This window comes from Candidatus Marithrix sp. Canyon 246, assembly GCF_001723685.1.
In the GTDB taxonomy this organism is placed as follows: Bacteria; Pseudomonadota; Gammaproteobacteria; order Beggiatoales; family Beggiatoaceae; genus Marithrix.
Window position 1 is genome coordinate 172501 of sequence record NZ_MCBX01000001.1, and the last position, 57671, is coordinate 230171.

The 57671-nt window shown below is 34.1% G+C and carries 63 protein-coding genes and 2 tRNA genes (2 of these 65 only partly in view); 33 read left to right on the top strand and 32 right to left on the bottom strand.

Annotated elements, in window-relative coordinates:
• A protein-coding gene (locus tag BHU68_RS00815) for a sigma 54-interacting transcriptional regulator (protein ID WP_083234304.1) crosses the window boundary here: on the bottom strand, positions 1-661 show its beginning. It extends 767 nt beyond the left edge of the window; only the first 661 of its 1428 coding nucleotides appear in the window; it begins with the start codon at positions 659-661; its stop codon lies beyond the left edge, outside the window.
• Between the two features lie 241 nt (positions 662-902).
• Here BHU68_RS00815 and BHU68_RS00820 point away from each other — a divergent pair, with 241 nt between their 5' ends.
• Positions 903-1586, top strand: coding sequence for a YggS family pyridoxal phosphate-dependent enzyme (locus BHU68_RS00820; protein WP_069469949.1), 684 nt, complete (start codon positions 903-905; stop codon positions 1584-1586).
• Here BHU68_RS00820 and dndA read toward each other — a convergent pair.
• A complete protein-coding gene (gene dndA, locus BHU68_RS00825; RefSeq protein WP_069469948.1) occupies positions 1575-2708 on the bottom strand; it encodes a cysteine desulfurase DndA in 1134 nt (377 codons plus the stop codon). The two genes, BHU68_RS00820 and dndA, sit on opposite strands and share 12 nt — an antisense overlap.
• Between dndA and BHU68_RS00830 the strand changes: the two genes are divergently transcribed.
• Positions 2707-2892 (top strand): DUF6726 family protein, encoded by a 186-nt coding sequence (locus BHU68_RS00830; protein ID WP_069469947.1) that lies wholly within the window; start codon positions 2707-2709, stop codon positions 2890-2892. The genes dndA and BHU68_RS00830 overlap by 2 nt on opposite strands.
• On the opposite strand, the gene mshL is transcribed toward BHU68_RS00830, so the two are convergent.
• Together mshL and BHU68_RS00840 are read right to left on the bottom strand one after the other, a co-directional pair.
• On the bottom strand, positions 2887-4389 hold the full coding sequence (mshL, locus tag BHU68_RS00835; RefSeq protein ID WP_083234223.1) for a pilus (MSHA type) biogenesis protein MshL: 1503 nt from the start codon (positions 4387-4389) through the stop codon (positions 2887-2889). The two genes, BHU68_RS00830 and mshL, sit on opposite strands and share 6 nt — an antisense overlap.
• Positions 4371-5111 (bottom strand): HesA/MoeB/ThiF family protein, encoded by a 741-nt coding sequence (locus BHU68_RS00840; protein ID WP_069469945.1) that lies wholly within the window; start codon positions 5109-5111, stop codon positions 4371-4373. The genes mshL and BHU68_RS00840 overlap by 19 nt, the downstream gene beginning before the upstream one ends.
• A 48-nt stretch (positions 5112-5159) precedes the next feature.
• Here BHU68_RS00840 and BHU68_RS00845 point away from each other — a divergent pair, with 48 nt between their 5' ends.
• Positions 5160-6518 (top strand): UDP-glucose dehydrogenase family protein, encoded by a 1359-nt coding sequence (locus tag BHU68_RS00845; protein ID WP_069469944.1) that lies wholly within the window; start codon positions 5160-5162, stop codon positions 6516-6518.
• Here the strand turns inward: BHU68_RS00845 and prmC are convergent.
• Positions 6461-7279, bottom strand: a complete 819-nt coding sequence (gene prmC, locus BHU68_RS00850; RefSeq protein ID WP_069469943.1) for a peptide chain release factor N(5)-glutamine methyltransferase — start codon at positions 7277-7279, stop codon at positions 6461-6463. The two genes, BHU68_RS00845 and prmC, sit on opposite strands and share 58 nt — an antisense overlap.
• Positions 7280-7315: 36 nt before the next feature.
• Between prmC and BHU68_RS00855 the strand changes: the two genes are divergently transcribed.
• From BHU68_RS00855 to BHU68_RS00880, 6 genes are read left to right on the top strand one after another with little or no spacing between them, the layout of a single operon-like run.
• A complete protein-coding gene (locus BHU68_RS00855) occupies positions 7316-7849 on the top strand; it encodes a septation protein A (RefSeq protein ID WP_069469942.1) in 534 nt (177 codons plus the stop codon).
• Between the two features lie 2 nt (positions 7850-7851).
• A complete protein-coding gene (locus BHU68_RS00860) occupies positions 7852-8151 on the top strand; it encodes a YciI family protein (RefSeq protein ID WP_069469941.1) in 300 nt (99 codons plus the stop codon).
• Positions 8151-8429, top strand: a complete 279-nt coding sequence (locus tag BHU68_RS00865) for a BolA family protein (protein WP_069469940.1) — start codon at positions 8151-8153, stop codon at positions 8427-8429. Before BHU68_RS00860 ends, BHU68_RS00865 begins: the two co-directional genes overlap by 1 nt.
• Positions 8430-8441: 12 nt before the next feature.
• A complete protein-coding gene (locus BHU68_RS00870; RefSeq protein WP_069469939.1) occupies positions 8442-9224 on the top strand; it encodes a peptidylprolyl isomerase in 783 nt (260 codons plus the stop codon).
• The gene (gene dapE, locus BHU68_RS00875) at positions 9224-10348 is read left to right on the top strand and encodes a succinyl-diaminopimelate desuccinylase (protein ID WP_069469938.1); all 1125 of its coding nucleotides are present in this window, start codon (positions 9224-9226) and stop codon (positions 10346-10348) included. Before BHU68_RS00870 ends, dapE begins: the two co-directional genes overlap by 1 nt.
• Positions 10349-10360: 12 nt before the next feature.
• Positions 10361-11095, top strand: coding sequence for an N-acetylmuramoyl-L-alanine amidase (locus BHU68_RS00880; RefSeq protein ID WP_069469937.1), 735 nt, complete (start codon positions 10361-10363; stop codon positions 11093-11095).
• 45 nt (positions 11096-11140) lie between these two features.
• Here BHU68_RS00880 and BHU68_RS00885 read toward each other — a convergent pair whose 3' ends face one another.
• From BHU68_RS00885 to BHU68_RS00900, 4 genes are read right to left on the bottom strand one after another with little or no spacing between them, the layout of a single operon-like run.
• Positions 11141-11836 (bottom strand): lysophospholipid acyltransferase family protein, encoded by a 696-nt coding sequence (locus tag BHU68_RS00885; protein ID WP_069469936.1) that lies wholly within the window; start codon positions 11834-11836, stop codon positions 11141-11143.
• 5 nt (positions 11837-11841) lie between these two features.
• On the bottom strand, positions 11842-12378 hold the full coding sequence (gmhB, locus tag BHU68_RS00890; protein ID WP_069469935.1) for a D-glycero-beta-D-manno-heptose 1,7-bisphosphate 7-phosphatase: 537 nt from the start codon (positions 12376-12378) through the stop codon (positions 11842-11844).
• Positions 12378-13790 (bottom strand): DUF1501 domain-containing protein, encoded by a 1413-nt coding sequence (locus BHU68_RS00895; protein WP_069469934.1) that lies wholly within the window; start codon positions 13788-13790, stop codon positions 12378-12380. The genes gmhB and BHU68_RS00895 overlap by 1 nt, the downstream gene beginning before the upstream one ends.
• A gap of 2 nt (positions 13791-13792) precedes the next feature.
• Complete coding sequence (locus BHU68_RS00900; RefSeq protein ID WP_069469933.1) at positions 13793-15556, bottom strand: DUF1800 family protein; 1764 nt, start codon at positions 15554-15556, stop codon at positions 13793-13795.
• A gap of 73 nt (positions 15557-15629) precedes the next feature.
• On the opposite strand from BHU68_RS00900, the gene purM reads away from it, so the two are divergent.
• The 3 genes from purM to BHU68_RS00915 are packed head-to-tail and all read left to right on the top strand — an operon-like array spanning position 15630 to position 18200.
• Positions 15630-16628, top strand: coding sequence for a phosphoribosylformylglycinamidine cyclo-ligase (purM, locus tag BHU68_RS00905; protein WP_069469932.1), 999 nt, complete (start codon positions 15630-15632; stop codon positions 16626-16628).
• On the top strand, positions 16628-17236 hold the full coding sequence (gene purN, locus BHU68_RS00910; RefSeq protein ID WP_069469931.1) for a phosphoribosylglycinamide formyltransferase: 609 nt from the start codon (positions 16628-16630) through the stop codon (positions 17234-17236). The genes purM and purN overlap by 1 nt, the downstream gene beginning before the upstream one ends.
• A gap of 16 nt (positions 17237-17252) precedes the next feature.
• Complete coding sequence (locus tag BHU68_RS00915; RefSeq protein ID WP_069469930.1) at positions 17253-18200, top strand: caspase family protein; 948 nt, start codon at positions 17253-17255, stop codon at positions 18198-18200.
• On the opposite strand, the gene BHU68_RS00920 is transcribed toward BHU68_RS00915, so the two are convergent.
• The 8 genes from BHU68_RS00920 to BHU68_RS00955 all read right to left on the bottom strand — a co-directional run bounded on the left by BHU68_RS00920 (position 18187) and on the right by BHU68_RS00955 (position 27292).
• Entirely contained in the window at positions 18187-18870 is a 684-nt protein-coding gene (locus BHU68_RS00920; protein WP_069469929.1) for a GNAT family N-acetyltransferase, read from the bottom strand. The genes BHU68_RS00915 and BHU68_RS00920 overlap by 14 nt on opposite strands.
• Positions 18871-18872: 2 nt before the next feature.
• Complete coding sequence (locus BHU68_RS00925; RefSeq protein WP_069469928.1) at positions 18873-19772, bottom strand: hypothetical protein; 900 nt, start codon at positions 19770-19772, stop codon at positions 18873-18875.
• A 440-nt stretch (positions 19773-20212) separates the two neighbouring features.
• Positions 20213-21265: a LamG domain-containing protein gene (locus BHU68_RS00930; protein WP_069469927.1), complete on the bottom strand. Its 1053-nt coding sequence runs from the start codon at positions 21263-21265 to the stop codon at positions 20213-20215.
• A 29-nt stretch (positions 21266-21294) separates the two neighbouring features.
• Positions 21295-23901: a DNA polymerase I gene (gene polA / locus BHU68_RS00935; RefSeq protein WP_069469926.1), complete on the bottom strand. Its 2607-nt coding sequence runs from the start codon at positions 23899-23901 to the stop codon at positions 21295-21297.
• Complete coding sequence (gene dnaQ / locus BHU68_RS00940) at positions 23883-24590, bottom strand: DNA polymerase III subunit epsilon (RefSeq protein ID WP_069469925.1); 708 nt, start codon at positions 24588-24590, stop codon at positions 23883-23885. The genes polA and dnaQ overlap by 19 nt, the downstream gene beginning before the upstream one ends.
• A gap of 7 nt (positions 24591-24597) precedes the next feature.
• Complete coding sequence (gene ggt / locus BHU68_RS00945; protein ID WP_069469924.1) at positions 24598-26262, bottom strand: gamma-glutamyltransferase; 1665 nt, start codon at positions 26260-26262, stop codon at positions 24598-24600.
• A gap of 149 nt (positions 26263-26411) precedes the next feature.
• Positions 26412-26657 (bottom strand): hypothetical protein, encoded by a 246-nt coding sequence (locus tag BHU68_RS00950; RefSeq protein ID WP_216092608.1) that lies wholly within the window; start codon positions 26655-26657, stop codon positions 26412-26414.
• Between the two features lie 11 nt (positions 26658-26668).
• Entirely contained in the window at positions 26669-27292 is a 624-nt protein-coding gene (locus tag BHU68_RS00955) for a hypothetical protein (RefSeq protein WP_083234214.1), read from the bottom strand.
• A gap of 98 nt (positions 27293-27390) precedes the next feature.
• On the opposite strand from BHU68_RS00955, the gene BHU68_RS00960 reads away from it, so the two are divergent.
• Positions 27391-28710, top strand: a complete 1320-nt coding sequence (locus BHU68_RS00960; protein WP_069469922.1) for an AAA family ATPase — start codon at positions 27391-27393, stop codon at positions 28708-28710.
• A 178-nt stretch (positions 28711-28888) separates the two neighbouring features.
• Positions 28889-29362: a hypothetical protein gene (locus tag BHU68_RS00965; protein WP_445082164.1), complete on the top strand. Its 474-nt coding sequence runs from the start codon at positions 28889-28891 to the stop codon at positions 29360-29362.
• Between the two features lie 467 nt (positions 29363-29829).
• Here the strand turns inward: BHU68_RS00965 and BHU68_RS00970 are convergent, their stop codons facing one another.
• On the bottom strand, positions 29830-30009 hold the full coding sequence (locus tag BHU68_RS00970) for a hypothetical protein (RefSeq protein WP_069469920.1): 180 nt from the start codon (positions 30007-30009) through the stop codon (positions 29830-29832).
• 237 nt (positions 30010-30246) lie between these two features.
• On the opposite strand from BHU68_RS00970, the gene BHU68_RS00975 reads away from it, so the two are divergent.
• The 3 genes from BHU68_RS00975 (at position 30247) to rpsI (ending at position 31565) form a co-directional block, all read left to right on the top strand.
• Positions 30247-30657 carry a DUF2141 domain-containing protein gene (locus BHU68_RS00975; RefSeq protein WP_083234215.1) on the top strand — a complete coding sequence of 137 codons (411 nt, stop codon included), beginning with the start codon at positions 30247-30249 and terminating at the stop codon, positions 30655-30657.
• An 81-nt stretch (positions 30658-30738) separates the two neighbouring features.
• On the top strand, positions 30739-31173 hold the full coding sequence (gene rplM / locus BHU68_RS00980; RefSeq protein WP_069469919.1) for a 50S ribosomal protein L13: 435 nt from the start codon (positions 30739-30741) through the stop codon (positions 31171-31173).
• Positions 31174-31175: 2 nt separating this feature from the next.
• Positions 31176-31565, top strand: a complete 390-nt coding sequence (gene rpsI / locus BHU68_RS00985; RefSeq protein WP_069469918.1) for a 30S ribosomal protein S9 — start codon at positions 31176-31178, stop codon at positions 31563-31565.
• Positions 31566-31729: 164 nt separating this feature from the next.
• On the opposite strand, the gene BHU68_RS00990 is transcribed toward rpsI, so the two are convergent.
• From BHU68_RS00990 to BHU68_RS01005, 4 genes are all read right to left on the bottom strand, one after another.
• Positions 31730-32065 (bottom strand): type II toxin-antitoxin system PemK/MazF family toxin, encoded by a 336-nt coding sequence (locus BHU68_RS00990; RefSeq protein ID WP_069469917.1) that lies wholly within the window; start codon positions 32063-32065, stop codon positions 31730-31732.
• Positions 32062-32310 carry a ribbon-helix-helix protein, CopG family gene (locus tag BHU68_RS00995; RefSeq protein WP_069469916.1) on the bottom strand — a complete coding sequence of 83 codons (249 nt, stop codon included), beginning with the start codon at positions 32308-32310 and terminating at the stop codon, positions 32062-32064. Before BHU68_RS00995 ends, BHU68_RS00990 begins: the two co-directional genes overlap by 4 nt.
• A 130-nt stretch (positions 32311-32440) precedes the next feature.
• Entirely contained in the window at positions 32441-32866 is a 426-nt protein-coding gene (locus tag BHU68_RS01000) for a hypothetical protein (RefSeq protein WP_069469915.1), read from the bottom strand.
• Positions 32867-32868: 2 nt separating this feature from the next.
• Positions 32869-33177 carry a hypothetical protein gene (locus BHU68_RS01005; RefSeq protein WP_216092609.1) on the bottom strand — a complete coding sequence of 103 codons (309 nt, stop codon included), beginning with the start codon at positions 33175-33177 and terminating at the stop codon, positions 32869-32871.
• 793 nt (positions 33178-33970) lie between these two features.
• On the opposite strand from BHU68_RS01005, the gene BHU68_RS01015 reads away from it, so the two are divergent.
• Complete coding sequence (locus BHU68_RS01015) at positions 33971-34246, top strand: hypothetical protein (RefSeq protein WP_069469913.1); 276 nt, start codon at positions 33971-33973, stop codon at positions 34244-34246.
• A 3-nt stretch (positions 34247-34249) separates the two neighbouring features.
• Complete coding sequence (locus tag BHU68_RS01020; protein WP_069469912.1) at positions 34250-34507, top strand: type II toxin-antitoxin system RelE family toxin; 258 nt, start codon at positions 34250-34252, stop codon at positions 34505-34507.
• 344 nt (positions 34508-34851) lie between these two features.
• Here BHU68_RS01020 and BHU68_RS01025 read toward each other — a convergent pair whose 3' ends face one another.
• Together BHU68_RS01025 and BHU68_RS01030 are read right to left on the bottom strand one after the other, a co-directional pair.
• Positions 34852-35052 carry a hypothetical protein gene (locus BHU68_RS01025; protein WP_069469911.1) on the bottom strand — a complete coding sequence of 67 codons (201 nt, stop codon included), beginning with the start codon at positions 35050-35052 and terminating at the stop codon, positions 34852-34854.
• 451 nt (positions 35053-35503) lie between these two features.
• Positions 35504-38638 (bottom strand): AAA family ATPase, encoded by a 3135-nt coding sequence (locus BHU68_RS01030; protein WP_069469910.1) that lies wholly within the window; start codon positions 38636-38638, stop codon positions 35504-35506.
• A gap of 89 nt (positions 38639-38727) precedes the next feature.
• Here BHU68_RS01030 and BHU68_RS01035 point away from each other — a divergent pair, with 89 nt between their 5' ends.
• The 5 genes from BHU68_RS01035 (at position 38728) to BHU68_RS01050 (ending at position 41814) form a co-directional block, all read left to right on the top strand.
• A complete protein-coding gene (locus BHU68_RS01035; RefSeq protein ID WP_069469909.1) occupies positions 38728-39588 on the top strand; it encodes a polyprenyl synthetase family protein in 861 nt (286 codons plus the stop codon).
• Positions 39589-40276: 688 nt separating this feature from the next.
• On the top strand, positions 40277-40504 hold the full coding sequence (locus BHU68_RS18175; RefSeq protein ID WP_083234102.1) for a TDP-N-acetylfucosamine:lipid II N-acetylfucosaminyltransferase: 228 nt from the start codon (positions 40277-40279) through the stop codon (positions 40502-40504).
• 90 nt (positions 40505-40594) lie between these two features.
• Complete coding sequence (locus tag BHU68_RS16810) at positions 40595-40849, top strand: acyltransferase (protein WP_069469907.1); 255 nt, start codon at positions 40595-40597, stop codon at positions 40847-40849.
• A gap of 1 nt (position 40850) precedes the next feature.
• Positions 40851-40931, top strand: a complete 81-nt coding sequence (locus BHU68_RS16815; protein WP_253180995.1) for a hypothetical protein — start codon at positions 40851-40853, stop codon at positions 40929-40931.
• Between the two features lies 1 nt (position 40932).
• A complete protein-coding gene (locus BHU68_RS01050; RefSeq protein WP_083234105.1) occupies positions 40933-41814 on the top strand; it encodes a glycosyltransferase family 2 protein in 882 nt (293 codons plus the stop codon).
• Positions 41815-42147: 333 nt separating this feature from the next.
• On the opposite strand, the gene nirD is transcribed toward BHU68_RS01050, so the two are convergent.
• The 8 genes from nirD to def all read right to left on the bottom strand — a co-directional run bounded on the left by nirD (position 42148) and on the right by def (position 51691).
• Positions 42148-42447, bottom strand: a complete 300-nt coding sequence (gene nirD / locus BHU68_RS01055) for a nitrite reductase small subunit NirD (RefSeq protein ID WP_069469906.1) — start codon at positions 42445-42447, stop codon at positions 42148-42150.
• The gene (gene nirB, locus BHU68_RS01060; protein ID WP_069470057.1) at positions 42444-44882 is read right to left on the bottom strand and encodes a nitrite reductase large subunit NirB; all 2439 of its coding nucleotides are present in this window, start codon (positions 44880-44882) and stop codon (positions 42444-42446) included. Before nirB ends, nirD begins: the two co-directional genes overlap by 4 nt.
• A gap of 161 nt (positions 44883-45043) precedes the next feature.
• Positions 45044-46396, bottom strand: coding sequence for a sigma-54-dependent transcriptional regulator (locus tag BHU68_RS01065; RefSeq protein ID WP_069469905.1), 1353 nt, complete (start codon positions 46394-46396; stop codon positions 45044-45046).
• 17 nt (positions 46397-46413) lie between these two features.
• Complete coding sequence (locus BHU68_RS01070) at positions 46414-48528, bottom strand: sensor histidine kinase (protein ID WP_069469904.1); 2115 nt, start codon at positions 48526-48528, stop codon at positions 46414-46416.
• Positions 48504-49076, bottom strand: coding sequence for a DUF4390 domain-containing protein (locus BHU68_RS01075; protein WP_069469903.1), 573 nt, complete (start codon positions 49074-49076; stop codon positions 48504-48506). The genes BHU68_RS01070 and BHU68_RS01075 overlap by 25 nt, the downstream gene beginning before the upstream one ends.
• Entirely contained in the window at positions 49051-50307 is a 1257-nt protein-coding gene (gene rsmB, locus BHU68_RS01080) for a 16S rRNA (cytosine(967)-C(5))-methyltransferase RsmB (protein WP_069469902.1), read from the bottom strand. Before rsmB ends, BHU68_RS01075 begins: the two co-directional genes overlap by 26 nt.
• Positions 50304-51188 (bottom strand): methionyl-tRNA formyltransferase, encoded by an 885-nt coding sequence (gene fmt / locus BHU68_RS01085; RefSeq protein WP_069469901.1) that lies wholly within the window; start codon positions 51186-51188, stop codon positions 50304-50306. Before fmt ends, rsmB begins: the two co-directional genes overlap by 4 nt.
• Positions 51188-51691 carry a peptide deformylase gene (gene def, locus BHU68_RS01090; RefSeq protein ID WP_069469900.1) on the bottom strand — a complete coding sequence of 168 codons (504 nt, stop codon included), beginning with the start codon at positions 51689-51691 and terminating at the stop codon, positions 51188-51190. The genes fmt and def overlap by 1 nt, the downstream gene beginning before the upstream one ends.
• 13 nt (positions 51692-51704) lie before the next feature.
• Here def and BHU68_RS01095 point away from each other — a divergent pair, with 13 nt between their 5' ends.
• The 9 genes from BHU68_RS01095 to lon form a co-directional block, all read left to right on the top strand.
• Positions 51705-52334, top strand: a complete 630-nt coding sequence (locus tag BHU68_RS01095) for a protein-L-isoaspartate(D-aspartate) O-methyltransferase (RefSeq protein WP_069469899.1) — start codon at positions 51705-51707, stop codon at positions 52332-52334.
• Between the two features lie 2 nt (positions 52335-52336).
• The gene (gene coaD / locus BHU68_RS01100; protein ID WP_069469898.1) at positions 52337-52828 is read left to right on the top strand and encodes a pantetheine-phosphate adenylyltransferase; all 492 of its coding nucleotides are present in this window, start codon (positions 52337-52339) and stop codon (positions 52826-52828) included.
• A 2-nt stretch (positions 52829-52830) separates the two neighbouring features.
• Positions 52831-53079 (top strand): YfhL family 4Fe-4S dicluster ferredoxin, encoded by a 249-nt coding sequence (locus BHU68_RS01105; RefSeq protein WP_069469897.1) that lies wholly within the window; start codon positions 52831-52833, stop codon positions 53077-53079.
• 60 nt (positions 53080-53139) lie between these two features.
• A tRNA-Lys gene (locus BHU68_RS01110) sits at positions 53140-53212 on the top strand.
• A gap of 39 nt (positions 53213-53251) precedes the next feature.
• A tRNA-Leu gene (locus BHU68_RS01115) sits at positions 53252-53336 on the top strand.
• A gap of 23 nt (positions 53337-53359) precedes the next feature.
• The gene (locus tag BHU68_RS01120; protein ID WP_069469896.1) at positions 53360-54376 is read left to right on the top strand and encodes a trigger factor; all 1017 of its coding nucleotides are present in this window, start codon (positions 53360-53362) and stop codon (positions 54374-54376) included.
• Complete coding sequence (gene clpP / locus BHU68_RS01125) at positions 54373-55023, top strand: ATP-dependent Clp endopeptidase proteolytic subunit ClpP (RefSeq protein WP_216092564.1); 651 nt, start codon at positions 54373-54375, stop codon at positions 55021-55023. The genes BHU68_RS01120 and clpP overlap by 4 nt, the downstream gene beginning before the upstream one ends.
• Positions 55016-56257 (top strand): ATP-dependent Clp protease ATP-binding subunit ClpX, encoded by a 1242-nt coding sequence (gene clpX / locus BHU68_RS01130; protein ID WP_083234104.1) that lies wholly within the window; start codon positions 55016-55018, stop codon positions 56255-56257. The genes clpP and clpX overlap by 8 nt, the downstream gene beginning before the upstream one ends.
• A 3-nt stretch (positions 56258-56260) precedes the next feature.
• Positions 56261-57671 carry the 5' portion of an endopeptidase La gene (lon, locus tag BHU68_RS01135; RefSeq protein WP_069469894.1) on the top strand. It continues 986 nt past the right edge of the window, so 1411 of the gene's 2397 nt are visible here — the first part of the coding sequence; its start codon is at positions 56261-56263; its stop codon lies off the right edge, out of view.

Below are 57671 nucleotides of genomic sequence, written 5' to 3' on the forward strand. Positions count from 1 at the left end.
ATTCTGATTCTAGTAATTGTTCTGATAATGCTCCACAGTTTATATCTAAAAATACTTCTTTACGACGTGGGCTAGCATTGTGAATAGCACGAGCTAATAATTCTTTGCCAGTTCCTGTTGCTCCACCGATAAAAACACTACTACCCGTTTTGGCTACACGTTGTGCTTGTTTTAATAGTTGAACCATTATTTGACTTTGGTGAATAATTGCTGGTGCAAAATCAGTTGCTTGTTCTCCTATACTTACATGGTTTAAAGCATTTTTTATACTGTTAAATAATGGTTCAGGTGTAATTGGTTTAGTTAAAAATTCAAAGATACCTTGATGTGTTGCTGAAACTGCATCTGATATTTCAGCGGCACCACTGAGCATAATAACTGGTAATACTGAGTTGTAATTTTGAATTTCTTTTAGTAAGGCTATACCATCCATTCCTTCCATACGAAGATCTGTGATTACTAAATGAGGATCAAAGTCAGCTAAACTGTTAATGGCATCGCTACCATTTTCTGTGGTTTTAACTTCATAAGCTTCTGCTTCTAACCAAGCTGATACCATTGTTAAAATAAATGGATCATCATCAACCAGCAATATTCTTAATGGACGAATTTGTTCTTCAATAATTGGTTTTTGTGATTTTTTTGTTGGTTTTCTAGGCATACCAAAATCCTTGGAATAATAAATGAGATATTAAGTTATGGTCAATATTGAATTGTGATCATGATATTGTTACTATATATAATGCAATTATTAATCCATATATTATATATAGCATTATATGTTTGATTTTTAATATCATTTATTTTTAGCATCTGTCTTTTTGTTATTTGTAGTTGTGTCTAAATTTAAACATTTTATATATATTATAGTAAACTATATGAGGATTTGATATATATAAAATATGATTGGTAATAATTTAATTAGTATTAGAAGTGAAATTGGTGAAGCAAGTAGAAGGTTTAATCGTGATTTAGAAGATGTGCAGTTATTGGCTGTTAGTAAAACTCGTCCAATTGTTGATATCATGACAGCTGTGGAATATGGTCAATATAGTTTTGGCGAGAGTTATTTGCAAGAGGCTATTGAAAAAATTAGGGCTTTAGAAAGTTATTCTTTGGAATGGCATTTTATTGGTTCATTGCAAAGCAATAAAACGCGCTTGATTGCTTGTCATTTTGATTGGGTTGAGTCATTAGATAGTTTGAAGTATGCTCAACATTTAAATAGGCAACGTCCAACTAGTTTAGCACCATTAAATGTGTGTATTCAGGTTAATATTAGTGAGGAGCCACAGAAAGCTGGTGTGTCTTTAGTTGAGTTGCAATCATTAATCAATGAGGTTTTGGAATTACCGCGTTTGCGGTTACGAGGTTTAATGACTTTGCCAGCGCGTTGTAGTGATTTTGTTGAACAGCGTAATGCTTTTCATAAGTTGTCTGTGGTTTATAAGGAGTTGCAGGATTCAGGAATAGTCTTAGATACTTTGTCAATGGGGATGACAAATGATATGGTGGCGGCTATTGCTGAAGGTGCGACTTTGGTTAGAGTTGGTACTGGTATTTTTGGTCAGCGATTAAATAATTAGTTGATTCAGATGTTGTATGATTGGTTGCCAATTTACGCTGGGTGTTAGATGGCACCAAGATATTCTTAATGCTCCTTGTATTTGTTGTTCTGATAGTTGCATGGCTTGTAAGACATGGCTGGAGCTGTAGTTGGATGAGGTGCAGGCTGATCCATTTGATATGGCTATTATTCCTTTTAATGTTAGAATCGCGGCTTCGCTATCTATTCCTTTGATGGAGAAGTTGATGCAGTTTGGTAGGCTATGTTGTAAGTTGCCATGAATTGTTGGGTTTAATGGTGTTAATGCTGTTATTAGTTTTTGTTTGAATTGTTTGCAGGTTTGGTTGCGTTGTTTATGATTTTGAAGTGCTAATTGGCTTGCGATACCAAAACCTACAATTAGGGGTACTGGTAATGTGCCGGGTTTTAAGCCGCGTTCTTGCCCTCCTCCATACATTAGTGGTGTTAGTGGCATTTTTTGGTAGCCGCGACGACGTATTATTAATGTGCCTATGCCTTTTGGTCCATATATTTTGTGGGCACTTGCGCTGATCATGTCTATGCGTTGGTTGCGTAGTGTGGGTATGTCTTTGCCGTAGGCTTGAGCGGCATCTACGTGAAAATATGTTTGGTGTTGTTGTAGTTGTTCTGCTATTTTGGTTATTGGTTGTAGAATTCCGGTTTCGTTGTTAGCGTGCATTATGGATACTAGAAGGGTGTCTTTTCTGAGCGCGTTTTTTATAGTTTGGGGTTCAACATAACCGTCTTTATTAGGATGGATTAAGCTAATTTCAAATCCTTGTTTTTCTAGTTCCATTAGTGGTTCTAGTACGGCTTTGTGTTCAATTGTGGTGCTGATAATATGGCGTTTGTTATGTTGGATGCCATATTTTTGTAATCCTAATATCGCAATGTTGTTGCTTTCGGTTGCACCACTAGTGAATATGACTTCTTCGCGTTTGGCGTTTACAAGTTTTGCTATTTGATCACGCGCTTGTTGTACTGCTTTTTTTGCTGTTAATCCATATTCGTGGGTGCGACTAGCAGCATTACCAAATTCTTCTGTCATGTATTTTATGATAGAATTTTGTACTTGAGCTTCTATTGGTGTAGTTGCATTGCAATCTAGGTATATTGTCATGATAAAAAAATATGTTATATTATTATTTGTAGGTTTTATGTTAAGTGGATGTTTTTTAACTAAAGTTGTTACTGTTCCACTGCGTGTAGGTGGGGCTATAATTTCTGTAGTTCCAGTAGTTGGTGGTGCTGCTGATGAAGTTATTGATACTGTTGCTGATACTGTGGATAAGGTACCTTTATAATACTACTGGGCGTAAAAAAATCACAAGTTCTGTTTTAATTGATTGATTATTGCGATAGGTAAATAAGTCGCCAATAATTGGTAATTTTGATAAGACTGGTATTGTTTGGGTTGTTTGATTTATTGTGTCTTGCATTAATCCTCCAATTATAGCGACATTACCACTTTGAATTTTGAGCATGGTTTCCATTTCGCGTACTTGTATTTCAGGAATTTTACTAATTACACCTGCGCGGGCTAAGTCTGGATTTGGATCTTGTTTAAAGCTAATTATACGTGATATTGTTGGTCTAATATTTAGAATTATTGTTTGTTTTTCGCTGATTTGAGGGGTGACGTTCATGATTAATCCTACTGGTAGGATTTGTGGTGTTGTGGCGTAACTAAAGGCTGTGACTAAGTCTCCTCTTAAATTGACTTGTGTAGCTGGAATTGCTCTGACTGTGAAATAAATGTGGTTATCAACAATTTTTAGTATGGCGGTTTGATTGTTTAGTGCCATAATTTTTGGGCTAGATAGTACTTTTACATTTCCAAATTGTTGTAAGAGACGTATTTTGGTAAAAAAATTTCCAAATAGGCTATTTGGGTTGTTGTATTCTATAGAGTAAAATGGCGCGTTGGCTAAATTCCCTCCAAGTAATGATTGATTTATTTTGAAATCTCCTGCAATTAATTGCCAGTCTATTCCTGCTTGATATTGATCGTTGAGTTGTACTTCTATGATTGTTGCTTCTATTAATACTTGTCTTTTTATATTGGTTTTTAGTTTTTTTAGAAATTCCTTTATTGTTTGATGTTGTTTATGGGTGGCATTAATAGTAATTATGCCGCTTTCTTGGTTAATAATTACCTTATAAATTTCTTGTTTCTTAGTTTTTAATATGGCTAAGAGATTTTTTTTGAGGTTTTCCCAAAAATTATAATCAGATTCATTAGTAATTTTGGTGGTGGAGTTATTTTTTCCTAAATCGCTACCATTTTTTTCATTCATGCCTGAAATAATTTGTGTAGCTATATTCATTTCGCTAACTGTGTTTCTTTTGATATTTACATAAGATATTTTGTAGGTATGGAAGTATGGTGTGTCTGGTAATACTACTAAATTTTTGCCATGATATTGGTAACGTAGTTTTACTAATTTGGTAAGGCGTTGCAGTATTTGGGGCATGGTTTGATCAATTAGGTTTAGTGTTACATTGCCTTTTATGTCTGGGTGAATGTCAATATTTAGTTTGGAATCACGTGCTAAATTAAATAATAAAGCTGAAACAGGTACCTTGTGAACAACTATTGTGTAGGTTTCTAATGGTAATGTTGGTGGTGGTGGTGGGGGTTCCTCCTCTATTGGCGTTATATCTGGTAATGATGGTTGAGGAGGTGGAAAATGTGAAAGATGGTTGGTATGAATCTGTGGTTTTGCTGGTTGTGGTTTTTGAACACAGGCTGGTATTAATAATATTATTATATAAAATAGTTTTATGTACATGTTGGGCATTTTGGATTTTTCTTTACTTTAATAGTCTGGAAATCCATTGTTATACCATCAATTAATAATAATTGCCCTATTAAATTATTACCAATTCCTATAATGACTTTCATTGCTTCTAAGGCTTGTAAGCTGCCAATAATTCCTACCATTGGTGCTAAGATTCCAGTTTCAGTACAAGTTTCAACTATTTCTTGATTGTTTGGATATAAGCAACGATAACAAGGAGTATTTTCTAAATTACTATTAAAAACAGATATTTGACCCTCCATACGTATTGCCGCGCCAGATATTAGTGGTGTTTTTGTTTGAACACATGCTTGATTAATCGCCAGACGACTTTTTAAATTGTCTGTGCAATCTAAAACAATATCTACTTTATTTACTGGTTCAATTAATGCTTGATGATCTAATTGTTTATATAGTGGGGTAACTGTTATTGAGGGGTTTAGTGCTAATAAGCTTTCACGGGCTGAGTCAACTTTATATTTTCCAATGTTGTTGGTATTGTGAATAATTTGACGTTGTAAATTAGATTGTTCGACTTTATCAAAATCAGATATATATAAATGCCCAACACCAGCGGCTGCTAAATACATGGCGGCTGGTGAGCCTAAGCCGCCTAAACCTATAATTAATATTTTGGCGTTTAATAAACGTTGTTGCCCTTCTATACCAATTTCTGGTAATAGAATTTGACGACTATAATGTAGTAGTTCTGTATCATTCATATATGATATTTTATCAGTAAATCTCTTTTTTTAACAATTTAATTTAATATGCGTATTACAATTTTTGGTTCTGGTTATGTTGGTTTGGTTACAGGCACTTGTTTAGCAGATGTTGGTAATCATGTTTTATGTGTTGATGTTGATGAGGATAAAATTGCTCGTTTACAACAGGGTGAGGTTCCTATTCATGAACCGGGTTTGGCTAGTTTGTTAAAAGCAAATGCAGCGGCTGGGCGTTTAGAATTTACTACTGATGTAGCTAAAGGGGTGGAGTATGGTGATATTCAGTGTATTGCTGTAGGAACACCGCCTGATGAGGATGGTTCTGCTGATTTACAGTATGTTTTGCAAGTAGCTGATACTATTGGTAAACATATGAAGGATTATCGTTTGATTATGGATAAATCTACGGTTCCTGTTGGCACTGCGGATAAGGTGCGTGCTACGGTGCAAGCTGCATTAGATGAGCGCGGTGTTGAGCATGAGTTTGATGTGGTTTCAAATCCTGAATTTTTAAAGGAGGGAGCTGCTATTGATGATTTTATGAAGCCTGATCGTATTGTGGTTGGTACTGATAATCCTCGCCCTAGTGAGTTGATGCGGGAGTTGTATGCTCCTTTTAATCGTAATCGTGATCGGTTGCTGATTATGGATATTCGTTCGGCTGAATTGACTAAGTATGCTGCTAATTCTATGTTGGCTACTAAGATCAGTTTTATGAATGAGATGGCGCATATTGCTGAGGAGGTTGGAGCTGATATTGAAAATGTACGTTTGGGTATTGGTTCTGATCCTCGGATTGGGTTTAGTTTTATTTATCCGGGAGCTGGGTATGGGGGTTCTTGCTTCCCGAAAGATGTGCAAGCTTTAACTAGAACCGCTCAGAAGATTGGTTTGGATGCTAGTATTTTGCAGGCTGTTGAAAGCGTTAATAAGGAGCAACAGCAAGTTTTGTTTACTAAGGTGAGTAAGCATTTTGATGGGAATTTGCAGGGACGTAAGTTTGCTTTGTGGGGTTTGGCTTTTAAACCTAATACTGATGATATGCGCGATGCTCCTAGTCGTAAACTTATGGAGGCTTTATGGGATGCGGGGGCTAGTGTTCAGGCTTATGATCCTGAAGCTATGTCTGAGGCGCGACGTATTTATGGTGATCGCGCTGATTTGCTGTTATGCGATAATCCTGAAGCTACTTTGGATGGCGCTGATGCTTTAGTTATTATTACTGAGTGGAAGCTGTTTAGAAGCCCTGATTTTGATTTTATTAAGTCTCGTTTGAACACTGCTGTTATTTTTGATGGGCGTAATCTTTATGAGCCTGATAGAATGCGTGAACGTGGCTTTGTTTATTATGCTATTGGACGTGGAACTCCCACAGTAACTCGATCTAACCCGGCTAAATCCTGATAAGTTTTAACAGATTTAAACTGTTTCAATAATTGACGTACCGCAGCGGCTTGATCATAACCATGCTCTAATAATAAATATCCACCATCTGTAAGATGCTTAGGAGCTTGGGCAATGATGGTTCTAATATCTGATAATCCATCATTGCCAGCTACCAAGGCAGTTCGCGGTTCATGTTGATTTAAGTTATGATCAGCGGCTGCAATATATGGTGGATTCGATACAATCACATCTGCTATCCCTAAATTGTTCAACCAATCACTCTGCAAAAATTTTACTTGTTCTAAGCCTAAGTTTCTGGCATTTTGTTTTGCTATCGCTAATGCTGTGGTAGATTTGTCAGTGGCTATAACATTACAATTGACACGCTCTTTTGCAATTGCTAAAGCAATCGCGCCGCTACCAGTACCTAAATCTATAACTTTAGCTTGACTATCAGATTCTAAATGTGCTAATACTAACTCGACTAATAATTCAGTTTCGGGTCTGGGAATAAGTGTATTTTCAGAAACTTGTAAGTCTAATGACCAAAATTCTTTATGACCCATAATATAGGCAATAGGCACATTTTTAATGCGATGTTCCAATAATTGTTGAAATTGATTGTATTGATTATCTGTAATGATTTTATCAGACCAAGCATATAAATAACTGCGTGTCACATCTAATACATGACATAATAATACTTCAGCATCTAAGCGCGGTGTATCAGAATGTGATAATTTTTCAATAGCGGTTGATATAACTTGATTTAGACGCATAAAAACATTTTTTTAACTGTGGATTAACAATAATTAATGAAATTTCTATTTGATCTTTTTCCAATTGTATTATTCTTTATAGCATATAAATTATATGATATATATGTAGCTACTGCTGTAATAATTGTGGCTTCCATAATTCAAGTAGTGTGGTTTTGGTTTAAACATCATCGCATTGAAAAGATGCACCTAATTACATTAGTGTTAGTTGTAACATTAGGTGGAGCAACCATATTATTACACGATGAAAATTTCATTAAATGGAAACCGACTATAGTCAATTGGGCATTTGCAATTGCATTCTTTGGCAGCCATTTTATAGGTAAAAAAACTTTATTGCAAAGAATGTTGGATAGCCAAATTGAAGTCACAAAACAACATGTTTGGAAAGTATTAAATATAGCATGGGTAGCATTTTTTGTTACAATGGGTGTAATAAACCTATATGTAGCGTTTAATTTTGATACTGATACTTGGGTCAATTTTAAATTATTTGGTCTTATGGGATTAACCTTATTGTTTGTGATTGGTCAAGGTATTTATTTAGCCCGTTATATAAAAGAGAATTAAAAATGCTTTATGCTATTATAAGTGAAGATGTAGCTAATAGTCTTGAAATACGAGTTAAAACTCGTCCAGCTCATATTGAGCGTTTAGAAATTTTAAAGTCTGAAGGTCGTCTAGTTTTAGCTGGACCACATCCAGCTATTGATTCTATAGATCCGGGTACTGCTGGATTTAGTGGCAGCTTAATTATTGCAGAATTTCCTTCATTAGAGGATGCGCAAGCATGGGCTGATGCTGATCCATATTATGAAACTGGTGTATATGCTAAAGTGACAGTTAAACCTTTTAAGAAAGTATTACCATAATGACAGATAGAGTAGATTTAATTAAAGAAAGATTAACAGCAGCAATTCAGATTTCTCATATAGAAATTGTTGATGATAGCAGTAAACATGCTGGTCATGTTGGTGCGCGTGATGGCGGTGGACATTTTAATGTCCATATTGTAAGCTCAGAATTCAATGATAAAAGCTTGATTCAGCGTCATCGTATAGTTTATGCAGCTGTAGATGATTTAATGAATACTGAAATTCATGCTTTAAGTATTAATGCTCAAACGCCAGAAGAATTTTCATCAAACTAGGATAGTTAAATTATGTTTAAACCTTTAATTCGTATTAGTGTTTTATCATGCTTGGTTTCTTTAAATGCTTATGCAAAACCAGTAGTAACTATAAATGGCATTAGTCTGACTCAACAAGATTATGAGCAGTATGTTGAGATACGTAGCCAAAAAACTAAAACTAATGTTACACCTGATAAGCGCACTATAATTGAGGAAATGATTGATCGCGAATTGTTGAGGCAAGATGCTCTTAATAATAAGTTGGATCAAGATCCTAAATTTATTGAGCAATTAAAACAGTTGCGTGATAATCTACTGATGTCATTTGCATTGCAGACTTATTTAGCAAACAATAAGATCACTGATGCTACTGTTAGAAATTTCTACAATCAACGAATTACTCAAATTAAAATGCCGAAACAATATAAGGCACGGCATATTTTAGTAGAAACTGAAACTGAAGCTAAAGCAATTATTGCTGAAATTGAAAAAGGCAAATCTTTTGGTAAACTAGCAAAAGCAAAATCTAGTGATCTTGGATCAGCCAAACAGAATGGTAACTTAGGTTGGGTAACAAAACAAAAACTTGTACCTTCATTTGGTAATGCAATGGAAAAATTAGCCAAAGGTGAATATACTAAAACACCTGTAAAAAGTAGATTTGGTTGGCATATTATTAAAGTTGAAGGAATTAAATTTCAACAAGCACCTGCATTTAATCTGGTCAAGGAACAGATTAGAAATGGCTTACAAAGTCAACAAATGCAACAATATAGTTTTCAATTAAGAGCTAAGGCAAAAATTATTAAATAATGTCGGATACCTTAGAACTGGCAATAGATTTTATTAGCCGCGCATCAGTAACTCCTAATGATGCGGGTTGTCAAATTTTGATTGCGGAACGATTAGAAAAATTGGGTTTTACGATAGAGCATTTACGCTTTGGTGAAGTTGATAATTTATGGGCAAGGCATGGAGAAGCTGAACCCTTATTTGTATTTGCAGGGCATACTGATGTGGTGCCAACTGGTCCAGTAGAAAGTTGGCAATTCCCGCCTTTTGAACCAACTATAGATGATGGTTTGTTGTATGGGCGGGGCGCGGCTGATATGAAAGGTAGTATTGCTGCAATGCTTACTGCTTGTGAACGTTTTATCATTGATAATCCTCAACATAAAGGTTCAATCGCATTTTTAATAACTAGCGATGAAGAGGGTCCGGGAGTTGATGGAACTGTTAAGGTGATTGAGCATTTAGAAGCTCAGGGAGAGAAGATTGATTGGTGCTTAGTCGGAGAACCTTCTAGTACTGATAGATTATGTGATGTGGTTAAAAACGGGCGACGTGGTTCTTTAGGTGGAACTTTAATTATCAAAGGTTTACAAGGTCATGTTGCTTATCCTCATTTAGCTGATAATCCTATTCATAAAGCGGCACCAGTATTAAAGATATTATGTGAAACTGAATGGGATCAAGGTAATGAATTTTTCCCAGCAACCAGTTTTCAGATTTCTAATATTAAAGCTGGAACAGGGGTAGATAATGTAATTCCCGGTGAGTTGGAAATTGTATTTAATTTTCGTTATAGTACGGAAGTCACTCATACGCAATTGCAACAACAAGTGACTAATTTGTTAAATGAATATGGACTGAAATACAATTTAGCATGGAGGCACAGTGGTTTGCCATTTCTAACTGAACCCGGAGAGTTAGTAGCGGCAACTGTAGAAAGCATTCATAATGTATGTGGTTATGAACCAACTTTATCAACTGCTGGTGGCACATCTGATGGACGTTTTATCGCGCCTACAGGGGCACAAGTAATTGAAGTAGGACCACTGAATAATACTATTCATAAAGTTAATGAATGTGTCAGTGTGGAGGATCTTGATAAGTTATCTGAGATTTATCAAGCAATTATAAAGCAATTATTATAGGAAATATAATATATGTCTAATTATAAAGTGCGTTTTTATAAAGGCGATTATAGATGGCGACAAAGACAAGCTAACCGAGATCGTTGTGTTGCTTATGTTGAGCAACATTTTAATGGTGCTGCTAATCGTCGTGCTGGTTATTCAATGGTAATAGTAGGTTATCGTTCATCTCAAACTAGCCGCAATTGGGGGCGTTGGTATGCTCAACAAATAGGAAAAGTATTTAGTGTGCCAGTAGGTGGTAGAAGAGGCATAAAGGTTGGAGGTTATGGTGGTCGTGGTAATGGTAATGTCAAACATACCAAGATGCCAGCGATTTTATTAGAGCCTTTATTTGGTAGTAATCCCCAACATGCCGAAATTATTCGTAGTAGCGCTGGACAAGATAAACTAGCTAAAGTCCTTGCTGATAGTATCATAGAAGCTTTTCCTAAAGGTGGTACTGTAGGTTTTAGTGTTGGGCATAAATATAAAAGCTCACGCCCTTGGGATCGAGGTGTACCAATTTATGGTGGTGGTACAGAAGCTGATTATGCCGAAATCGTAATGGAAAAGGCAAAGGCTTTATTAGAAGGTTATGATCCATCTAAGGTAGAAGAACCAAAGCAAGAAGATGATGATAAACCAGATAATGATATTCGTGTCATTAAAGATGGTAAAGAAATCTGGTTACATACTGAAACAGATGAAGATGATAACATCCTTTGGGATGAAGAAAATCGTGTTTTATATATAAATACAAAATAAGTTCGTTCAAAGACCTGACAGGTTTTTAAAACCTGTCAGGTCTAATTACATTTTCAACATTTCAGATTCAATTCTTTCTTCAACTATTTTGTTGATTTCTTTATAAGATTTACCTTTAGGATCAATTACCGGACCAATTACGATTTTTATAGTTCCGGGTTTTTTTATAAAACTATTACGTTGCCAAAATTTTCCTGAGTTAATTGCAACTGGTACTATTGGATAGCCGCTTTTTTCGGCTAATAATGCTCCACCTACGCGATAACGTTCTTTTTTTCCCGGAGCTACCCTAGTTCCTTCTGGATATATTACCACCCATAAACCACGCGATAAGCGTTCTGTTCCTTGTTTTATTAGTTCTTGCATGGCTTGATGACGCTTGTTGCGATTAATTGCAATTGGTTCAAGGCTTGCTAATGCCCAACCAAATAAGGGTATATAGAATAATTCACGTTTTAATAAGAAAACTTGTATGGGGAAGATTTTTTGATATACGATGGTTTCAAAAGTTGATTGGTGTTTACTTAATAATATTGCAGCACCAGATGGGATATTTTCTAAGCCTTCTATTTCATAAGTAATCTTGCAGGTTTTTTCTAACCACCAAACTACAAACTTTGCCCAGCCTGTCATTATGGTATAACGGTATCGGAATGGTAAAGGAAGAATTAGTAGAGCTAAAATAGCAAATATTAATGTAGCTAATATTTGCCCTATTATAAATAATAATGAACCTAGCATTTTTTTTAGTTATCAGTTAATAAATTTTCAACTACTGCGGCTAAATCTTCATAGATTGGTACTGCGTCAACTAATTGATTTACTGTGCGTTTACCTTTGCCTGTTAGTACTAAAATAGGTTTGGCAGCAACTGCTTTTGCTGCTTGTAAATCGCGCAATGAATCTCCTACTGCTATTACATCAGTTAAGGTGGTATCAACATAATTAGCAATCTGATGAAATAAACCGGGCAGCGGTTTACGACATAGACAATTATCTTTTGGTCCATGTGGACAAAAGAAGATTGCTTCAATTTTACCATTAACTTGAGCAAGTTGCTGGTGTAGTTTGTTATGAATTTGGTTTAATTCATTTAATGTAAATAAGCCTCGTGCTATGCCTGATTGATTAGATGCTATAAATACTTGATAACCAACATGATTCAGTTTAGCAATTGCTTCTAAGCTGCCGGGAAGTGGTTGCCATTCATTAGCTGATTTGATGAAGTCATCAGAGTCATAATTGATGACTCCATCGCGATCTAATATTATTATTTTTTTCATTAAATAAACAATTGCGTCAAATCAACGCCAGTTTCTAATGTAGCAGCGGTTTGATTTGGAAAAATCATACTGCCGCTATTTGGCGCAATCCAATCACAAATTGGTGCAAATATGTGGTCATATTCTGTTAATCCAGTAATATCAGGGCTATTATCATCTAATCTGGCTAGTTCTGCTTCTGGATACATATTTCCATAAATTCCACCATTGACACTATCGCCAATTACTAAAAATGATGTGCCTCGCCCATGATCAGTACCATTATTACCATTTGCTTTTAATTGACGACCAAATTCTCCACCTATTAATAATACTGAATTTTGTCTTACTATTGCTGGAAGGTTTTGAGATAAAGCATCAAATGCTTTGTTGGTTCCAAATAAGTCACTAAAATTCTTTTCAATAGTTGATTTTTGATCTTTGTGCGTATCCCAGCCACCCATTGCTAATGATGCGGCTCGCAGATTCACAATATCATTAACTGCTAGACTATCATATAGATTTCTTATTTGTTTACCTAAACCACGATTATTTAATACATTAGAACTACCAGCAGTATAAAGTCCTTCAATATTACTAGGAATAGGAAATTGACTTAAACGGTCATCAATAGCATCACCAAACTTACGGGATTTAGATTCCATATCAGTAAATCGTTTATATATTGAGTCTGAAGCTATTTCTTCACGTTTAGCTGCATAATAAGCTCTGAGGCTTCTAGCTATACGCCCTGCATAAGTCTTTTCTTTGCCTGCTGAGGGATGATATAATCGCATTGTTCTAGTATCAGCCGCTGATATTACATTGGCATTAGAGCGTTGACTCAGATTATTAGGATTTGGTCCAAAACAAAAATTTCGTGGGCTTGATGTCAATGCTAAAACATTACCATCAGTTACATAAGCTAATTTACCGCCCCAACCGGGATTACCAGAATCATTACGCCCGGCATTGACATTACCCTGATCTTTAATCATTTGACAATAGGAATGATCGCGACTATTACTGCCAATAACATTATTGACAATTGCTAGAAAACCCTGATCCCACATGGTTTTTAACCATGTTGCTTCTTTAAGCAAACCAAAAGCAGTAGTACCATCAGTTAAATGGTAATAATCATTTTCCCAACGTTGTTCCCAAGCGGTTGGATCATCCGATAAATTATGAGCTTGGGCATTTTCCTGCCAATAACGATAACCAAAACTATTAGGATCTGACTCATAAGGAGGTGGCATTAAATGCCGTAAATTTGGTCCACCATGTAACATCAGATCGACTAATACGCGACTACCAAGTGTTGGAAAGCCACCAACACTAGCATGTGCTATTTGGTTAAATAATGAAAATCCACCAACGCCATAAAGTGCGCTGGAGACAAGTGTAGATTTAATAAAATTACGACGTTTCATGATTAGCGTCCCTCGCGTGCAAATAGATATGGTGTGCCTAAAATAAAACTCACTGCTAAACCTATATTTCGATTAGCTGCTTGACGTTCTTTATCATCCTTACTTTTTAAAGCCATTTTGGTGCTAGCGAAATCTTCCAATAGACTAATCAGATTAACGTCTGTTTCCAATTCATTAGTTGTGAATATTCGATCTAAATCATTTGCATCAATAGCATAAGCCAAATCTTTACCAGAAGCTAATAATGAATTGACATAAGCACGTTCCAAAGTAGCATAATTTTTCAAGCCATCACCAATAAAGCGATCCCAGAGAAATTCACCAATTTTATCGACTTCATATTTAATACTTAATTTTTTAGATAGTACAGAAGCCCAATCCTTACGCCATGTATCATTACCACTACCAGCTACTTTCACAAACACATAATTTTTTTCAGTTACACTATTGTAATGGGCACGAAAAATATCACTACTATTTGCAGCCTCTTTACCAGTTTGACCACCAAATACATTATGTACAGGTTCAAATGGATAAGCTTGTTCTTCTCTTAAATAAGCAGGAAGATAATAACGATCAATTTCCGCATTATTTAATATAAATTGAGTATAAATAAGCATACGTCGATCAATGCTGGTCAAATATTTTACTCGACTAGCGTTATGAAATTGAGTTGAAATGGCATAAGCGCGTAAGAAAGAGAGAAGATTTTTAGTCTTCATAGAAGACCATGCTGCACGAATTTGAGCAATATCAGCATCACTTAAATTATCATCTGCTAAGCCACTTATAATGATAACAGGTAAATTATCTCTACTTTCATGATAATACATTGCAACTTTAGACAATTTCTTAATTCTCTTTAAAGCATTACGGCCTTTATTAAGACTATAAAGAATATCCAAAGTACCCGGCGTATGAAATTCAGTACCAAAAGTTACATGATCAACTCTACCTTGACCAGATACATATTCAATTTTCATATCAGTCAAAGCTTTAGCTGTATTTTTAATAGTTATTTCTTCATGATAATCAGGATCTTCATCACCTAAAATACCAAAAAACAATTGAAAATACTCACGAGCAAAATCTTCATTACATAAACACAGATAATTTTTATAGACATTATTACGATGACCATAATGTTCAGCAACAGCGGCTGAAGTTCCAGCAATAGTCAGAGTTTTATCATAAGCGCGTTTTGTATTACCTAAACTTTTAACAACATCATCATAATAAGTGAGCATTTGTTGAGCATTTACAGAAGATTTGAGATTAACAGCCATATGATAGTTGGTTTCCCAAATACCAACTTTTTGACGAAATGGATTTAAACCATGACTAACAGTAGCTCGTAACCATAATTCAGCGGGTCGTACATTAGTACCTAATGCAACAGAATATTTATAACGTTTATTTTCAGCCACATCATTATCAGAATGATCTGAAGACCAAAATTCACCTAATCCACGTAAGCTACCATTAGTTTTTTTAGACAATCTAGCAGCATCAATTTTAGCTCGTTTAGAAATATTACCATTAGACTTACCAAAAGTAAGCATTTTTTTAATTGCAGCTTTAGGTGACATTTTAGCAAGCTTTATAATCATTTTTTCATTGGTCTGACCACCATAAGCAAAAGCATGTAATACGCGACGTACTGCTCCTTCATCCCAATCAGCATTACTAATAGTCTGAAAACCAGCAGCGTAACTATTAGCAGTGATTAATATCACTGAGGCTGTGGTCAATATTTTTTTTAGCATGATAACTCTCCTAAGTGTGTTTATATATTATAATAACAATATACTCAAAAATACAAGTTTATAAAAAATAAATATGACAAATTCTTATCGCGACGCTGGTGTTAATATTGATAATGGTAATTTATTGGTTGAACGCATTAAACCAATTGCTGCTCGTACTCGCCGCCCTGAGATGTTGGGCAATTTAGGTGGGTTTGGGGCTTTATTTGAAATTCCTTTAGATCGTTATCAGAAGCCTGTTCTTGTTTCTGGTACTGATGGTGTGGGTACTAAGTTGAAATTAGCACAAACTTATGCGAAATATGACACAATAGGTATTGACTTAGTTGCAATGTGTGTTAATGATATTGTTACTTCTGGTGCTGAGCCGCTATTTTTTTTAGATTATTATGCTACTGGTAAGCTTGATGTTGAGGTGGCTAGTCAGGTTATTGCTGGTATTGGTAAAGGCTGTGAATTAGCTGGTGCTGCTTTAGTTGGTGGCGAATCTGCTGAAATGCCGGGTATGTATAGTGGTGGTGATTATGATTTGGCTGGGTTTTCGGTTGGTATAGTTGAAAAGGATGCTGTTATTGATGGTAGTAAAGTTAAGGCTGGTGATGCTTTAATTGGTTTAGCTTCTAGTGGTCCACATTCTAATGGTTATTCTTTAATTAGAAAACTTTTAGAACCAGATGTTAATAAGAATATTATTAATACTTTATTAAAACCTACTAGGATTTATGTTAAATCATTGCTTGAATTGATTTCACAAGTACCAGTACATGCTTTGGCGCATATAACTGGTGGTGGGTTGTTAGAAAATATACCACGTGTATTGCCTGCTGATTGTTGTGCTAATATTAATAGTAAGAGTTGGTCACGCCCTTCTATTTTTGATTGGTTACAAGATCAAGGTGGTATTAGTGATACTGAAATGTATCGTACTTTTAACTGTGGTGTTGGAATGGTTATTTGTGTTCCAGCCGCTGAAAAAAATAAGGCTTTAAATTTATTAACAGATTTAGGTGAAATAGCTTGGCATATTGGGGATATTGAGAGTAATTCTAGTCAACAAATCAAAATCGTATAATGAAAAAATTATCCATAGTAGTTCTTATTTCTGGGCGTGGTAGTAATTTAAAGGCTATTATTGATGTTGCTAATCCTTTAGTTAATATTAGTGCTGTTATTAGTAATCGTCCAGAAGCTGCTGGTTTAATTTATGCTGATGAAGCTGGAATTAGTACTGAGGTTTTGGATCATAAGGATTTTGCAACGCGATTAGAATTCGATTCTGCGTTACAGGAATGTGTTGATAAGTATGATCCGCAATTAGTTGTATTGGCTGGGTTTATGCGTATTTTAAGTCAGGGGTTTGTTAGGCATTATAAGGGGCGTTTAATCAATATTCATCCGTCTTTGTTGCCAAAATTTAAGGGTTTGGATACTCATAAACGCGCTATAGAAGCAGGTGAGAAGGAACATGGGCTTAGTGTACATTTTGTGACAGAGGAGTTAGATGCTGGGGAGGTTATTCTTCAGGCACGGGTTCCAATATTAGCTGATGATACTGAAGAAAGTTTAGCTGCACGAGTTTTGCAGCAAGAACATAAGATTTATCCAGAAGCTATACAGTTATTTGCAGAATCGGGTTTTAGACCTGACAGGTTTTTAAAACCTGTCAGGTCTGATAATTAATCAATGAGGCATTAAAATGAAAAATTTTATTTTAATATTAGTAATACAGTTTTTTTTGCTGTCTAATTCTTTGGCGGCTAATTTTCATGCGATTATTATTGCTGATACTAATGATAGCACTATTGGTAGTAGTGTTATTATTGATAAACGGAAAATTAATACTTTCACTAAAAATATTGCTAGAAATACTGGTTTAATATTAAGAGAGCAAAATATATATGGTTATAATTTTAATTTTAATACTATAAAGCGTAGTTTAAATAGTTTGTCAGTTAGGCGGGATGATGTTGTGATGTTTTATTATTCTGGTCATAGTAGTAATGCTGGGGCTAAATGGCCAGCGTTAAATTTGAAGGGGCGTTCTTTGAAATTAGATAATGTTATTTCTAGTTTAAAGGCTAAAAAACCTCGTTTATTATTAATCATTGCTGATAGTTGTAATAATCTTACTAGTCGCGGTTCAAGTTTAAATAGTTTTATGAGTTTACGAGGTGTTCAGACTGCTAAAAAGGAAAATTATCAAAAATTATTTTTAAAACATAAAGGGATTATCGTTATGGGGGCGGCTCGTCGGGGAGAATATGCTTGGGGTAATGGTCAGCATGGTGGTTTTTTTACTTATCAATTGTTAGAAAGTTTAAATACAGAGCTTGCTAGTTCTTCTCCAAATTGGAATCAATTAGTTAAACGTGCTGAAGTCCCAATACGTTTGCCTAATGGTATTGTGCAACACCCTCAATCTGAAGTCAGGATTAAAAACTTTCAGAAAACCCGTCCTAATCTTGTTCCTTCAGGTATAGAAAAATGTTATTATTATTATAATAATAAAGGTGATCTTTGTTGTCGTAAATCTAGTGGAACTACATGTGAACAAGCAACAATCAGAGGTGAATGTCCCTATTATTTCTATAATAGAAAAGGTTACTTATGTTGTCGTCGTTCAACAGGTATTACATGCGAATAGCTTGTTCCACTTTGGCTAAATAATCTTTTGTCAGAGGTTCTACTAAGGGGGGTGTTGCTGTAACATCTCTTTTTAAAAAATGTTTGGATAATCTTTGCATTGATTTACTACTACGAAAGTCATTTTCAGTTAAGCCATTGAAGTACATATTTATAAAGCCTTTGGGTGTATTAATATGATCTCTTAATAAGCCTTCTTGAACAAATCCTAAGTGTTCTACAGTTTTTTGAGCTTTATCGTTATAACCATAAATTAAAGCTGTTACTTTATGAAGTTTAATTATGTTAAAAGCAAATTCTAAGACTAATAAATAGGATTCTAAACTGCTAGCAGTACCTCGATATTTACTATCAGTGAGACCAAATAATAATTCAGCGCGTTGATGATATTTTTTATAATCAACCAAAGCTGCTAAGCCAATAGGCTGCTTTTGTTGATGAATTACCCATTCAATACCTTTTAGTTGTTGAGGTAAATGTTGTTGTTCTTTAACTAAACGTTGTTTAATTTGAGCTTCGGTTTCATCACGATTCTGCGCTAAGCGATATAAATCCATAAATTCCTCATTCTGATAACATTCCCGCAAGAAGGGTGCATGTTTAGGCGCAGAACGTTCCAAAACCACTCTGCATCCTTGCAGAGGCTGAAGCCCAATAGGGGCAAATTCCATAATTATTGAACCTTGCCTTGAGTTGAAGGAATATCTTGACCATCAGTAGTTCCATTAGAACCAGACAATGGGTCTGCTTTACTACCACTACCCGGTTGACCTTCTTCAGGTTTAACAATAAAAAAACGATCACATTCAGAAACTTGTGCTTCAGGAAAATTGATGGTTTCGCCAACTGGAACAGCCATAGCTTGAAAATATAACTCATCACCTTCAAAATTATGTAAATCTGACAAATTTACAGAAACTGAAACTGAATTAGGATTTGGAAGAGCTTGACCTAATGGAGTTGGAGTATCAATTAATTGTTGTAGAGCTTTAACACGAACACCTGCAAGTATTTGAACATTAGTCATATCTAAACAAAGTTTACCAGCACCAACTTGAGGAGGTTTAGGAGCTTGTTTATTAGGTTTTACACGATCACCTAAAGGCTTACCCGGTTTATATACTGGTCTTTTACCATGATCACCCATATGACCAGCTCTTTCTTCTGAATCATCATAATCATCCTTGTCTCCAAGTCCGGGTAAATATTCATTATCTTCAAAATAGCCAACACTAGAACTATAAGCGACAAAAACATCCAATTCATTAACACCTTCAGGAAAGTACAGATGATTTATTAGAAAGTCTAAACGTAGTTTTTCACCTTGCTCACCAGCAAAAATTAGCCCTGCACCTTTAAAATCTTCACCACTTTGTTCAAAAGAGGTACCTTTATGCTCATAATCACCATGATTCATAGGGGGAACAATGGCATCAATAGGATTAGCCATTTCATGTAAGGCTAATGGCGGTCTTTCTTTAGGGGCTTCTTCTTTGCCTTCAGCGACACTAGTTCCGGGTATAGTGGCAAGTTTGCCTGCGGAAACTAACATAATAGTTTTAGTAGAATTCATTGACTTATTCCTAATTATTATTTAATACTGACATCTCTTAGTTGTAAGTCTAGTTGATGATTTTTAATTTATCAATTTTTTTTGAAAATATTTTTTGAATGGAAAATTTTGATGACATGTATGATTGATTTTAGCAATATATTATATTATTATTAAAAACTAAAAATATTGAAGACAGTGCAAGGTAATTAATAATGAATACATTAAGTTTACGAGAAGCTTCTTCTAACTTACCAATTAAAAATCCGTTTATTCCGTAAATCCGTTGTACTTTATTTTCAAATGGAATAGTACAACGGATTTACGGAATAAACGGGTTTTTTTGAGATGTGTGATTTTTATATTCATGATAACTACAGGGATGCTATATAAGCAGGGATAAAGCGGTTTTATTGAGTAATGGGCAACTAAAAGACGTTGCTCACTCTCTACCTAATTGTTTACTTACTAAACGTTAAAACTTCAATATCGCTACTAATGGTTTCACCACTAAACGTATGTAGAAGCCTACCATTAATTTCATATGAACCAATAGGCTCAGCACCACCAAAGGTGTATTCAAAAATTTTGCTATTAGCATCATATCCGGGCAATAAACTCAGCATGGTGAATGGTTTAATCAGAGATATTACAGAATTGTTAGGTAATGTAGCCCAGAATTTTAGTTCAACTTTTGTCTGCAAACATGATGAGTCAGATATACTGGGACCTTTGATATGAGTGTTAATGACGACTCTATCACCTGTTACGCGATTATTGCTGTTGAGTTTAATGTCAATGGATGGTTGGCAAGGTTGGTAAAGTTGTTGGATTTCGGAGTCAGAAAGAGCGCGGTTGTATATGCGGATGTCGTCAATATCACCTTTAAAGAAGTTTGTAACTGCTTGGTGAGTTCCAATATGGGTGATGGTATCAGCATTTACAGGCGATACAATATCTAAAGTATCTGTTTGTTTTATCCCATTGACATACATTTTTAGTCCGATATTACCCCATTTAAAGGCAAAGTGATACCACTGGTAATCCCAACTATCAGAATCACTAAAAATGGATTGCCCAAAATCACCATAATCCAATTTTATTTTCCCTGTATTACGATCGAAATATGCTTCTATAACGTTTTGCTCGTGTGCTTGGTTATCCTTACTAAATAGATTTATTGCCTTATTCCCAGTATGGAAACCTGTTGCTAGTTTAAACCACAATGTAACCGTTCCATTTTTAAAACCAATACTATCTAATGAAGATAGATGAATATAATCCTTCTTCCCATTAAAACTATACCCATTTTCAGCATTCCCATTTCTATCCCTAATTAAAGTGGCTCCATGCACCGTTCCATGATTCCCATTCCCAGATTCATCATTAGCATTCCCATCAAACGGATAATAGGCAACTAAGCCATCACTCAAATCAGCCCAAACAACCGGAATCAAAGAGAATCCAATTGCAATCAAAAGTACAGCGCGTAAACAGCATTTTAATCTTTTCATTAAGTTTATCCTAATATAAAAAATATTAATTAATGTGCCTCATCCCAATTATCCCCCACACCAACTTCAACCACCAAAGGCACCAACAGTTCCGCCACTGTTGTCATAGTTTCAATTATCTTGCTTTTTGCTTCTTCAACGCGATCTTTTGCCACTTCAAATACTAATTCGTCATGAACTTGCATTATCATTTTCATGTCTTTGTCCATTTTTACCATTGCCATTTTTATCAGATCTGCGGCACTTCCTTGCATTGGGGCGTTTATCGCTGTACGTTCTGCATATTGTCGTCGTTGGGGGTTGCGGGATTTGATTTCTGGGATATATAAGCGTCTGCCAAATATGGTTTCTACATAGCCTTGTTGTTTGGCTATCTCTCGAATTTGTTCCATGTAGTTTTTGACACTCGGATAACGCGCAAAATATTTATCAATATAAGTTTGTGCTTCTTGGCGTTTAATTCCTAATTGTTTTGCTAATCCAAAGGCTTGCATTCCATATATTAGTCCGAAATTTACCGCTTTTGCACTACGGCGTTGTTCAAAATTCACTTCTTCAATTGCTACTTCAAATACTTCTGCCGCTGTGGCTTTATGAATATCTTCATTGTTTCTAAATGCCGCTAATAATTTTTCATCTTCTGACAGATGTGCCATTATTCTCAGTTCTATTTGAGAATAATCTGCCGCTAATAAGCTATAGCCACTAGGAGCTATAAATGCTTGACGAATTTTTCGCCCTTGTGCGGTGCGAATTGGTATGTTTTGCAAATTCGGTTGAATTGATGATAATCGCCCAGTTGCTGTAACTGCTTGTTGATAAGAGGTGTGAACGCGCTGAGTTTTTGGATTAATTTGTTGAGCTAGGCTATCTGTATAAGTTGATTTCAACTTGCTCAAACTGCGATATTCTAAAATTAATTTTGGTAATGGATAGTCTATTGCTAACTCTTCTAAGACTTCAACCGCAGTAGAGGGCTGCTTTTTAGGTGTCTTTTTTAATATTGGCAAATTTAATTTTTCAAATAAAATCGTCTGCAATTGTTTCGGAGAATTTAGATTAAACTCAGTTCCAGCTAAGGCATAAGCTTGTGTTTCAATAGTGTGCATACTCTTAGCTAACTCTTCACTATAATCATAAAGTAGCTTTGCGTCGATTTTGACTCCATAAGCTTCCATGCGTTTTAATACTGAAATCAGCGGCTGTTCTATTTGTTGATAGATTTTAAGTAATTTAGCATCTAATTTAGCCCATAACTCTTGATGTATTTGTAAAATATTATTAAGCTTTTTAGTAGCATAATCCGCAGCAGTGTCAATTTCAATTTGATTAAATGTTAATTGTTTTTTACCTTTACCAGCTATTGCTTCATATGCGCTAGAATCATCTTCTTTAGCAGTGCTATCTAATACATAAGATTCTAACATGGTATCAAAGGCAATACCTTGTAATTCAATACCATAACTAGCCAATACATGAGCCTGTTGTTTGAAATTATATCCAATTTTTAATTTGTTAGGATCTTCTAATAAATTTTTCAGTGCCGCTAGCGATAATTGCGGTGGAGCATTTAAATAATCATGAGCTAAAGGAATATAAACTGCCTCTTGCCCTTGTAAGGCAAATGAAATTCCAATTATTTCAATATTAGTTTCGAGATTAAATGCAAAAATCTTAGCTTGATTTAGATGCTGTAAATAATCCTCAAATTCAAATTTTGTAGATATTGTAGGGTGGGTAGAGCGACAGCGAAACCCACCATTTTGCTGGATTGGTGGGTTTCGCTTTCGCTCTACCCACCCTACATCTACTGAAGGCAATTGATTTAACCATTTTTTAAAATTCAATGCAGTATATAATTGCCGTAATTTTTCTACATCAACAGGATTTAATGTTAAATCTTCTATACTTTTTGATAAAACAACATCAGGCTTAATAGTAACTAATTGACGATTTAGCGGCAATTGCGGTAAAGCTTCACGTAAATATTCACCCACTTTGCCCTTAATTTTCGCAGCATTTTCAATCACTCCTTCCAAACTACCATAAGCATTTAACCATTTTACAGCAGTTTTTGGTCCTACCTTGTAAACACCGGGGATATTATCAACTTTATCACCAACCAAACTGAGATAATCAACAATTAACTCAGGCGCAATTCCAAACTTTGCAATCACTGCTGAGACATCAAAGTTAGTTTTTTTCATGGTATCAACGATAGTGATTTTGGAATTAACTAATTGAGCAAAATCCTTATCACCAGTAAAAATTAATACTTCCATTCCAGCGGCTTGCGCTTGCAAAGCCAAAGTACCAATAACATCATCAGCCTCGACTCCAGCTTCCATTAACAATGGAAACCCTAAAGCCTGTACCATTTCATGAACATCAGGAATTTGCGCACTCAAGTCATCAGGGGTTTTGCTGCGATTAGCCTTATATTCTGGAAATAAACTATGACGAAAATTAGAGCCTTTAGCATCAAAAACAATAGCGGCATAAACTGGCTGATAATCCTTCAACAAGCTCTTTAACATATTCGTTATGCCATAAATAGCACCATTAGGCATGTTCTCTAAAGCATAAAATGCACGATATAAATAATTAGTACCATCTATTAAAATAATTCTTGCCACAAACACTTACCTTTACTAGCTTTATCAATCCGAGATAAAAATTGTTGATGTAATTCTAATTCTTCCTTGTTAGGAGTAATAAGCTTTAATTTAGCCCGATTAGAAGAAATAGGTTTAATAATATTTTCTATATCAATTTGCTGGGCATTACCTGAAGATAATAAACTTACTTGACCACCAGTCATTGCCAAATAAACTTCTGCAAGTATTTCAGAATCAAGCAATGCACCATGTAATTGACGATTAGAATTATCTATATTATAACGTTTACATAAAGCATCAAGGTTATTTTTTTGGCTAGGATGAAGTTTTTTAGCCAAAGCCAAACTATCTAAAATCTTACAAGAAGCCTCTAACTGCTGCCGATTCTGATTCAACAATTGCAATTCATGATTAATAAATCCAACATCAAAGCGGGCATTATGAATAATTAACTCAGCACCCTTGATAAAATCCATAAATTCATCAACAATATCAACAAAACGCGGCTTACCCTTCAACTGATCATTAGTAATACCATGAACACGAGCAGCTCCGGGATCAATTTGACGATCAGGTTGTAAATATTGATGAAAATTTCTATTAGTAATGCGTCGATTAACCATCTCGACACAACCAATTTCAATAATACGATGCCCTTGTTTGGGGCTTAATCCAGTTGTTTCTGTATCTAATATAATTTTACGCATTATTTTATCAGTAACCCAATGCCAGCCCTTGTTGTCTTGGATCGTGACTTCCATATAATGTATTTTGATCAATTAAGATACTGGCTGCTGCACCCATTGTATTTTTCACTACTACTTTGTGTCCCTTTTCTGTTAATAACTTAATGGTATCAAGGCTCAATCCTTCTTCGATTCTAATCTCATCTGGCAACCATTGATGGTGAATTCTAACTGCATTTGTGGCTTCTTGAATATTCATCTTGTGATCAATAACGTTCAGAATTACTTGTAAGGTGGTGGTAATAATTCTTGAACCGCCGGGGCTACCGGTTATGATAAAAGGTTTTCCGTCTTTTAGCACAATGGTTGGTGACATGGAACTTAACATCCGTTTCTGGGGTTGAATGGCATTAGCTGTACCACCAATTAATCCATAAACATTGGCTACCCCGGGTTTGGCACTGAAATCATCCATTTCATTATTCAGTAAAAATCCCGCGCCGTTGACTACAATGCCGGAACCGAAACTAAAATTGATAGTGTAAGTATTGGAAACCGCATTACCTTCTTTATCAACCACAGAATAATGTGTGGTTTCATTACTTTCGTAATGAGTTGGATTACCCAATGCTGCTGCATAAGCTTTAGAAGTTAAACCTGTTAGAGGCACGGATACAAAATCTGTATCACCTAAATATTTTGATCTATCGGCATAAGCACGTTTCATAGCTTCAGCCATCAGATGGATAGTTGCGGCAGTGTTATGTCCCAATAAACCAATGTCATAATTTTCCAACATGTTCATAATTTGCACAATATGAACTCCCCCAGAACTGGGTGGAGACATAGAATAAATATCATAACCCCGATAAGTACCATGAATCGGTTTTCTTATTACGGGCTGATACTTGGCTAAATCTTTTTTGCTAATCAAACCGCCATGCGCTTCCATGTCTTTGACAATCAAATCAGCAATTTGTCCTTCATAAAAGGCTTTAATACCTTGTTTAGCAATTGCTTTTAAGGTATTGGCAAGATCGTTTTGCACAAAGCGATCACCTGCTTGATAAAAGCTGCCATCAGCTTTAAAAAATATAGCGGCGGTTGTCGGGTGCTGGTTGAGATGTTTTGCTCTCTTTTTAATATCATTACTAAATGCACGGGTGATGATAAAGCCTTTTTCAGCTAAGGCAATTGCTGGTGCTAATGCTTCTGCCAACGACAATGTACCATATTTTTCCAATGCCATTGCCATACCCGCGACAGTACCGGGTACTCCTGCCGATAGGTAACTAAATCGACTTAAATTGGAATCAATATTGTCTTTTTCATCAAGGAACATATCCCGCGTTGCCTTGAGAGGTGCTTTTTCGCGGTAGTCAATCGCAATGACTTTTTTCGTTTTGGCAGAATAGATCAGCATGAATCCGCCGCCACCAAGATTACCCGCCCGAGGATAAGTAACAGCTTTTACAAATCCAATTGTTACCGCTGCATCAACGGCATTACCGCCTTTCTGTAAAACTTCCACGCCAATTTGTGCCGCCATTTTCTCAGCCGTAACTACCATGCCATGCGTAGCGATAGTTGGGGTAAAAATATCTCGTTCACTGATAATGGCAGTTTGTGCTATGCTTAATGTGGCAAACATCAATGATGTTGCCGCAACTGATACTCTAAATAAATATTTCATGATTTTTTTCCTTGTGTTTTTAAAATGCCTTTAATTTGTTGTTTAAACAACTTATATTTTACATCCATATTAATTACTATGGCTTTTCCAATATTGTAAAATATTACACGCTTTTATCAAAAAATACAAGAACAATTTTACTTATTTCACTACGCCATATTTGCATGATGTTGAATAAGATTTCCTAAAGTGCGTAAGGCATGATTGACATCTTCTGAACTCGGAAACATAGCAGCTACATCATCATCAAGCCGAGCTATATTCGTACCTTCTTTATACTGCGCTGCATACTTTCCTCGAACACCATTTGAAAAATCATATTCATCCAACATATCTTGATCTTTACTAAGATAAATTGGTATTTTTAGTTGAACTATTCGCGCTGGAATTGCCAAAATAACGATAATTAAATTGCATAATGTAATATTCCCATTAAAATAGAAAATACTTCTCCTGTATCTTCTGGAATCGTATGACTATGAATATTTTTGATTATATGTTTGTTTTTACGATCTAAAATGCCGAATTTCCATATATCTCCCAAGGTAACTGCACCATAAATGTATTCAATCTTTTCATTGTCTTCAAGTTTATCTAGGGCAATTAATTCTGCAACCAGTTGATTAAAACCGTTATCTATATCTTTTTTCTTGGCTTCTATTATGATTAAATCTTGGTTTGCTATTAAAAGGTAATCTAATAAACCACTTAATTTATCATTCACATTAAGTGAATATTCAATATTAATTGTAATGTCGGATGTTCTAGCAATTTCAAGCAATAGTGGTGCTACCAAAAACTCTCTTTTAGCCATTTCAGAGTTTAAGTTAATTTTAGGTAAAATAGTATAGTAAGTCTCTTGGAGAGTTTTAACAAAATCTTTATCATAATCACTATATTTTGGTAGCTGCATCACCTCAAAGGCAAAAGAATAGCCAAATTCCGCTGCAATTTCCTTTGTAGGGTGATTCATTTCAAAGTAATCACTAAAAGTGTATTTTTTGTTTTTTTTGAAAATTGATGTTTTCATAATTTTATTATGTTAATTCAATATTATATCATATTTTAATAAAACTACAAGGATATGATATAATCATAGCTTCGCTGACTGTACATAGCTAATAAAATATGATAACTTACATTAAAATCAACGGCTTCAAATCTTTCCATGATTTTGAAATGGAATTTACGCCTTTTACAGTGGTTGCGGGAACAAATGCTTCAGGGAAAAGTAATTTGTTTGATGCTTTGAAATTGTTGGGAACTTTGGCAGAAACCGATAATATCAAAAAAGCGTTCAAAGAACAACGAGGAGAGTTTATTGAACTATTTACTCAGTATGATGAAAATAACTATGCTACTGAGATAGAGTTTGCCGTAGAGATGCTAGTCAATAGAAAAATAAAAGATTCTTGGGGCAACGAAGCCAAGCTCAAATATACCAGATTACGCTATGAACTCAAAATTAAACGTTTTACCAATTCTTTAGGCATAGAAAATTTGGCAGTGACTTATGAACATTTGGAAAATTTAAAACCTCAAAAAGATAAATGGGCTAAGCTGTTATCTAAAAATATAGTTGAAAATTGGCTACCAAATGTAAAGAAAGGAAAAAGGACTATTCCCTACATAAAAACTGAAATTGAAAATAACATACATATTGTACTTGTTCCTCAAGATGGCGTGCGAGGAGTTAATAAAAAACGTTTTCCACTCAATAACGCCACTAGAACCGTTTTAAGTAGTTTTGATACTATCGATTTTCCGCATGTTCTTGCTGTTAAAGAAGAAATGCGTAGTTGGAAATTTTTACAGCTTAATCCCGAAGACTTACGACAACCTACTAATAAAAATATGGGAGATGATGTCATTTCTGAAAGCGGTAAAAATTTAGCAGCGGTTCTACATCGCATCAAACAAGAAGACATATATACTTTAAGAGAAATTTCACGGGAATTTCAAACATTTTTACCCAATTTTGTTGAAGTTGATGTGATAGATGACACTGAAAACAAACAATATCTTATCAAATTAAAAGACAAAGATAAAAAAGAATATACCTCAAGAGTACTTTCGGAAGGCACTTTGCGAATTTTGGCATTGTGTATTTTAGAATACGATAATAAATATAGTGGCTTATTGTGTTTTGAAGAACCTGAAAATGGCATAAACCCTTTTAATATTGAGACAATGGCAAAATTACTAAAATGTTTAAGTGTAGATTTTACAAATATTGAAATGCCTTTGCGTCAGGTAATAGTTAATACACATTCACCAGTGTTAGTTGGTCATATTAATCATTGGAAACATGATAATAATGTAAGTATTTGGTATGCTGAAATTAGGAGTAGAGTTACAGACATTAAGAATTGCCGTTGTATTGTAAGTGTGACAAGCATTTTACCCGTGATTAAAGAAAAATATGTGCAATTAATGCTTAATTACTGAAGGTAATACTGATATTCGTTTTTTACAGAGTATAGTTCAAAAAACATTAGAAGCGGTTGCCTTTGATTGTTCTGGGCAGTTTGATATTGAACTGAATCCAATAAAAATTAATAAAACTGGTTTAGGTTTTATTGAACAGGTATTAGAAGCCTCGAAAAAAGGTCAAGAAGATTTTGGTATGATGATTCTTTGTGTACAAACAGATGCTGATAGAAAACAACTCAATGATACTTATCAACATAAAATTAATCCTTGTCAAGTTGAATTGGAAAAACAAAATGAAAATCAGTACTGTAAAATATTAGTTGCAGTAGTACCTATCCAAGAAACAGAAGCGTGGATGTTAGCAGATAAAGAATTACTAAAAAAAGAAATTAACACTGATGAAACAGATATTAAATTAGGCATTCACAGGGCACCAGAAAGCATTGCGAACCCAAAAGAGGTAATAGAAAACGCTATTCGAGTCACAAGAAAAAATTTAACGAAAAAGAGAAGACGTAATTTGAGCATTTCAGACTTATATTTGCCCATTGGGCAAGGTATGGATTTAAAAAAATTAGAAAGTTTAGCTTCTTATCAAGATTTTAAAGAGAATATAAAAAAAGCTTTTAGAAAGTTAAATTTACTACACAACAAGCACAATAAATAAAAACCCTGACATTTTACCACAAGATTTTGAATTGGTATTTTTAGTTGAACTATTCGCGCTGGAATTGCCAAAATAACGATAATTAAATTGCATAATGTAATATTCCCATTAAAATAGAAAATACTTCTCCTGTATCTTCTGGAATCGTATGACTATGAATTGGTAATTTTAAGTCTGGATATTGCGTATGTAAGTCACACATGGCTAGAATAAATTTTTCTTTATCCGTAATTGCATTATATTGTAATAATTCGGCAAATAATCGCGCTACTTGTTTGTTTTTTTGAGCTTGAGTTTTTTGCCATCAATAACACCGCTTTAGCAAAGCATATCATTTTACAATTATTTTAATAAATTTACGCGCATTTTGATAAAAATTCAATTCCTAAGCCTTGTACTTCTATTGCTGGGTGCTTAATTAAATCTTCAATCACTAAGAAATTTTTGGCAATAAATCCTTCATCGGATTAAACAATACCCAACGCAGCTTGTATTTTACAAGCAAATTCATGTACCAATTCACATAAACTCTGTTGCAACAGATTAAATGCTAACTCTGGTTTTTGATCCCATAATTCTGGATAAGCCTCAGTACGATTTGGTTCAGGATCATTGTTCTTGAGTTGCCAACAAATTCCAGTCTTCAATAATCATGAGTTGTGGTTTTAGGTTTACTATCTTGATCATTAACCAGTTTTAAAATCGCCGCTGCCATGTCAACATAACGAGGATCTCCAATGTCACCCATATTTTTCAACATTCGCCAAGCACGCCGACGAATTAAAAGTTGTCTGATTCAGACAAATGAGTTAATTAACATATGTTAATTACATTATTATATCATATATGCTAACATCAACTTTCAAAAATTCAAAAGGTGATTTATGAAAAAAGTAATTTTATTATCTTCTATATTGTTAGTATCCCCAAAAATATTTGCAGCCGATATAAATATTGACATATCAAATATCAAAAGTAACACCGGCAACCTTATTATTGGTTTATTTAACTCGAAAGATAGATTTTTAACAGACAAGTATAAAGCCTTAAAGATAAAGGCTCAAGTAGGCTCTATTAATGGTAAATTTGAAAATATTCCAAATGGAACTTATGCAATTGCTTTGTATCACGATGAAAATATGAATAACAAATTGGACAAAAACCTCTTCCATATACCAAAAGAAGGATATGGCTTCTCAAACAATGCAAAACCCTTTTTTGGACCACCCAAATTCAATAAAGCTCAATTTAAACTTGATGGCAATTACCATGCTCAAATTAATATGAAATATTAATTTGAAAAAAACCTGCAATAAAATTTTAATTATAATATAATAGCCTGTTATCTTATTTATTATACTATTGGAGTAACGCTAATGAAAACCTTTAGCGCAAAGCCTCAAACCGTTAAGCATGATTGGTTTATCATGAATGCTGAAAATCTGGTTTTGGGACGGCTAGCGACTGAAATTGCAAGACGTTTACGTGGTAAGCATAAACCTGAATATACACCACATGTTGATACTGGTGATTATATTGTTGTAATTAATGCTGAAAAGGTGCATGTTACTGGTCGTAAGAAAACCGATAAAATGTATCATCATCATACTGGTTATCCCGGTGGTATTAAGTCCATTAGTTTTGAAAAATTGATGGTTAAAGCACCAGAACGTATTCTTGAAAAAGCAGTAAAAGGCATGTTACCTAAAGGTCCTTTAGGTCGTGCTATGTTTAAAAAATTAAAAATTTATGCAGGTTCTGAACATCAACATGATGCGCAAAAACCTACACCATTAACTTTAAATAGCTAATTATGACAGAGCAGTATTATGGTACGGGAAGACGTAAAAGTTCTATAGCCCGTGTCTATTTGACAGCCGGTGACGGTAAAATCTTAGTTAATAAACTTCCTATTGATGAATATTTTGGTCGTGAAACTTCTCGGATGGTAGCACGCCAACCATTGGATGTTGTAGAAAAACAAGATAGTTTTGATATTAATGTAACAGTGACTGGTGGCGGTAATACCGGGCAAGCTGGTGCGATTCGACATGGTTTAACTCGCGCTTTAATGATGTATGATGAAAGTTTTCGTCCAGCATTACGTAAAGCGGGATATGTTACTCGTGATGCGCGTAAAGTTGAACGTAAAAAGGTTGGTCTGCATAAGGCTCGTAAGCGTCCACAATACTCAAAACGTTAAGTTTTCCCCCCTCCTGCCAGTTATTACTGACTGGCAAAATACCACGATAAAACCCATTCATGTATGTCTAATAACAAAACCCACATAAAGAAAACCAACTAGAAAATGGTCTAAAACCCGGGTTGAAAGTTGATAATGTACTATCTTGATTAATGATCTCCCATCTATTCAAAAACCACATTCAAAGCTCTTTTGCATTGCTCTAAAAGTTCATCTTCTATCACGCCTATTTTTTCAGATAATCGCTGATGAGACACAGATCTAACTTGAAATAAATCTATAACAGAAGTTTTTTCAAGACCATTCTCTGGAGTAGGTTCTACAACTATCATCCACGGTACAAGTTTATAATGTTCTTTTAAGTCTGTTAATGGTGCTATGACTTTTAATGGTAATTTTCCCACTTTGTTACTGTTTAAGATGACACATGGTCTAGTCTTTTTTATTTCTGCACCAATCGTTGGATCAAGATTAATACGCCATATAGCTCCCTGTATCATTGAAAATCCTCAGCATCCAAAACAGTGAGATAAGTTAGCTCTTCATTATTTTCATACTCTTTTGCCATTAATTTAACAGCTTTCTGTAATTTTTTTTCTTCTTGCACTTGAATAAAATATTCAATTGCTTGTTTTATAATATCTGACTTAGTGCTGTGCAATTCACCTTTTAAGTTATCCAACGCCAGATTCATGCTGTGAGGAAGAGAAAAAGTAATACGATCATAACTATTTTGTAAATTCATAGTGTATCTCCTATATGTTTAAATTCGACATCAATATGATACATCAAAATATGATGTTTGTAAACATACAGGAAATGCCAATATTGCCGTATTGACAGATGGTAAGACATTGGATGGATTGGGATTTGAGCTACGGGTTTATAGCTACTTTAATCGCTAAATGTTCTTGAATTGTTGCTGTCAAAATTAACTTTTGTTGGTGAGCGAGTAGCAGAACGCCTATGGTACCAATGACATTCAAATCCATGAGTTGCGCTTTTCTACGTGCCAACTTGTCATCCAATATGACATAATTTGCTTGAGTTTCTTGCGCCAAAACCATTGCTTCAAGTTCGCCAATATGTAAACTGCGTCTCATATCTAATGCACCTTTAACAAAATGTTGACCAGCTATGGAAATTGAGGTATGTTCAATGTATTTAGGTGGTAACAAATCACCTAATTCATTGCTAACCGCTGGAGGAATCATAACTTGATCAAAGCATTGAGGCAACAAGTCAAGTGCCTCAATCTTGGATAAAAAAATAATAGGACTTGTATTGGAAACAACTTTCATAACTATTTACTAACCAGATTCTTAATCGTTTCCATATCTTCCAATATGCTTTCATCATCAAGGATATAACCAATATTAAAATGTTCTTTTAAACGGTAATGAAACTCATCAAAAGACAGTTCTGCCAAAGCCGCAGCAGCTTCAAAACTGACTTTGTGTGCATAATAGAGACTGGCGGCGAGAAAAAACTCAGCCGCACCAGAACCAATTGGTTCAAGTATTTCATTAAAATGAGGTTTAAAGTTATAGCGTTCCTGAGTTTTAACTGTGCCGCTATATGGTTCTTCAGAGGTAAATGCTATCGTTGACATGAGATAATCCAATAGTTAAATTTCGTGATTAAACTAAATTATTATAACATTGATTTAAAAAGTGAACACAATCAGCAATATTAGGTGTAATAGATGGATTGCCTGAGTTGGGATTTCAGCGGAGGGTTTTGTAAAAAATTGTAGGTTGGGCTGACGAAAGGAAGCCCAACTATTCGTGGAAGAATTGTGAATTTGTTGGGCTTCCTCTCATCAGCCCAACCTACAGGATATATCAAATTAAGCAAACAGCTACTAGCTTAGTGAGTTATTTATAACTATATTCTTTTATTTTATCATCATAAAATTCCACTTTACCTATAATATCTCTTCCAACCTGTTGTATATCAATACTGATATAATCCAGATACCACAAGTACTAATTCACTAACTCAAAGTATATTTTTATTATGCAACCAAATAACACTATGAAAATAAACGAAAAAATAAAATTCATTCGCTCACTAAAAAGTTGGACGCAAGAACAAGTGGCTGATACATTAGGAATAAGTACTCATGCATGTAAATTTTTCTAGGTAACAACAATTTGCTGAGATAATGGAAATAGATTTGTTACAGTTACTGAGTTTCGATGAAAAAAATATATTTAATTTTAATGAATATAACTCTCAATCTCATATTGTTTTTCAAGTTAATTCTTCAATGCAACAATCAGAAAACAAACATGACACGAAGAAAGCAATAATGTTCTGGAATTATTGTAATAATCAGATTTGATTTATTTCTGATATAGATTTATAATACATTATATTATCATTTACAATGAGGTACAACTATGCTAAGCACTACTAAAACACCATCATCCGTTTTCAGAGTAGATGATCTTGAAACACAGCAGAGTTTAAAAACTGTACTTGAGCGAGCTAAGCAAGACAAACAACGTTTGACATTGGTCTATGAAAATACGCTATTTTTGACCGTCGTGCCAATTGATGATGTTGAACTAATCGAAAAACTGGAAGATTGTATTGATAATGCCAATGCAGATAAAGCTCTCAAAGAAGAAGGTTTCATTTCTGAAAAACAACTTGATCAAGAACTTGGATGGTGAGCTGTGGCTTATACAATTAAATATAAACCTGCCGCCTCACGCCAACTCGCCAAACTGAATAAAAATATTCAATCCCGACTTAAACCTAAAATAAAAGCTTTAGCTAATAATCCACGTCCACATGGTGCTATAAAGCTGCAAGCTTATGAAAATCGTTATCGTATTCGAGTGGGAGATTATCGCATTATCTACGAAATATGGGATAATATTTTAGTTGTGGTAGTAACTGAAATTGGTCATAGAAGTGGTATTTATGGATAGAATAAAACATCCAAATAAAGATATGAACTCCAAAATTGGGATTTGAGCGGTGGGTTAAAAAAAATTAAGACCTGACAGGTCTTATAGCTTGAGTATTTATTTATAACTATATTCTTTTATTTTATCATCATAAAATTCCACTTTACCTGCTCCATAAATCTCAACACCTACATAAACCCATTCCGCATGTGGTTGAACATATATATGAGGGGTATAATATCTCTTCCAACTTGTTGTTCCTTTTATTCTTTTGCCCCATTTGGTGTTTATATATTTCTTTTGTTTATTTTGTAAAAAAATAGGGTGTGACCGTAATTTGATGTTGATTTTTATTATGGGTGGGTTTAGCTAGTGTAACTCACTGTAGGGTGTATAAGCGAAGCGTCATACACCCTACTTTTGACTTTTCCATCCTTTTTTAGATAAGGAACTATAGACTTTATTCCACCATCATCTAAATCACCCCAATAATAATACTCTTTTTCTTTAGCATAAGACGTTGTACTTATAACAAACAATACAAATAACAAAAGTGTTTTCTTCATTTCAATTTTCCTATTGTGATAAAGTTGGTATTATAAATAATAATATTAGTATAATCCAGATACCAGAAGTACTAATTCACTAACTCAAAGTATATTTTTATTATGCGACCAAATAACACTATAAAAATAAACGAGAAAATAAAATTCATTCGCTCACTAAAAAGTTGGACGCAAGAACAAGTGGCAGATAAATTAGGAATAACTACTCATGCATGTAAATTTTTCTAGGTTGCAACAAATTGCTGAGGTAATGGAAATAGATTTGCTACAGTTACTGAGTTTAAATTATTTGCTTTACTTCATCAATGGAACAATCCGACAACAAACATGACACGAAGAAAGCAAATTTAATGAATGAGCAATTGCAAAAAGAAGTGGAATACTTGAAAGAAATTACAAATAACTTATTGCTTATTAAAAAATAGTACAACGGATTTACCAGCACTACCCCTCAATTTCTAGCAAAATACCAAAGTAAAGCCCATTCATGTGCATCTAACAAGGTACTATTTAGCATTCCTGTATTAAAATCGGTTAATACTCCGGTTTTTTTATCGTCAGCTAGGGCATAGCTACGGATAATAGGTAGTTGTTCTTGATCATTAGTATTGGTGAAGCTTACTTCAATTGGTATTGCATTTTTATTTGAAAGATGAAATAGGTGAATTCCTATTTCATTAGCTAGTAAGTTTTCTAATCCGGCTCCTTTTATATGCAATTGTGTGTCTATGCGTGTACTTTCTATTCCTAGATAAATCAATGTTTTTTCGTAAGCATTTAGAAGGTAGTTTAGTTCGGGTTCTCCGCTTCCATATATTCTTGATTGTAAAACTAATGTTAGTTGTTGCTGATTATTTATTTGTTGGCAGAAATATTCTGAAAAATTTAGTTTCATGATTAAATTTACCCAATTGCTGTTTAATTCTTGAATTAGTTTTGGGGCAATTACATAAATTTCTTCTAAATAATCATGAATATCTTGGTGAGCATATAAGTCAGCAGCATTTATAGTTTGATAATTAGTCCAATTATATTTAGTTGATGTAAAACGGATTTCTCTAAAATCACGCGCTGTTTCCATATTCCATAATAGTTCATCTAATTGTTCTTTCAGTTCAAATAGCGATTCTTGCAAGTTTAAAATAAAACGTATTTTTTCATTAGAACTACTTAAATCTATATCGTTTTCTGTTCTTAAAGCATATAGTTGTTGTCTTAAATCAATAACTAAATCTAGTTTTTCACTGACAATGTCTATTGATGGTATTTGTGGAATTGTAATCGGTTTCTGGCTTGAACTAGCAATTAATGCGGTTATTTTAGGTTCTAAACGTTCATGTCGCCAATCTATATCTAAAATAATTGGTTGTGTAGCTTGTAATTTTACTAATTGTTTAGCCGCTAAGGCGGTTAAGTCGCGTTCTATTCCTCGTTTTAATGCACGCCCACCTAATAAGGCATCAAATCCACGTATTGTTACTTGCTTTAATGCCGCTTCTGATATATTCAGTATGGTTGTTCGTCTTACAAAGCCGTCTCTTTGTAATAAGTCATTGAGTTGTATCTTAGTTATCGCAATTGCATCTTTTAAATTCAGGGATTTAAAGGCTACTAAGCGATCTATACGATTTAATAATTCTGGGCGAAAGAAGTCTTCAACAGCGGCGCGATAACTACTATTTTGTTGTGCTTTTTTATCTATAAATCCCAGATTACGACTAGCTTGTTCTGCTCCTAAGTTAGAAGTTAAAATAATAATTGTATTAGTAAAATCTGTAGTACGCCCTAAAGCGTCAGTCAATCGCCCCTCTCCTAAAACTTGCAATAATAAATCATGAATTTTAGGATGAGCTTTTTCAATTTCATCTAAAAGTAAAACACAAAATGGTTGATGACGTATTTGAGTAGTTAATAAACCTTCAGGTTTGCGCCAATCTCCAATTAAACGCCCAACATCAGCATCAGTCACAAATTCATTCATATCAAAACGAATTAGTTGCGATTCATCAGTAAATAAATAACGAGTTAGCACTTTTGCCGCTTGAGTTTTCCCTACTCCTGTTGGACCTATAAATAACAAAGTAGCCGTAGGCTTTTTAGGGTCTTGAAGTCCTGATTTTATTGTTTGTACTACATTTGCTAAACATTCAACTGCTTCTGTTTGCCCAATTAATTGAGTAGCAAGCTTGGCTAAATCTAATGTATTTTGGGTGTTTATATGACTAATTTCATTAACAGCGGCTTTAACTTCTGCAATACCGACTTCGCTATGACGAATTGCTAAGCGTTCCATAAAATTAACAATATTGCCCGGCTTGGCACTGGTTCGTAATAATGAGTTTGTTAAAGCAAAAATACGCGCAATAGCTGTATTATCAATTTTACAGTTATGTAATTGTTCTAAACGTGATCTTTCTAATAGGGCAACTGAAGCACTGTCAGTCATATTCAGTTCATTTAGACGGAAAACTTGACATAAATCAGCAAATCGACGATCTGTTTCCATGACAATATTCCATTCTTCTTGACTAGCTTCTGCAATAAATGTAAGGGCTTGTCTTTCTAAATATGGTTTGAGTACATCGCTAAGAGTTAATGAGTTTTGGGCAGATTTACCAATCCTAAATAAAGCGACAATATTATCAATAAATAAACGTGGGCGTTTTTCAGGTGATGGTTTAATCAGATATTCTAAAATTGATTCAAAGCGGCGTTGCCACATACCGACAATACTCATGCCTGCAATGATACGATTTGGATCAAGATGCCAAATTGTTGCTTTTGCTTGGTTTTTTTGTAGAGAACGATAAAAACATTCATGTAATAAACTGGTTCTGCCACAACCGGGTGAACCAATAATTACTACTGCTGTCATTTTTTCACTAAAAATTAAATTACTAAGTGTTTCTATTTCAGAATCACGCAATAAGGCGCGTTGTAATTTATTAGGATATTTTTCAAATAAATTGCTACCAACTCGTGCAATTTCACTGGCTCCAGAAAACTTTTGTTGTTGATTACTTAAAGAAGCAAACCAATTAATAAAAGTATTTTCAAAAGGAAATTTAGCGCGTTTAACATTTATTGATACGTTTAATGTGGTGATAAATTCTCCACCGATTGCATAATAATCATTAGGAGAAAAATTATCCTGCTTGCGCTTTAATTGCATTTCATCGCGAGTAATGTTTATAATTTGTTCAAACAAATCACCATGTTCTATGATGTTATCATGAATAATTGCAAACTTATTAAATGCAGGTAAGAATACAAATTGATGTTGTTTTAGAAAAAAACGAATAACTAGAAATTTGCCAAAAACCATATGTTGCCCAAGAGAAAAATATAGTTTTTGAAATTCTAATTTTAGTTTAGGATTAAAAGTAATCCATAATAAATCATCAATTGTCTCACGCTCTGTCTGAAAAGAACGAAAATAGCGGCGTATTTCTTTAGCAAGCAAATCCATGCCATCACGAAAACGTCTAGCACTAGAGAATGGATTATCTAAAAATAATGGTTTTAAATGATAACTATCTTTGGAGGGAGTTACAAGAACAGGAATTTCTAAATTTACTTTCGGCACTGCTTATTTATTAGCTAATGTAGTTATATAATGAAGTATAGCAAATGATTTTGCATTATGCTTATAACTATTAATTATAAGAGTATATTATGACCTTAGAATATTTAATGAAACACTATCAACAAAGAGTTGATAAACAATTAGATTTATGTTTACCATTTGCTAACATTAATCCTAGTCGTTTACATGAAGCGATGCGTTATTCAGTATTTAATGGTGGTAAAAGAATACGCCCATTATTAGTTTATTTAACTGGTAAAGCATTAGGTGTTGATGATATAGCTTTAGATGCGCCGAGCTGTGCGGTTGAATTAATTCATGCTTATTCATTAGTGCATGATGATTTGCCTGCAATGGATGATGATGATTTACGTCGCGGCAAACCTAGCTGTCACAAAGCTTTTGATGAGGCAACTGCTATTTTAGCAGGGGATGCTTTACAAAGTTTGGCTTTTGAGCTGTTAAGTCATAATTCAGAAATGATTAAAACACTAGCAGTTGCTATTGGATCACGTGGAATGGTAGGTGGTCAAGCTATTGATATAGCTGCGATTGGACAGTCTTTAAATATCGCTGAATTAGAAAATATGCACATTCATAAAACCGGTGCTTTAATTCGTGGCTGTGTAAAAATGGGTGCATTAGCTTCTGAAATGATTGATGAAAATTTATTAAATAAATTAGATCATTATGCTAAATGTATTGGTTTAGCTTTTCAAATTAAAGATGATATTTTAGATATAGAAGCCAATACTGAAACACTAGGAAAAACCCAAGGTGCTGATCTTGCTAATGATAAAGTAACTTATCCTTCTTTATTAGGATTAACTGGTGCTAAAGAAATGGCGACAGAATTAATTGCAGATGCTATAAATAGCCTTAATGATTTGGATCAGAAGGCTGATCCATTACGATGGATGGCTAGTTATATTTTAAATCGTAATTATTGATAAAAAGACCTGACAGGTTTTTAAAACCTGTCAGGTCTAAAACTTCAAAATTCAAAATTAAACCCAATACTTATTGAATGTATAGAATCTGTATGCTGACCAAATATCATATCAGTTCTATATGTTATTATCTGGTTCCCATCCTATATTTGAGCTTAGCCCTATTAGATTTTATGATTCTACACCATAATTAAAATATCCATATTTCCTGACATTACTTGCTGATAATAACATACGCCCAGCATAATGATATACACTGTTACCATCAAGAGAGCCATATCCAAAGTGTGGTCTAAATAATTTAGCTGATTTTTCTTCTGTATATTTCAGCGCGTTTTTGTAATTCTACTGGAAGTAATAGGAAAATGTATAAATCATGCGATACAACAAATTTTTGAACTCACGATAGGGCAACCGTGGTTAGTAAACGCATTAGGTAGAGAATTATGTTTTGATGATTATGCTATTGCTTGGAATAAAACTATGTGTATCAATTACCCGCATTAAATATTTTGGGTAAATCACAATTACATAACATAGATTACTCACATGATGTGGTTTTACTAACAAGTAAAAATCAGTTGTTATATTTAGCTAAAAAAATAATTTTACATGGGTTATGTGGGGAGGATATTTTTACTTTCCTGAAACTCAAAGTTGGATAAATTAAGAAAATATAAGGATATAGATATTTGTACCTTTATCTTACGGAGACCCAAAAGGAGTATACATAAAAGAGGTTATATCAACAGGTACGAAGATATTTGGAGACAAATTCATACCTATGACTGAATTCATGGATTTTGACAAGTATCTAAACTTTTTAGGGAGTATAAATATTACTATTTTTAATCATAATAGACAGCAAGCTATGGGAAATACAATCACACTTCTTGGATTTGGTAAAAAGGTTTAAATGTGAAAAAACATAACATAGAAAGAGTCAAAAGATATTTTTCAAAAGAAAATTATATGAAACAATTTCAAATGTTATTTGAGAGTTAAAATGGCATATTATACTGACAATGAGATAAATGATAATTCTAGAATTGATGATTTAATAGTAGGAGCTGGTTCTGTTATTATGCCCGGTGTTATTGTGGATGAAGGAACATCTATAGGGGCAATGTCTTTAGTTAGAAAAAAAACAGAACCTTGGAGTATTTATATAGGCAATCCAGCTAAAAAAATTAAAAAGTCATATTTGAATAAAAAATTAGTAATGGGAACTTTTAACAACATCCTGCACCCATGCCCTTGAAATGGCTGCAATATTGATTGATATACAGCCAAATGATGAAGTAATCATGCCTAGCTACACTTTTGTAAGATATTTTTATTAAAATGATTAAACCCAATGAAAAACATAATAATATTTCTCAAGGTCAATATATGCAAACATTAGTTTCAGTAATCACACCAGCCTATCATGCCCAAGCTTTTATTACTCGTGCGGTTCGCTCCATATTGTCACAAACGGAGACTAATTGGGAATTATTAATAATTAGTGATGATGGTTTTGATTATCAGAATTTTCTTAAACAGCGAGGGATAGATGATAAGCGCATTCGTTATTTTTATTCCCGTAGCATTGGCAGCGGTCCTAACGCGGCACGTAATGTCGCATTGGCGGAACTTAGATCTACCTTTATTGCGCCTTTAGATGCTGATGATTTATATTATCCATCGCGCTTAGAACGTTTATTGCCACTAGCAGAAAAATCAGGTTTAGCATTAGATAATGTACGAGTCATCAATGAAGCAGCCGGCGAATTAATTGGCTTAGCCTTTGATGAAAAGCCTATAATTAATTTTACTTATGAGGATTTTGTGAAATCTCAAGTGCCTTTAGTGTTTTTATTCCATACGCGGCTAATAGAGCAAGGCTGGGATGAGGATATTCTTTTGGGAGCAGATACGCTGTTTAATTTGCGGGCTTTAGAAAAAGCCCAATCTGCTTTATTTGTGTCTGAACCTCTTCATGAATACCGAGTACATAATCAATCCATTTGTCATTCAGCAGATGCTGGAACACGCGCCGATTCTGCCTATCAGCTATCCCTAAATAAGCTGGCAGAAAATGGTTTAGGTTTTACGAGTGCAGAATACCAATTGAAAGTTCAATCTATGTTAGAACAAAAACGTATTCTTAATCGTCGATATATGCAGGCTAAAGCAGCCAATTTGGTGGGTAGTTTTCAAGAATTTGTAGCTAAACTACTTTAAGTAATAAGTAGTAGTGATAACTAAAGTATTTTAATTTTAGTCTTAGGAAATTCAGAATAATCACTATCTAAAGTAGAAGCTAGTACAGGCATAGATGTAGATGCTACAGATGCCAAGAACTGGTTGGCTATTGATTGTAAGGGGACTGTGATTCAGTGAATTATCTCAGACCTGACAGGTCTAAAATGTAGGGTGGGTAGAGCGGATGCGAAACCCACCAAAGTAGCTAAAATGGTGGGTTTCGCTTCGCTGACTTCGTATCGCTGCCGCTCTACCCACCCTACAAAAACTACAAAAACTGTGATTTAGTGAATTCTCTCAGACCTGACAGGTCTAAATTTCCAAAACCAATTGCCCATCCGCATCAACATCAATCTTAAAATGCCCAGCACAGCCTTCATCTGGTGCTATTGCTTCTCCATCAGCTAAATTTATACGCCAATTATGTAGTGGGCAGGTTACTGTATGACCATGTACGATACCTTGTGATAAGGGTCCATTTTTGTGGGGGCATTTGTCTGCTAATGCGAATACTTTGTCATCTGCTGTTCTAAATATCGCAATATCGCCTTGTTTAGTTTTAACAACTCTTGCACCTAAGCGCGGTATGTCTTTTATATTTCCTATATTCATGATAGTTCCTTTAAAAATGTAAATTCATGTTGATCTACGCCTTCTGTAGCGCGTTGTTGCCAAGGGTCGATTTGTGCATGTGTTTGTGCTTCTAAAAAGCGTTGTGCCAGTATTTTACGATTTTCTTCATCTTCAACTATATGTTTTTGAACATGATTTAATCCTACTCGTTCTATCCAAGGCGCGGTACGTTCTAAATAATGCCCTTCTTCACGATACAATTGTAAGAAAGCGGAACAATATTCTAATACTTCTTGTTCTGTTTCTACTTTGCATAGTAAATCAGTAACACGTACTTTAATTCCACCATTACCGCCAACATGTAATTCCCATCCTGAATCTACTGCTACTACTCCAAAATCTTTGATTGTAGCTTCTGCACAATTACGCGGACAGCCTGATACTGCCAGTTTAAACTTGTGAGGTGTCCATGATCCCCATGTCAATTTCTCTAGTTTAATTCCCATTCCAGTAGAATCTTGAGTTCCAAAGCGGCACCAAGTGCTACCTACACATGTTTTTACGGTACGCATTGCTTTGCCATAAGCATGTCCTGATACTAATCCAGCTTTATTAAGTTCAGTCCAAATTGCCGGTAAGTCTTGTTTTTTTACTCCTAATAAATCCAGTCTTTGTCCACCAGTAAATTTGACTTCTGGTACATTAAATTTGTCTGCTGCATCAGCAATTGCACGTAATTCTTTAGGTGTGGTAACTCCGCCCCAAATTCGCGGAATCACTGAATATGTACCATCTTTTTGAATATTTGCATGGGCGCGTTCATTAATAAAACGGGATTGATAATTGTCTTTAAATTCTCCCGGAAATGCACAAAGTAAATAATAATTTAGTGCTGGGCGACAAACATGACAGCCATCTGGGTTTTTCCAATTGGTAAACTCCATTACTGCTTCAATGCTGGTTAAATGTTGTTCTCTGATAACGCGCTGTATATCATCATGGGAATGTTCAGTACAGCTACATAGAGGTTTAGTCTTGGGAGATTCTGAATAATCACTACCTAAAGTAGAGGCTAGTATTTGTTCGACTAATGCGGTACAAGAGCCACAAGAGCTTGAAGCCTTGGTATGAGAACGAATATCGTCTAAAGTAAATAGTTTTTTCTCAACAATAGCATTAACAATAGTACCCTTACAAATACCATTGCAACCACAAATTTCAGTGTCATCACTCATCAAAGCAACGGCTTGATTTGCACCATGCCCACTATCACCTAAATGTGCTTGCCCAAATAATAAACGATTTCGTTGCCCGCTAATATCAATATTATCGCGCATCATTTGAAAATACCATGCACCATCTATAGTTTCACCATATAAGACAGCACCTTTGATACGGTTATTTTCAATGACTAATTTCTTATACATCCCTTGACTTGGATCTTGAAAAATTAGTTCTTCAGTATTTTCATTACCATTAAAATTACCAGCAGAAAATAAGTCGATACCAGTAACTTTCAACTTAGTTGAAGTCACAGAACCCTGATAACGAGAATAACCTAATTGTGCAATGTGATTAGCACAAACCTTAGCCTGTTCAAACAATGGAGCTACTAAACCATAAACTTTGCTACGATGTTGTACACATTCACCAACGGCATAAATACGAGGATCATAAGTTTGTAATGTATCATTTACTACAATACCTCGTTCACAATATAAGCCGATTTGTTTGGCTAAGCTGATATTTGGGCGAATACCAACTGCCATTACAATTAAATCAGCGGCTATTTCACTGCCATCTTTAAAGCGTATCCCAGTAACTTTAGATTCCCCTAAAATTTCACTGGTTTGAGCTTCCATTAAAAATGTTAAACCGCGTTGCTCCAAAGAACTTTTTAATAAAGTGGCAGCGGCTTGATCTAATTGTTGTTCCATTAAACTATCTAATAAATGTACAACCGTAACTTGCATACCTTGCTTATGCAAACCATTAGCGGCTTCCAAACCTAACAAACCACCACCAATAACTACAGCATGTTTTCCTTGCTGAGCCGCTTCAAGCATAACATCTACATCTTGAATATCTCGAAAAGCGACAACACCGGGTAAAGTATGCCCCGGCACTGGAATTATGAAAGGATTAGAACCAGTGGCAAATAACAAGCGATCATAATTAATGCTAACACCTTGATCACTAACAACTTGCCGTTTACGTCGATCTATAGAAACAACGATCTGACCCTTGTGTAAAGTGATATTATTATCTTGATACCATTGTTCCTCATTAAGCATAATATCATCAATGGTTTTCTCACCAGCTAAGACTGGAGATAATAAAATTCGATTATAATTACCATAATTTTCAGCACCAAAAACGGTAATATCATACTTATCTGGTTCGATTTTTAATAATTCTTCTACGGTACGAATACCAGCCATGCCATTGCCAATACAGACTAATTTTTCTTTCATTACTTTCATTCCTAAAATAGTTTCTTTAATTATAGGCAAATACTACACCATTGATAAAATATATATATTTATCAATGTTATATGAATCTGAGTGATAGGTGGAATGTAATGAAAAAGACATATGATGGATTATTTTGTAATTAAGCAGACAATCACTACACTTATTTTTTAACAGATTTTTTAGGATCAATATCAAGCGAGCGTAATTTACGATATAAATGAGTACGTTCTAATCCTATCCGTGCTGCTACTTTACTTACATTACCCCCTAACTCTTGTAATTGATATTCTAAATAAGCTTTTTCAAATTGTTCCCTAGCCTCACGTAATGGTAATTCATAAATTGATAAATTACCGGTATTACTTTGACGATGTTTTAAAATCGGTTCAATTTCATTAACATCAATTATGTCATCATTAGCTAAGATTAATAATCTTTGCACCATATTTTTTAATTCACGTATATTACCCGGCCAAGAATAATTACTAAGTCTATTTTGTGCCGCTACAGTAAAACGACGATAAGGCAGATTGTCTTGATTTAAAAATAAATTTATATAGAATTCTAATAATTCTGGTATATCTTCACAATGTGAACGTAAAGGAGGAATCGGAAGAGGCAGAATATTTAAATAATAATATAGTTCTTTATTTAATTCTCCTATACTAACAGCTGTCTTTAAATCATGTGATGTAGCGGCAATCACACGAATATTAGCTTTAATCTGTTCTGTACCATTATTGCGTACAAATGATTTTTTTTCTAAAACCTTTAACAGACGAACTTGAATAGAATGATCTAGTTCTGCAATATCATTTATAAATAAAGTTCCTTCATCTGCCTGCTCAATACGCGCTAAAGTACTACTGCCATAATTGCCAAATAATTCAATACTTTGCTTGTCTGCACTTGCTGCTGTCACTCGCATCTGAACAAAAGGTCCAGAACTATTTTGACTATTTTGATGAATATAATTTGCAAATAAAGTGCGACCGCTACCTGATTCTCCACTCAGTAAGACATGTGTGTTATGTAAATTTATTTTTTCAACTTGCCTACGTAAAGCCGCCATTATGTCACTATGACCTAATGGTTCTATAACAGATTCAGTATTTTTACGTAATACAATATTTTCTTCTTGCAAAGAAGACATTCCTAATGCTCTATTGATAGTAATCAATAGTTTAGAAATAGATAAAGGTTTTTCGATAAAATCGTATGCACCTAAACGAGTCGCTTCAACAGCGGTTTCTACCGTACCATGCCCTGAAATCATAATAATTGGTATATTTCTCAGACCACCATCATACCACTCTTTTAATAGTGAAATACCATCAATATCTGGCATCCATATATCAAGTAAAATTAAGTCAGGCGGTGCTTCACGTCGTATTTCTCGCGCACTATTTCCATCCTCCGCAAGGCTTACAGTAAAACCTTCATCTTCTAAAATTTCTTTTATCAGATTACGAATATCTGGTTCATCATCAACTACTAAAATATGTCCATTCATCTAATTCAGTTATCACTTTAAATGGTTGGTAAACGGATAACAACACAAGCTCCTGATGTATTTTCTATCCAGACCGTTCCATTATGTTCTTCAATAATTTTTTTAACAATAGCTAACCCTAAGCCAGTTCCTTTCTGTTTTGTTGTTATATAAGGTTCAAAAATTTTATCTATTAATTTTTCACTAATGCCCGGACCCTGATCTTGAATACTTATTTCAATACATTTATAACCATTATTTGTTTGATAATTGGTTGAAATCGTAATTTCATTATTTATAGCTTTTGCTTCTAATCCGTTCTTAATTAAGTTATGTAATACTTGCCGCAAACGACCTCTATCTGCATCAATTTTTGGTAAATTATCATCAAATACTGTTTTAATTTTAATATTGCTATGATGGTATAATTCTAATACTTCTTTAATCAGCTGATTCAGATTTAATGCGGTTTTATTCATTTTTGGTGTTCTTGCATAATCTGAGAAAGCATTGACCATATCCTTCATTGTATCTACTTGTTGGATAATGGTATTAGTCATACGATCTAAAGTACCTGCATCTTTAGCTGGTAATTTATGTAAATATTTTTGTCTTAGACGTTCAGCCGATAATTGAATTGGGGTTAATGGATTCTTAATTTCATGGGCTAAACGACGTGCAACTTCACTCCATGCTGCTGTTTTCTGAGCTTGCACCATAGTTGTAATATCATCAAAGACTATTACATAACCTTCTGATTTTAACTGTAACATAGTACCAGAACATTTAAGTACTTGACGACCATTACCGCCAAAGAGATTTATTTCTTCACTCCAATCATTATCATTATCAAGTAAATGAGGTTCAATGATATTACATAGTTCTTGTAATGATGGATACTCAGATTTTAAATTTGTTATGCTGTTATTTGATAAACCATCTAAGCTTAAACCTAAAATTTTTGCTGCTGCTGAATTAGCAGTCTGTAATTGTTGTTTAGAATCAATAGAAATTACTCCTGAAGATAAACGTTCTAATACAGTCTCTAAATAAGCACGTTGATTATTCACTTCATCACGAGCTTGTGAAATCTTAGTAGTCATATCATTAAATGACTGTACCACCACATCAAGATCATAGAATGGATTTGATGGTAATTGTTTTTCATAATTACCATTAGCTACTGCTTTTGTTCCTTCTAATAACTGACTTAATGGTTTGACAAAATGACGAGCTACAAAAAATGCCATCCATGCCGCACTAAGAACACTTAACAATACTACTAAAGATAAAACTAGAGTTAAACTGTCTTTTACAGGGTTTGCTAAATATGCTTTTTCTCTAAATTCATGAATTGCTTCTTCTACACTTTGAGTTAATTCACTAATACGTGTTGGAATCGGAAATAATGCATGTAATAAACGCTGTTGATGATTATGAAAAAATTTAATAATGACACGAATATGTAATCCACTATTTTCTATAGGCTTTATACTAATATAACTATCTGATTGCTTTAATTGTAATAATACACTTTCACTAGGGCGATGTGGTAATAATTGTTCTATATAAACACTATTAGATGCAATAATCCGTCCATTAGGAGCTAATAAAATTAATTCAGCAGCACCACTATTTTTACGTAATTCATTTAATTGTAAACTAATCATCATATCATTTTCTAATGCAATCTTTTCAATAATAGTTTGTGTTTTTTTGAAAGATTCACGCATTCGTGCATCTAAATCAGCTCTACTTAAATCTAAAGCGTGATTCAGAGCTTTATTTATATGAATATCAGATAAATTATCTAAATTATTATGTAAAAACGTTAATGAAAAATAATAGACGATTAGTACTGGAATAGTGGATAAAATAGTTAAAGAACTAACTAAACGTAGTGTTAAATGTGCTCCTGCACGCTTTTGATGTACTTGATTAAGCAGGTTATGTAAATTTAACCCAATTAGTGTTAGCAAAGCTAATAATGCCATTATATTTATCAATAATAATATTGAATATAAATGTTCAAAACGTTCAGAATTATGTAATGCTTCAGTAATTATCCATAAGGAAGCTAATAAAATAATTAATGAAACAACTAGTAGGCTGATATTCAGCCATTTTTTTAATTTCGAGCTTGTAATGGACATAAATACCAATCACTATTCAAATGCCATGATGAAGATAAATAAGCTATTGGGCGTAAAACAATCGGTAAAGATTCAATATCTAAACTGACTTTTAAATACACCCAATAATTCGCCTTTGTATTTGTAATATGTTTATCTATTAATGGATAATTTTTTATTTTTCCTAAACGATTAAATACAGCAGATAAGCTTAAAAAAGTTTCTGTTATCCCTGTATTTAGGTATTTTAATATATATTGCCTACTCAAGGCTAAATATTTTATTTCGTATTTTAATTTTAACTTAGTTATCGTTTTATCCCATAAATAAGCTCTATCACGTTGAATAGTAATATTCAAAACTAATACCAATGAAATTCCATTATGTAATGCTTCCTTGGCTGTTTCTGTTAATTTATAATTAATATTTGCATTTAATAGATAAATATTATTTATTAAATTGCTTTTTGCATAATTGATAGAAAAATCAGCAACAGAACTATTTGAATATATTAATAAATATAAAACGATGATTAGTTTCCAATTAAAGTGTTTTAGATAGACATGCATAATAAAAACCGTCAAGCTGACTTTCACCGGGTAAAATTTGCCTTCCAATTGGCTGTTCATGACCCCAATTCACGGCTAATTTGCTATCTTCTGCATCAAGATGTGTATTTAAAAAATCTTGAATTTGCAAATAATTCTCTTCAGCAAAAATAGAACATGTTACGTAAAGTAATTTACCTCCATTTTTTAGTAAAGGCCATAAAGCTTCAAGTAAACGCTTTTGTTGAGCTGCTAATTTCATTATATCGTTTTTTTGACGTAAATATTTAATATCTGGATGGCGGCGAATAACACCACTGCCTGAACAAGGGGCATCCAATAAAATACGATCAAAAGCTTTTCCATCCCACCACGATTCTGGTTTAGCTGCATCTGCACAATGTATCTGAGCATTGTTAAATTGTAAACGCTGCAAACTTTCAGTTAAGAGTTTTACACGATTAGCTTGACTATCTAAGGCTATTAAGGTGTCAATTTCATACTTTTCTAATAAGTGTGCACTTTTGCCACCGGGTGCTGCACATGCGTCTAATACTCGCGCTCCATTAGGTACATCTAGTAATTCTGCCGCAAATTGTGCTGCACCATCTTGTACTGATACCCATCCTTGAGCAAAACCGGGTAAGCTTTGTACATCTACTGCTTTTGATAGTGTAATACCATACTCTGTATCTGTGATTATTTCAGCTTGTTGCAGATATTTCATATAAGCATCGCGCGACATAACACGACTATTCACACGTAAACTAAATGGTGGGTGAGTATTGTTAGCTTTAGCTATGTCTTGCCATTGAGTTGGCCAATCTTTTTTTAAATATTCCAATATCCATTCTGGATGTGCTAAATGATCAATATCAATTTGCTGACGCTGAAAATTACGTAATACTGCATTAACTAATGAAGTAGCCCAAGTCTTTTTTAACAATTTTGTTACTTCAACGGTGGCAGAAGTTGCAGCATGAGGCGGAATGCGTAGATAAATATGTTGATATAAACCTATTAATAATAGTACTTCTATATCTATATCTTTATTTCTAAATTTCTTTTTAACTAAAACCTTTAAAATCGCTTGCAAACGTGGCAACCAACGTAATACTCCATAACACAATTCTTGTGCTAAGGCTCGTTCACGACTATCAGTCAAACTAGATAAATCTAAACATTCAGATAATGAGCGTTTATTTTTAATGACTTGAGTTAAAATTTTAGTAGCAACACTACGTGCGTTCATTTTTTAATACCATTCAAAAAATCCGCTACACTCATAGGTTTTTTACCGGCTTTTTGAACTTTTAAGATACGTAAAACTCCTTTTGCTGTAACAATATCAATACCATCAGCTTGATCACTGGTTTCTGCTAATGCCTTAGCTTCCCAAATACGTAAAGTTTGATCAAAAATTTTTGCTTGAGCAATCGGATATGGATTAAAAGCTCGTACTTTACGTTCTAATAACATTGCATCTTGATTCCAATCTAATTCGGCTTCAGCTTTTTCTAATTTGTTAGCGTAAGTTGCTAAAGCCTCATCTTGTGGAGTTGCTGCTAAATTTTCAATTTCATCTATATGTGATGCTAACATTTGTCCACCTAATTCAGATAAACGATCATGAAGACTTTGCCCAGTGTCATCTGGTAAAATTTCACAGCTTTGTTTTTTTAAGATTGCCCCCACATCAAGACCAACATCCATATTCATCAATGTAATTCCGGTGGTAGTATCACCAGCAATTATGGCGCGTTGAATTGGAGCAGCACCACGCCAACGTGGTAATAAAGACGCATGGACATTTATACAGCCAAAACGGGGTATATCTAACACTGCTTTTGGCAATATAAGCCCATAAGCAGCGACAATGATCAAGTCAGGCTTTAATGCTTTGAGTTGCGCTTGTGCCTCAATATCTTTTAAACTAACTGGTTGATAAATATCAAGTCCATGTTCTAAAGCTAATAATTTAATTGGGCTGGCTTGTAACTTTCTTCCTCTGCCTGATTTTCGATCCGGTTGAGTATATACTCCACAGATACTATGTTTAGAATTTAACAGCGCAACTAAACTTGGCACTGCAAATTCTGGTGTACCAGCAAAAATAATACGTTTTTTATTCATTATAAAGATTTTTCTCTTTGTTTGCTCAACTTCTTAGCAATACGTTGGCGTTTTAAGGATGATAAATAATCGACAAATAATTTGCCGTTTAAATGATCCATTTCATGTTGAATACAAACAGCTAACAAACCATCAGCATTGAAGCTTATTGTTTCAGCTTTTTCATTTAGTGCTTGCACTGTAATATTTTCAGCGCGTTCAACTTTATCAAATATTGATGGTACTGATAAACATCCTTCTTCCGTAATTTGCAGACCGTCTTTATCAGAGATTTGAGGATTAATAAGACACAAAGGTTGATTTTTATCTTCTGAAATATCAATCACAATAATTTGTTGATGAATATTAACTTGAGTTGCAGCTAAGCCAATACCCGGTGCATCATACATAGTTTCAAACATATCAGCGACTATTTTACGGATATTATCATCAACTAATGTTACTGGTTTAGCAACAATGCGTAATTTTGAATCAGGAAAATGTAAGATTTTAAGTAAAGCCATAATATTATAAGATATGTTAAATCATTATCGTAAACGTTTAATTGAACAATTACTTGCTCAAGGAATTTCTAATTCTAATGTTTTAGAAGTAATGGGTGCAACAGAACGACATATGTTTGTCGATGAAGCTTTATCAAGCCACGCATATACTAATAATGCCTTACCTATTGGATATGGTCAAACAATATCTCAACCATATATTGTTGCACGTATGACTCAAGCTTTATTAAGTCAAACTAACATTTCTAAAGTATTAGAAATAGGTACAGGATGTGGTTATCAAACAGCAATCTTAGCTCAATTAGTAAAAAAAGTTTATACTGTAGAACGAATAAAACCCTTATTAGATAAAGCACAAAAACGATTAGAAATTTTAGGCTTAAATAATATCGTTTTTAGTCATAATGATGGATATTTGGGTTGGAATAAATATAAATCCTATCAAGGTATAATTGTTACAGCGGCACCTACTGAAATACCAGAAGCTCTATTAAATCAGTTGTCTATAGGAGGATGTTTAATTATTCCAATAGGTTATAAAGGCAAACAATCATTATTAAAAATAATTCGTAACCATAATACTTATGAGCAATATGTTTTAGATCAAGTAAGTTTTGTGCCATTACAAAAAGGCTTAATTTAAATATGACAATCACAGCTATTTACCCCGGTACTTTTGACCCTATAACTAATGGACATTCAGATATTGTAAAACGTGCTACAAAATTATTTAAACATGTTATAGTAGCAGTAGCAGCTAACTCTTCTAAAAAACCTATATTTTCTGTAGAAAATAGAGTAGAATTTGCAGAAATTGTACTTGCTGATATAAAAAATGTTAGTATATGCTCTTTTGATGGATTATTAGTTAATTTTGCTTTAGAATCTAATGCGCAAGTTATTCTACGTGGTTTAAGGGCTGTATCAGATTTTGAATATGAATTTCAGTTGGCTGGAATGAATCGCACCTTGAATCCAAAAATTGAGACCCTATTTCTCACACCTGCTACTCAATATAGTTATATTTCTTCTTCATTAGTACGAGAAATTGCAATATTAGGTGGTCAAGTTGATGACTTTGTTCATCCTTATGTAAAAAAGGCAATAGAAAATACCTTAATTCGGAAAAGGAATTAGTAATGGCACTGTATATTACAGACGAATGTATTAATTGCGATGTATGTGAACCAGAATGTCCTAATGGCGCGATTAGTCAAGGCGATGAAATTTATGTGATTGACCTTGCACTTTGTACGGAATGTGTTGGACATTATGAAACATCACAATGTGTAGATGTTTGTCCAGTTGATTGCATTCCTAAAGATCCGAATAATGTTGAAACAGAAGAAGAATTATTAACAAAATACAATAAGTTAACGGCAGAGTAACAAAAAAAAGTAAAAAAATGCTTGCCGTATAGCATATATATTTAGTAGAATATATCAAATGGGCCGTTAGCTCAGTTGGTAGAGCGGCTGACTCTTAATCAGCATGTCATAGGTTCAATCCCTATACGGCCCATATATTCTAATCTAAATAGCTCGCCTTGAATATCTTTTAGCGAAAGTGGCGGAATTGGTAGACGCGCTGGTTTTAGGTACCAGTAGGGCAACCTGTGAGAGTTCGAGTCTCTCCTTTCGCACCAATTCATTTTATGAGGTTTAAGACATGCAAGTGTCTGTAGAAACAACTGGTACAGTTGAACGTCGTCTGACGATTGGAGTACCAAAAGAACATATCAAACCAAAAATTCAAAATCGTCTTCAATCTTTAGCAAATCAAACCAAATTTAATGGTTTTAGACCGGGTAAAGTCCCCATGCGCGTTGTGGAACAACGTTATGGTGAAAAAGTGCGTGAAGAAATTTTCAGTGAGGTATTGCAATCTAGTTTTTCTGAAGCAATCACACAAGAAAAGTTATACCCAGTAGGCGATCCTAATTTTGACTTTCAAAGCGATATTAAAAAAATTGAAGATGGCTTATCTTATGTAGCTGTTTTTGAAATTTATCCCGATATTCCTCCATTAAAAGTTGATAGCTTTGCTATCGAAAAACAAGTAACAGAAATTACTGAAGCTGATGTTGATTCGATGTTAGATCGATTACGTGAACAGCGTAAAACCAGTGAAGATGAATTACCAGAAATGGATGCGGATTTTATCAAGTCATTTGGTGTAGAGGATGGTACGGTTGAAACATTGCGTATTGAAGCACGTAAAAATATGGAGTCTGAATTAAAATATGCAGTTGATGCAGAAGTTAAAAATCAGTTATTAGATGCTTTATTAGAAACTAATCCTATTGATGTGCCTAATGTTTTAGTTCAGCAAGAAGCTAAGTATTTATTAGAAGGCAAGTTAAAAAATACGCCTGATTTAGAAGTTACTGCTGATATGTTTAAGGATGAAGCTACTAAAAAGGTTAAAATAGGATTTTTAGTACGGGAACTTATTAAAGAATATAAACTTGAAGCCCCATCTGATAAAGTTCAGAAAATTATTAATAATTTAGCTGTGGCTTATAATATGCCTGAAGAAACAGTAAAGCAATATTATTCAGATAAACAACGCTTGCAAGAAATAGAATCCTTAGTATTAGAAGATGAAGTGGTGGCATTCTTGTTAGATAAATCTAATGTCACTGAAAAAACCAGTGAATTTTATAAAATTATAGATAACAAATGAGTGAAATGTCACAATCGAATATTGTAGCAGCTGGTGGTTTAGTACCAATGGTTGTCGAGCAATCAGCACGTGGTGAAAGAGCTTATGATATTTATTCAAGACTTTTAAAAGAACGTGTAATTTTCTTAGTGGGTCAGGTTGAAGATTATATGGCTAATTTAGTAGTGGCTCAACTACTATTTTTAGAATCTGAAAATCCTGAAAAAGATATACATTTATATATTAATTCACCGGGTGGATCAGTAAGTGCTGGTTTAGCTATTTACGATACTATGCAGTTTATTAAACCTGAAGTCAGTACTTTATGTATTGGTCAAGCTGCAAGTATGGGGGCTTTATTATTAACCGGTGGGGCAAAAGGAAAACGTTATTGTTTGCCTCATTCACGTATGATGATTCATCAACCTTTAGGTGGATTTCAGGGTCAAGCTACTGATATTGATATTCATGCACGTGAGATTTTAAATGTGCGTACACGTTTAAATACAATATTAGCTAACCATACCGGACAAGACGTTCAAAGCATTGAAAAAGATACTGAAAGGGATAATTTTATGGGTGCTGATACCTCTGTAGAATATGGTCTTATAGATGCAGTGTTGTCAAGTAGAGAAGCTTTACAAAATCAGGAAGTTAATGATGTCTGATCAGATCATGATTTGTTCTTTTTGTGGTAAGAATAAAGATGAAGTACAAAAGCTTATAGCTGGACCATCGGTTTTTATTTGTAATGAGTGTATTGGTTTATGTAATAACATTATAGAAGAAAAGAAGCCAGCAACAGAAGAAACAAGTCATAGCAATCATTTAGCTACTCCACAAGAAATCCATCAACATTTAAATGAATATGTAATTGGGCAGGATTATGCAAAAAAAATCCTATCAGTAGCAGTTTATAATCATTATAAACGTTTAGAAAATAAAGATAATACTGAAATAGAAATTTCTAAGAGTAATGTTTTACTTCTTGGACCAACTGGTTCTGGTAAAACTTTATTAGCTGAAACTTTAGCGAAATTTTTAAATGTGCCATTTGTAATGGCAGATGCAACTACTTTGACTGAAGCTGGTTATGTTGGTGAAGATGTTGAGCATATCATACAAAAACTATTGCAAAAATGTGATAATGATGTCGAAAAGGCTCAAACGGCTATCATTTATATAGATGAAATTGATAAGATTACCCGTAAATCAGAAAGTGCATCAATTACTAGGGATGTTTCAGGTGAGGGTGTACAACAAGCTTTATTAAAACTGATTGAAGGAACCGTTGCATCAGTTCCACCACAGGGTAGTAGTAGAAAACATCCAAAAAAAGAATTTATATCTGTTGATACAACTAATATTTTATTTATTTGTGGTGGTGCTTTTGCTGGTATAGAAAAACTTGTTAAAGCACGTTCTGATAAAACTGGTATTGGATTTGCCGCTGAAGTTGCATCTAAAGAAGATACACGCAGTTTAAATCAATTACTTAATTCTTTAGAGCCAGAAGATTTAATTAAATATGGATTAATACCTGAGCTAGTAGGTCGATTACCAGTTTCAGTGACGCTTGAAGAATTGAATGAGGAACAACTAGTACAAATTTTGACCGAGCCTAAGAATGCTTTAAGCAAACAATATAAGCATTTATTTGAGATGGAAAATGTAGAACTAGAGTTTCTAGCTGAAGCATTTAAAGCCACAGCTCGTAAAGCAAAAGATAGGAATACTGGTGCCCGGGGCTTGCGTTCAATTTTAGAACATGCTTTATTAGATATAATGTATGATCTACCATCTATGGACAATGTCAATAAAGTAGTTGTTGATAAGGGTGTAATTGAAGGGCTAACTCAACCGTTAATTGTATATGATAATGTGAAACAACAGGCTTCTTAATCAATGATTATTCTACCAGTTCTCCCTTTAAGGGATCTAGTTGTTTATCCATATATGGTAGTGCCATTATTTGTTGGACGAGAAAAGTCTATTGAGACTTTGGAAAAGGCACTAGCAGAGAATACACAAATACTTTTAGTCACACAAAAAACTGCCACTGAAAATGATCCAACAAGTAAGGATATTTATGATGTCGGCACTATTGCTAGTATTTTACAATTATTAAAATTACCAGATGGTACAATCAAATTGTTGGTTGAAGGTAAAGAGCGTGCTAAAATTAATAATTTTATTATTAATGATAATGAATTTAAAGCAGAGGTAAATTCATTATCAACTATTAATAAGATTGATGAGACAGAAGTTGAAGTTTTATCTCGCTCTATTATATCACAATTTGAAGAATATATCAAGTATAATCAAAAAGTAGCTAAAGAGTTATTAACTTCTTTATTAAATATTGATGATCCCAGTAGATTAGCAGATACTATTGCCGCTCATCTTACAATAAAAATTGATGCTAAACAAAAAATTCTTGAAATTGTGGAATTAGCGGAACGTTTAGAATATATAATTAATGTAATTGATTTAGAAATTGATTTACTTCAAGTTGAAAAGCGTGTTCATAAACGAGTTAAAAGCCAGATGGATAAAAGTCAGAGGGATTATTATCTCCATGAACAAATCAAGGCGATTAAACTTGAATTAGGCGAAGTTGATGAAGAAGAAGATACGCCCAATGAAATTGATGAGCTGAGTCAAAAAATTGAAGCTGCTGGTATGTCAAAGCAAGCTAAAGATAAGGCTTTAGCAGAATTGAAAAAGCTGAAAATGATGTCGCCTATGTCATCAGAGGCGACAGTGGTGCGTAATTATCTTGATGTATTATTAGAAGTTCCGTGGAAAAAACGTTCCAGAATTAGTCGTGATCTTGCTAAGGCTGAAAATATTTTAGATTCTGATCATTATGGTTTAGAAAAAGTTAAGGAACGTATTCTTGAATACTTAGCTGTGCAACAGCGAGTAAAAAAAATGAAGGGTCCGATTTTATGTTTAGTTGGACCACCGGGAGTAGGTAAAACCTCCTTGGGTAAATCTATTGCTAATGCGACTAATCGTAAATTTGTGCGTATGTCTTTAGGTGGAGTACGTGATGAAGCTGAAATTCGTGGACATCGTCGTACTTATATAGGTTCAATGCCCGGTAAAATCATTAGAAATTTGTCTAAAGTGGCAGTACGTAATCCATTATTTTTATTAGATGAAATTGATAAAATGTCGATGGATGGTCGTGGAGATCCTGCATCTGCTTTATTAGAAGTTCTTGATCCTGAACAAAATAATACTTTTAATGATCATTATATGGATGTAGATTATGATCTATCTGATGTAATGTTCGTGGCAACTGCAAATA

Coding starts and splice junctions, on each gene's coding strand:
- nirB (WP_069470057.1), bottom strand. CDS start 44,882: ATGAAAGAAAAATTAGTCTGTATTGGCAATGGCATGGCTGGTATTCGT.
- BHU68_RS00880 (WP_069469937.1), top strand. CDS start 10,361: ATGTCTAATTATAAAGTGCGTTTTTATAAAGGCGATTATAGATGGCGA.
- BHU68_RS01035 (WP_069469909.1), top strand. CDS start 38,728: ATGACCTTAGAATATTTAATGAAACACTATCAACAAAGAGTTGATAAA.
- BHU68_RS00955 (WP_083234214.1), bottom strand. CDS start 27,292: ATGAAAACATCAATTTTCAAAAAAAACAAAAAATACACTTTTAGTGAT.
- BHU68_RS00870 (WP_069469939.1), top strand. CDS start 8,442: ATGTTTAAACCTTTAATTCGTATTAGTGTTTTATCATGCTTGGTTTCT.
- clpP (WP_216092564.1), top strand. CDS start 54,373: ATGAGTGAAATGTCACAATCGAATATTGTAGCAGCTGGTGGTTTAGTA.
- BHU68_RS00855 (WP_069469942.1), top strand. CDS start 7,316: ATGAAATTTCTATTTGATCTTTTTCCAATTGTATTATTCTTTATAGCA.
- BHU68_RS00845 (WP_069469944.1), top strand. CDS start 5,160: ATGCGTATTACAATTTTTGGTTCTGGTTATGTTGGTTTGGTTACAGGC.
- BHU68_RS01025 (WP_069469911.1), bottom strand. CDS start 35,052: ATGAAGAAAACACTTTTGTTATTTGTATTGTTTGTTATAAGTACAACG.
- gmhB (WP_069469935.1), bottom strand. CDS start 12,378: ATGAAAAAAATAATAATATTAGATCGCGATGGAGTCATCAATTATGAC.
- BHU68_RS16810 (WP_069469907.1), top strand. CDS start 40,595: ATGGCATATTATACTGACAATGAGATAAATGATAATTCTAGAATTGAT.
- BHU68_RS01050 (WP_083234105.1), top strand. CDS start 40,933: ATGATTAAACCCAATGAAAAACATAATAATATTTCTCAAGGTCAATAT.
- rpsI (WP_069469918.1), top strand. CDS start 31,176: ATGACAGAGCAGTATTATGGTACGGGAAGACGTAAAAGTTCTATAGCC.
- ggt (WP_069469924.1), bottom strand. CDS start 26,262: ATGAAATATTTATTTAGAGTATCAGTTGCGGCAACATCATTGATGTTT.
- BHU68_RS00995 (WP_069469916.1), bottom strand. CDS start 32,310: ATGAATTTACAAAATAGTTATGATCGTATTACTTTTTCTCTTCCTCAC.
- BHU68_RS00820 (WP_069469949.1), top strand. CDS start 903: ATGATTGGTAATAATTTAATTAGTATTAGAAGTGAAATTGGTGAAGCA.
- nirD (WP_069469906.1), bottom strand. CDS start 42,447: ATGAATATAGGAAATATAAAAGACATACCGCGCTTAGGTGCAAGAGTT.
- BHU68_RS00860 (WP_069469941.1), top strand. CDS start 7,852: ATGCTTTATGCTATTATAAGTGAAGATGTAGCTAATAGTCTTGAAATA.
- BHU68_RS01065 (WP_069469905.1), bottom strand. CDS start 46,396: ATGAATGGACATATTTTAGTAGTTGATGATGAACCAGATATTCGTAAT.
- BHU68_RS00930 (WP_069469927.1), bottom strand. CDS start 21,265: ATGAAAAGATTAAAATGCTGTTTACGCGCTGTACTTTTGATTGCAATT.
- purN (WP_069469931.1), top strand. CDS start 16,628: ATGAAAAAATTATCCATAGTAGTTCTTATTTCTGGGCGTGGTAGTAAT.
- BHU68_RS00865 (WP_069469940.1), top strand. CDS start 8,151: ATGACAGATAGAGTAGATTTAATTAAAGAAAGATTAACAGCAGCAATT.
- BHU68_RS00960 (WP_069469922.1), top strand. CDS start 27,391: ATGATAACTTACATTAAAATCAACGGCTTCAAATCTTTCCATGATTTT.
- BHU68_RS16815 (WP_253180995.1), top strand. CDS start 40,851: ATGGCTGCAATATTGATTGATATACAGCCAAATGATGAAGTAATCATG.
- BHU68_RS01070 (WP_069469904.1), bottom strand. CDS start 48,528: ATGTCCATTACAAGCTCGAAATTAAAAAAATGGCTGAATATCAGCCTA.
- coaD (WP_069469898.1), top strand. CDS start 52,337: ATGACAATCACAGCTATTTACCCCGGTACTTTTGACCCTATAACTAAT.
- BHU68_RS00885 (WP_069469936.1), bottom strand. CDS start 11,836: ATGCTAGGTTCATTATTATTTATAATAGGGCAAATATTAGCTACATTA.
- BHU68_RS01120 (WP_069469896.1), top strand. CDS start 53,360: ATGCAAGTGTCTGTAGAAACAACTGGTACAGTTGAACGTCGTCTGACG.
- BHU68_RS00975 (WP_083234215.1), top strand. CDS start 30,247: ATGAAAAAAGTAATTTTATTATCTTCTATATTGTTAGTATCCCCAAAA.
- prmC (WP_069469943.1), bottom strand. CDS start 7,279: ATGCGTCTAAATCAAGTTATATCAACCGCTATTGAAAAATTATCACAT.
- BHU68_RS00920 (WP_069469929.1), bottom strand. CDS start 18,870: ATGGAATTTGCCCCTATTGGGCTTCAGCCTCTGCAAGGATGCAGAGTG.
- clpX (WP_083234104.1), top strand. CDS start 55,016: ATGTCTGATCAGATCATGATTTGTTCTTTTTGTGGTAAGAATAAAGAT.
- BHU68_RS01000 (WP_069469915.1), bottom strand. CDS start 32,866: ATGAAAGTTGTTTCCAATACAAGTCCTATTATTTTTTTATCCAAGATT.
- fmt (WP_069469901.1), bottom strand. CDS start 51,188: ATGAATAAAAAACGTATTATTTTTGCTGGTACACCAGAATTTGCAGTG.
- BHU68_RS01075 (WP_069469903.1), bottom strand. CDS start 49,076: ATGCATGTCTATCTAAAACACTTTAATTGGAAACTAATCATCGTTTTA.
- BHU68_RS00915 (WP_069469930.1), top strand. CDS start 17,253: ATGAAAAATTTTATTTTAATATTAGTAATACAGTTTTTTTTGCTGTCT.
- mshL (WP_083234223.1), bottom strand. CDS start 4,389: ATGCCCAACATGTACATAAAACTATTTTATATAATAATATTATTAATA.
- def (WP_069469900.1), bottom strand. CDS start 51,691: ATGGCTTTACTTAAAATCTTACATTTTCCTGATTCAAAATTACGCATT.
- BHU68_RS00925 (WP_069469928.1), bottom strand. CDS start 19,772: ATGAATTCTACTAAAACTATTATGTTAGTTTCCGCAGGCAAACTTGCC.
- BHU68_RS00990 (WP_069469917.1), bottom strand. CDS start 32,065: ATGATACAGGGAGCTATATGGCGTATTAATCTTGATCCAACGATTGGT.
- rsmB (WP_069469902.1), bottom strand. CDS start 50,307: ATGAACGCACGTAGTGTTGCTACTAAAATTTTAACTCAAGTCATTAAA.
- purM (WP_069469932.1), top strand. CDS start 15,630: ATGACAAATTCTTATCGCGACGCTGGTGTTAATATTGATAATGGTAAT.
- BHU68_RS00900 (WP_069469933.1), bottom strand. CDS start 15,556: ATGCTAAAAAAAATATTGACCACAGCCTCAGTGATATTAATCACTGCT.
- dapE (WP_069469938.1), top strand. CDS start 9,224: ATGTCGGATACCTTAGAACTGGCAATAGATTTTATTAGCCGCGCATCA.
- dndA (WP_069469948.1), bottom strand. CDS start 2,708: ATGACAATATACCTAGATTGCAATGCAACTACACCAATAGAAGCTCAA.
- dnaQ (WP_069469925.1), bottom strand. CDS start 24,590: ATGCGTAAAATTATATTAGATACAGAAACAACTGGATTAAGCCCCAAA.
- BHU68_RS00965 (WP_445082164.1), top strand. CDS start 28,889: ATGATGATTCTTTGTGTACAAACAGATGCTGATAGAAAACAACTCAAT.
- BHU68_RS00830 (WP_069469947.1), top strand. CDS start 2,707: ATGATAAAAAAATATGTTATATTATTATTTGTAGGTTTTATGTTAAGT.
- BHU68_RS00840 (WP_069469945.1), bottom strand. CDS start 5,111: ATGAATGATACAGAACTACTACATTATAGTCGTCAAATTCTATTACCA.
- BHU68_RS00895 (WP_069469934.1), bottom strand. CDS start 13,790: ATGAAACGTCGTAATTTTATTAAATCTACACTTGTCTCCAGCGCACTT.
- BHU68_RS01105 (WP_069469897.1), top strand. CDS start 52,831: ATGGCACTGTATATTACAGACGAATGTATTAATTGCGATGTATGTGAA.
- BHU68_RS01005 (WP_216092609.1), bottom strand. CDS start 33,177: ATGTCAACGATAGCATTTACCTCTGAAGAACCATATAGCGGCACAGTT.
- BHU68_RS01015 (WP_069469913.1), top strand. CDS start 33,971: ATGCTAAGCACTACTAAAACACCATCATCCGTTTTCAGAGTAGATGAT.
- BHU68_RS01095 (WP_069469899.1), top strand. CDS start 51,705: ATGTTAAATCATTATCGTAAACGTTTAATTGAACAATTACTTGCTCAA.
- rplM (WP_069469919.1), top strand. CDS start 30,739: ATGAAAACCTTTAGCGCAAAGCCTCAAACCGTTAAGCATGATTGGTTT.